Genomic DNA, 55880 nt, shown 5'->3' with positions numbered 1-55880 from the left:
GATTATGTCGGCGGCTCCAATCACGTACTGCCGACCGCGCGCTCGGCGCGGTTCTCGTCGGGCCTCGGCGTGCTCGACTTCATGAAGCGCACCTCGATCCTGAAGTGCGGCCCCGAACAGCTCGCCGCGCTCGGCCCGGCCGCGATGGCGCTCGGCAAGGCCGAAGGATTGGACGCGCATGCGCGATCGGTGGGACTGCGTCTGAATCAGCGATGAGCAATCCGGAACCAGACGATTCCAACAATCGCATCGTCGCGGTGACGCTCGACGAGGAATCGATCGGGCGCTCGGGACCGGACATCGAGCACGAGCGCGCCATCGCGATTTACGACCTGGTCGAAAAGAACCTGTTCGCGCCCGAGGGCGCGGGTGAGGGGCCGTTCACGCTGCACATCGGCATCACCGGCAACCGGCTGATGTTCGACATCCGCCGCGAGGATGGTGCGCCGGTGATCACCCATCTGCTGTCGCTGACGCCGTTCCGCCGCATCGTGAAGGACTACTTCATGATCTGCGACAGCTACTATCAGGCGATCCGCACCGCCACGCCCGACAAGATCGAAGCCATCGACATGGGCCGCCGCGGCATCCACGACGAAGGCTCGCGCACGCTGCAGGAGCGGCTGGCCGGCAAGGTCCGTATCGATTTCGAGACCGCGCGGCGGCTGTTCACGCTGATTTCCGTGCTGCACTGGAAGGGCTGATGATGCACGGCGCGCGCGGGGCAACCTGGCGTGGGCCGAGCGGCGGCGGACGATGGTGATGACACCGCCGTCGCGGACCGGCCTGCCGCACGCGGTGCTGTTCGCCTGCGGCATGAACAGCGTGCGCTCGCCGATGGCCGAAGCGATGCTGCGCGGCATCGCGCCGCGCACGATGTATGTGCGCTCCGCCGGCGTGAAGACTCACGAGCTCGATCCATTCGCCGTGGCGGTGATGGCCGAGCGCGGTCTCGACATCTCCAAGCACAAGCCGACCACTCTCGAAGAGCTCGACGATTACGAGGGGCTGAACTTCGACCTGATCGTCACGCTGTCGCCGGAGGCGCACCACAAGGCGCTGGAGTTGACCCGTGCCCACGCGGTCGACGTCGAATACTGGCCGACCTACGATCCCACCGGCACCGAAGGCAACCGCGAACAGAAGCTCGCCGCCTACCGCGAAGTCGCCGACTCCCTGATGCAACGCATCTACAAACGCTTCGGCCGCCACAGCGGCGGGAACGAGTAGTTGTGAGCCGGTGATCTGTTCCGGTCAAACATTACCCTGTTTCGCGCTGCGCATTGAGTAGTCTCACCTCTTCACGTCTGTCATCCGCCGCGCGCCGCCAGGCGCGACCCCGGAATCCCGAGCTTGTGGATCACGGCCCCCCTGCACATCGAGCTTTCGGGTTCGCTCGCTGCGCGAGCGCCCCGGAATGACGTTCCGCGCGGGGGGAAGGGCGCAAGCATGCAAAGAGAAGCGCGCCCACTTCGCAGACTGCGGCTCCGTGCTTTGGCCGCTCGCTCGGTATCTGCTATCCATCAAGCGCTAGTACACGATCGGAAATCGCAATGATCACGCGTCTCGCTGTCTCGGGCTATCGATCGCTGCGTGATGTTCGGCTGTCGCTCGGGCCGCTGAATGTCGTCACCGGCGCCAACGGCACCGGCAAGTCGAGCCTGTATCGCGCGTTGCGGCTGCTCGCCGAGATCGCGCAGGGGCGGGTGATTCAATCGCTGGCCGCCGAGGGCGGCTTGCCGTCGACGCTGTGGGCCGGGCCCGAGACGCTGTCGCGCACGATGAAACGCGGCGTTCATCCGGTGCAGGGGACGACGCGCAGCACCCGCATTGCAATCAAGCTCGGGTTCTCTGGCCCGGATTACGGCTACGCGATTGATCTCGGCCTGCCGCCGCCGCCGGATGGGCCGCACGCGTCGAGGTTCACGCGCGATCCGGAGATCAAGGTCGAGAGCGTGTGGACCGGCGAACTGCTCGGCCGCGCCAACGCGTTTGCCGAACGGCGCGGTCCGTTCGTGCGGGTGCGCGATGACGGCGGCCAGTGGCGCGAGGTGTATCGGTCGCTGAGCCCCGCCGACAGCATGATGACTCACGGCGCCGATCCGCGCGAGGCGCTCGAGCTGTTGCTGCTGCGCGATCGGATGCGAGACTGGCGATTCTACGATCAGCTGCGTACCGATCGCGATGCGCCGGCGCGGCGGCCGCAGATCGGCACCCGCACGCCGGTGCTCGGCGGCGACGGTGCCGATCTGGCGGCAGCGATCCAGACCATCCTGGAGATCGGCGATCACGAGGCGCTTGCGGCCACTATCGACGATGCCTTTCCGCGTGCGCGGCTGGAGGTGTCCGAGGCCGATGGTTATTTCGAACTGGCGATGGCGCAGCACGGCCTGCTGCGTCCGCTGAAAGCCGCGGAATTGTCGGACGGCACGCTGCGCTATTTGCTGCTGGTCGCCGCGCTGCTGTCGCCGCGGCCGCCCGAGCTGATGATCCTCAACGAGCCTGAGGCCAGCCTGCACCCGGATCTGCTCGCGCCGCTGGCCCGGTTGATCGCCGCAGCCGCGACACGCTCGCAGATCGTTGTGGTGTCGCATGCCGACGGGCTGGTCTCGGCGCTGCGCCGCGAGGCCGACAGCCGCGAGATCGTGCTCGAGAAAGAGCTGAGCGAGACGCTGGTCCGCGATGGTGAGCGTCCATCCTGGAACTGGCCGGCGCGTTGACTGTCCTGCTCTGTGCCCGGCGCCTGTTGTCCCGGCACTCGCCTTCCGATAGGTTCCGCGCTCTCTCCCGCCACCCCGTCGAATCAAAAGTTCCGCATGCTCGGCCGCCCCAAACTCGTTCTCGCCTCCGGCTCGCCGCGACGGCTCGCGCTGCTCAACCAGGCCGGCATCGAGCCCGATGCGCTGCGGCCGGCGGACGTTGACGAAACGCCGATCCGCGGCGAGCTGCCGCGCGCCTGCGCCAACCGGCTGGCCCGCGCCAAGGCTGAGGCGGCGCTGCAGTCGATCCAGCTCGACGACGATCTGCGCGGCTCGTATCTGCTCGCCGCCGACACAGTGGTGGCGGTCGGCCGCCGCATCCTGCCGAAGGCCGAGCTGACCGACGAAGCCTCGCAGTGCCTGCGGCTGCTGTCGGGGCGTAATCACCGCGTCTATACCGCCGTCTGCCTGGTCACGCCCAAGGAGGCGTTCCGGCAACGTCTGGTCGAGACCCGGGTGCGGTTCAAGCGGCTGTCCGAAGAGGACATCGTCGGCTATGTCGGCTCCGGCGAATGGCGCGGCAAGGCCGGCGGCTATGCGGTGCAGGGCATCGCCGGCTCGTTCGTGGTCAAGCTGGTCGGCTCCTACACCAACGTGGTCGGGCTGCCGCTGTATGAGACCATTTCGCTGCTCGGCGGCGAGGGCTTCCCGATCCGCCATGGCTGGCTCAATGCCGGCTGATCCGGTCGAGCGGCCCGCACGCGGCGCCAAGCCCTGCCCGGTGTGCGGCAAGCTGGCGACCGCCGAATCGCACCCGTTCTGCAGCGAGCGCTGCCGCGACGTCGACCTCAATCGCTGGCTGTCCGGCTCCTATGCCATTCCCGGCCGGCCCGCCGACGACGAAGAGGATTGAGCCGGAATTCCGGGCGGCGGCTGTGCGACGATCCGGTGAATTTTTCCCCGGCAAAACACCGTCACGACGGGTGGACAGCGCCGCCGTGTCTGACTATAACCCGGCGCTCCCCCGGTTTCGAACCGGGCGGACGACGCCCAGGTAGCTCAGTTGGTAGAGCATGCGACTGAAAATCGCAGTGTCGGTGGTTCGATCCCGCCCCTGGGCACCATTTTATTGAAGACGTCCATTCCTTCAATAAGTTAAGCCCTATCAGTGTGGTAGACGGCCTGCTCCTCAGCAAAGGTATACGTCACGTTGACGAGGAGTCTCGGACCATCCTTCTTTCCGCCTTTCTGGATGGCAATGAGGGACGCCTTAGAGAAGCCGCGGAAGCTCGCCATTCGCCGAAGAGCGAGGGCCGCGCCAGCAACCGCGCAGCAGATCAATCTGTTCTAAGTAGCATAAGCTTGAGCGGACGGCTCAATCTCAGATTTGTGTACCAAGCGATGCCTGATCCCTAGGTTCGCCTCCAGAGAGTCTCGGAGCTTGAGCAATGCGCTCCATGCTTGCTTTGCGTCGATTTGAGAACGCTCTTGCATCGCCGCAATCAATCCGTTGAGTTCGGCTGCTCTCGGGGCGAGCCAATCCAGTTGTTCTTGCGTGAGCCCGGTTGTGCCTATGTTCCCAGACATTGTCGCCCCGAAGCGCTCCAAAATTCTCGTTCGCTTATTGCCATACAGCGCAAAAATCGCAGCTGTGCTGTTGTGCAGTTCGTCTAGCGCAGCGATTTCGTTGAATAGCTTGTCGTCAATTGAAAGTAAGAGCGCCATTTCTTCGGGCGCGAAATGAATCTCGTCTGTTCCACCCACAATCGGCTGAACGATTTGCCACGGAGCCCCAGTGAGCCCTTGTTTCTGGGCCTGCTCAAAGCAGCCTTGCAGGGCCTTGCCAAGATTCTCCAAGCTCGATGCCAGCTTTATCATCTTGAAGAGCAGAGAATACGCGCGGGCCTTACGTAAATCGAGTTTGTCTTCGTCTCGTTGCCTCTTCGCGGCATCCAGATTTCTCTTTTGGATGATGAAAGACACAACAGCACTGACGGTCGCGCCGAAAATCGAGCCGCCAAATGCGCTGATGATCGTCCACCACGTGATCCCGCCGGTCACCGCACCTGCAATTGCGCCCGCCTCAGCCGCCATCGATTTCCCACCGCCGCAACCCCAAAACTCTGGAGTTGTTATAGTGTTGCAATGCAACCAGGCAAGGTCTTCGCCACGCGACATTGCCCGTATGAATGTCCTACTCCGCAAATCCTCGGCCTAGAGCTCCTGGGCACCATTCCCCTTCGCTTCCGCACTCGCCTAGTCCAACATCGCTAACCCGCGTGCATCTTTGCCCGCGCTCGTAGCGTTACCAGTTGCGCTCGTTTCGCAAACTGCAGCAATCTGACACCGTCATAGCCGGTCTTTGTTTTGCGTCGCGGCGCTCACGGTCCTTACGCCTGCCAAGAGGTGGTGATGGAGGTGCTGGTCGTCGACGACGAGCCGGCGGTGCGCACGGTGCTGACTCTGGTGCTGAGCAAAGCCGGCCATCAGGTCACGGTGTTCGACAGCGGGGCTGCGGCGCTCGATTGGCTCGGCCGGAGCGATCCGGCGCTGGTGCTGATCGATCTCAGCCTGCCCAAGGTGCAGGACAAGAGCGTGCTGGCGGCGGTGCGCGCCGCGCGGCCGGCACTGCCGATCATCGTGATCAGCGGGATGCTGCCGGAATTCGATGCTGCGATGCTGAAGCGGGAAGGGATGACGGTCGAGAACGGCGTCTATTGCCTGGCCAAGCCGTTCACCGCCAAACAATTGCAGACGCTGATGGATGCCGCGCTGACGCCGGGCGACCGCGCGCCTGGATAGGCTCGGCTATTCCTGGACGACGTCGTCGCAGGCGGAGCAGCGGAACACGGTGCGCGGAGGATGTTGCAGCCGACGCGGCAAACGGCCGATCAGCTTCATTTCACCGCCGCACTTCTCGCAGCGGCGCTGAGCAGAATAATCGTGTTCGATATCGGACATCGGAGCGCTTGATGGTGATTGTAAAGTTTGCTTTACACCTTGCCCAAGTCATTGTCAGGTCCGATTTGTGTTCATTTTTTGGACGCTTCGCACCGTCCGAGAGTAAATTGGTTCCATGATACCTTCTGCGCTGATCTTCGACGTCGATGGGACCCTCGCGGAAACCGAAGAACTGCACCGTCAAGCCTTCAATGCCACCTTCGCGACCGAGCAATTGCCGTGGCATTGGGATGCGACGCTGTATCGCAAGCTGCTCGACGTCACCGGCGGCAAGGAGCGGATCGCTCACTTCCTGAAGTCGGAGCCGGAGGGCGCCGAGCGGGCGGCCGATCGGATCCCCGAACTGCACCGGGCCAAGACCGACCGCTACACCGCGCTGGTCGCCGCCGGCACCGCGCTGCGCCCGGGCGTGGCGCGGCTGATCCGCGAGGCCAAGGCGGCCGGCGTGAAGCTCGGCATTGCCACCACCACCAGCCTGCCGAATGTCGAGGCGCTGCTTCAGTCCTCGCTCGGGCCGGACGCGATGGCGCTGTTCGACGCGGTCGGGGCCGGCGACGTGGTGCCGGCCAAGAAGCCGGCGCCTGACATCTACCTCTATGTGCTCGATGCACTGAAGCTGCCGGCCGACGCTTGCGTCGCGTTCGAGGATTCCACCAACGGGGTGCGCGCCGCACGCGCCGCCGGGCTGCCGACCATCGTCACCCCGGGGCTCTATACCGAGGGCGACGACTTCCCCGGCGCGCTCGCAGTGCTGAGCGATCTGGGCGAGCCGGATGCGCCGTATCGGCATCTGGCCGGTGCGGGCGCGGGCGATGCCCTGGTGACGCTGGACGCGCTGGCGCGGTGGTGCCGCGCCGCCTGAGCCGCAGGGCGGCTGTCAGCGCGGCCGCACGATCTTGAACACGCCGTGCGCCAGGATGATGCAGCGGCGGTCGACGCTGACTTCGGTCGAGGTGAAGATCAGGCTGCGCGTGGTCCGCACCACCCGTGGCCGCGAGATCAGCAGGTCGCCGATCTCGGCGGCGTCGACGAAATGCGTGTCCATCTGCACCGTGGCGAGATGCGGCGCGCCGGACTGATCGCGCGCCGCAATGCCCGAGGTGCGGTCCGCCAGCGTCATCATCAGCCCGCCCTGCACCAGGCCGCGCTTGTTGCGGTGCTTGGCCGCGGTCGCGATCGCGTATTCGTTGGTGCCGTCGACGCAGCGGTGCCACAGCGGCCCGACCAGATCGATGAAGCCGTCGTCGTGGATCACGCTCCAACCGTCGGCCTTCATGCTGCGGGCGGTGGTGGTCTCGGTCATCGATCGCGTCTCCGTCGCCGCATGGCGTTGCGCGGCGGCAACGGTTTCCTCGTTCAGGCGCGCAGTGTAGTCAAGACGGATGAGCCACGCGCACGATGATGCCACCCGAGCCCTGATCGCCGCGCGCTGCGCGGCTTTTCCGCGCCACGACGACGGCCTGTCGCCGGCCGGACTGAAGCGCGCCGCGGTGGCGATCGCGCTGGTGGCGATGGAGGACGGCAGCGCGGCGTTCCTGCTGACGCGGCGCTCGCCGCGGCTGCGCTCCCACGCTTATCAATGGGCGCTGCCCGGTGGCCGCTGCGATGCCGGCGAGACCGCGCCTGAAACCGCGCTGCGGGAATTACACGAGGAGCTCGGCCTGGCGCTTCATGCCGGCGACGTGCTCGGCGTCCTCGACGACTATCCGACCCGGTCCGGCTATCTGGTGACCCCGGTGGTGGCGTGGGCTGCGGCGGCGGGGCCGCTGGCGCCGAACCCGGACGAAGTCGCCTCGGTGCATCACGTCGGCCTCGGCGAGATCGCGCCGCCGGATGTGTTCGACTTCACCTCGATCCCGGAGAGCGAACGCCGCGTGGTTCGGTTCCGCTACGAGGACGACTTCATCCACGCGCCGACCGCGGCGCTGATCTATCAGTTTCGCGAAGTGCTGGCCGGCCGCGTCACCCGCGTCGCCGATCTCGAACAGCCGGTGTTCGCCTGGAAGTAGCCTGCGCCGTGCGGTGGTGCACGCAAGCGAAACGACTTTCTCAAACAAACAATCGCCGGGTTCACAGCTTGTGATGCCCGGCGCAAGCTGTGGGGCAACGGTTCATTCACCCTATCGGGCGAGGATGCGGCATGGCTCATTCGATCATCCATCTCGCCCGGCTCGCGCCGGTTGCGCTGCTCGCTTTTGGATCCCACGCGCTCGCCCAGACCGCGGCGCCGCTGCCGTCGTCGGTGGCGAACGCGATGGCGCAAGCTGCCTCGCCGCAGGCGATCGCCGAATATCGCTACCGGCTGCAGCAGTATCAGGCCGCGCGCGCCGAATTCGAACGCGACGCCGGCGCCTATTGGGATGCGATCGCCGAGCGACGGCGCATCCGCAATGCCAAGCGCCGCACCGGCGAGCAGATCACGATGGACGACTACGTGCTGGTGCAGCCGCCGGTCTACACCGGGCCGAAGCGGCCGATCGATCCGGAGCCGTCGACCGAACCGCCACGCGAACGCAAGTCGCTGCCGGTGGTCGCCGACTTCGTGCGCGCCGCCGCCGAATACTATCAGTTCACGCCGCAGCGTCCGTCGAGCGAGGTCGAGTTCAAGCGCGCTTATGCCCGTGCCGCCCGCGAAGCCGGCCTGACCCGTGATCAGGCGGTGCGGGTCTATGCGTTCGAGACCGGCGGCAACGGCGATCACGACATGCAGTCGGGGCTCAGCAAGACGCGGCCCGGCTCGCGGCCGATCTCGACCGCGATCGGCTACAATCAGCTGCTCACCACCAACACTTTGGTGCTGCTGGCCGAGCAGGGCAATCAGATCATCAAGTCGCTCAGCGAGAAGGCCGCGACGCTGTCGGGGCCGCGGCGGCAGGCGCTCGACCGCAAGATCGCGGTGGTGAAGCGGATGGTGGCGTTCGCGCGCTCGATCCCGGGCAATTGGAGCGAGCACGAGAAACTCGGCCGCACCCCGCAGGGCTGGGGCGTGCACGCGCTGGTGCTCGACATCGATGTCGGCCCGCTGCTGCAGACCCACAAGCTGCTGACCTCGGTGGTGTTCGCGCAGCGCAAGGGTTATCCGGAGCGGCTCACCGCCGCCGAGCTCGAGATGATGAACCTCACCGGCGACAGCACCGGGCTCGACATGGTGACGATGCCGCAGGAGATGCGCGAGGTGGTACCGACCTCGAACTTCTTCCAGCGCTCCGGCTATGAGCGCAATCCGGTGGCGATCCGCCACAACACCGTGGCGAAGCTGCTCGCCGTCACCGACGCGCGGATGGACGCCAACAGCAACAATCCGGGCGCACGCGAACTGTTCGCCGCGTTCGAGACCAGCGCGCAGCGCTGAAGCGCGGTCGCGTTCGGCGCTACTGATCGGCGCCGAACTTGAAGTTGCCGTCGCCTTCGAGGAACGGCCCTGAGCGCATGTAAAGCTGGCCGTTGGCGCCGATAAAGAACAGCGTTTCGCGCGGTACCTTCCTGGCGCCCTTGAACAGCTCCTTGGCGTTGCTGGTGCCCATCTTGTAGGTCAGCGTTTTGCCGTCGCGGGTGTAGCCGTAGCCCTTGTCCGGGGCCAGCACCCACGGCTCGCCGGCGTCGGCGTGAGCGACCGACGTCAGCGCCGCAAGGCTCACGGCGGCGATCAGCAGGGTGGTGCGAAACGCGGTCATCGCTGAGGCTCCAACCAGAGCATGCCGGGCCGTGACAAACCGAGTCGGTCGACCATCGTGCCGCGCGGCCGTCTCTGAACAAATCACGAACGATCAGTTGCGGTCAACAATGCCGCATGCTGATGTCGGTCGGATGTCAGCGCCATTTGGTTCGACTTTGTGATTTTACCGATGTCGGCGCGCCGCTATGGTTCGGCCACCGAGTCGCCGTTCACGCGCGACGATCGCAGCGGGAGGACGACGATGCAGATGCAGGGCCTTTCGATCGGCGCGATGCTGATCGCCGGATTGGCTTCGTTGGCCGCAGCAGCGCCGGCCTCCGCCGACGAATACCGGCTCAGCAACAATCAGCGTATCTCCTGCAGCCGCGGCCTGAGCCCGGGCAAGCTGGTCACCGCCACCTGCCGGTCCTACGCGTATCTGTTCAACACCAAGACCTCGGAATACTTCCGCTGCGCCGTCAGCCTGGCGATGACGCGCGACAACAAGGAAGTGATCAACGTTCAGACTGACGGCGGCTGCTTCCGGCGGCCGCGGATCTTCGACGCCGATGGCGACTATCAGTTCGACGGCGCCGAGACCGAGCCGGCCAACACCAACGCGTTCTTCGGCGCCGGCGGCTATGTGGTGTGGGCCGCCGATACCAAGCAGCGCCGTGTCCGCGGCTGTGTCACCATCGCGTCGGGTCTCGGTGACGACGTCTCCAAGTGCCAGGAGATGACGTTCGACTGATGCGCGAACGCGCTCAGTCCTGCATCGCCACCGGACGCGCGTGTGCGGCGCGGGCGAATTTCTTCAGGCCCATCGGCTTGCCGAACAGATAGCCCTGCATCTTGTCGAAGCCGAGCTCGTGCGCGGCCTGGAAGTCGGCGCGGGTCTCGATTCCGGTCGCGGTGCAGCGTGCGCCGTAGTCGCCGGCGAGCTCGACGATCCGCTTGCACACCGTGCGCTTCAGCCGGTCATCGGCGCAGCCGGTGACGAACGAGCGGTCGACCTTCAGTTCGACGAACGGAAAGGTGTCGAGGTGCATCAGCGCCGGCCAGTCGGCGCCGACCTTGTCGATCGCGATCGCGACGTTGCGCAGCCGCAGCCGCCGGCCGATCTCGGCCATTTCGTCCAGATGGTCGACGATCTCGACGGCGTCGATCTCGATGATCAGCCCGCCGAACGCCGGATGCTGCGGCACCCAGGCTGACAGATCGTCGAGCGCGCGCTCATTGCCGAGGAAACTCACCGGCAGGTTGATCGACAGATCGATCGGGCCCTGATGGTCGAGCAGATAGTGCCAGTCGGCGATCGCGCGCTTGACCACGAACTCCGACAGCGCGCGGAAATGCGGATCGTTGCCGTCGGGCAGAAACGCCGACGGCGAGACCACGCCCCAGCTCGGATGCCGCATCCGCAATAGCGCCTCGGCGCCCTGCGGCGTCAGCGAATGCGCATCGACACAGCGCTGATACCACAGCTCCAGCCAACCGGCCTTCAGCGCCTCGGCGACGTCGATCTCCGGCTCGGGGGCCGGCTCCTGCGGCAGCAGCGGCGCGAGGCTAAGACTCAGCGTGTGGACGCTGAACGGCGTCGCCAACGGTGGTAGCATCCGCAAGCCGCGCGCGGCGCCGTGCTGGCGGATCGCGTCCGACATGATGGTCTCGCGCGGCGCGATCGTCAGCACGCTGCCGGTAAAACAGGTCGCCGCGAGCGTATCGAGAATCGCTTCCGCTTCGACGCCGTCGACGCTCGAACCGATCACCAGCAGGTCGGGCTGATGTTCGGCGAGCCGCGCCGGCAGTTCCAGCGCGCCGGCGCACTCCCCCGTCACGAATCGGAACTCCTCCAGCGCGTCGGCCAAAAAAGCGCGCAAGTGCGGCTTGCGATCGACGACACAGGCGCGCGGCGCCACCTTGCGGCGGCCGAAACCGCCTGCAGGTACGCACACTTCCGCTTCCGTCGTTGCTCTCATTGGTCCACCCCCCGAAATAACGCGCCAAACTTTAGGGGTTGGAGAGAGTTCAAAATGTGGAATTAAACCGAAACCCACACTAAGTCCCGGGTAGGGTTAAATGGATGCCTATGATTCAAATGCGATGTTTTGAAACGCGCACGATGTAATGGGTTTAGGTGTCACGCGTCGGGTGCAATCACGACGCCTCACGCCTTTGTCGAAGATCAAATTTGAACACGCTGCAATGAGTGCGACGTAGCTATAGCGGCGCAATTCCGGCGGTCTTCGCCACTTTCTCCCAGCGCGCGATTTCGGCCTCGACGTGACGCCGCATATCGTCGGGCGATCCGCCGCCCGGGTCAGCGCCGATGTCACGAAGTTTCGCCGTTCCGCTGTCGCTCGCGAGGAAGGCCGCAACCGTAGCGTTGAGGCTGCTGACGATTTCCGCCGGGGTGCCGCGCGGCGCCCCGATGGTGAACCAGGAGGCGGTCTCGTAGCCCGGTACGCCGGCTTCCGCGATGGTCGGCAGATGCGACAGCGGCGGCCAGCGCTTGGCGGTGGTCACCGCGAGCGGACGAATCTCGCCGGCCTCAAGCAGCGGTTTGGACGCCGGCAGATTGTCGATGGTGAGATGTACGCGGCCTTCGGCGAGGTCGCGCAGCATCGGCGCCGATCCTTTGTACGGCACCGCGGTGATCTCGACGCCGGTCATCGTCTTGAACAGTTCGGTCGACAGGTGCCCGGTCGAGCCGAGCGCCGAGACGCCGTAGAACAATTCGCGTGGGCGCGGCCGTGCGTAGCTGATCAGTTCGGTGACGCTGGTCACCGGCAGCGACTTGGTCACCGACAACAGGTTCGGTACGCGGGCAATCACGATCACCGGGGTGAAGTCGGTGGCCGGATCGTACCCCATGGTCCGATACACGAGGCGATTGGTGGCGTGGATGCCGGGCGTGCCGACGATGAAGGTGTAGCCGTCCGCCGGCACCTTGGCGACGTAGGAGGCGGCGATATTGCCGCTCTCGCCGCCGCGGTTGTCGATCACGAATGCCTGGCCGTAATGCTCCGAGAGACGGGTGGCGATCAACCGCGCCAGCATGTCGGTGGTGCCGCCGGCGGTGAACGGTACCACCAGCGTCACCTGCCGGGTCGGCCAATCCGCTGCGCGCGCCCGGTGTGGCAGCAGCGGCAGGGCGGCGATCGCGGCAGCTCCGCGCAGAACGCTGCGCCGGCTGATACGCGATCGCGGATAGAGGGGTTCGATCATCTCATCCCTTGGAGCATTGTCCCCGCGCTGCGGGCAGCGCGGCCGGCTACGTTGAGCGGCCAGCATGATCCTACGCGCGCGATTCGGCGAGGACCAGCGCGACCACACGCGGCGGCGCGCTCTCCTACGATCGTCGTTAGCGAGTGATGAGTCCGGGGCGGCCGGCTTCGACAACGAGCGAGCGGATCGTTGTTGCGGGGTGTCCGGGTACGGCGATGCTGTCGATCGCGCGGAAGTCCGCCAGCCATTGCTGCGGCGTCACGGTGTGCCGCGTGTAGCCGCGCTGGTCGCTGAAGAACTTCAGCTGCGGATTGTTGCGATGCATGGTGTCCATCGCCGCGTCGTCCGGTGGTGCGCCGCCGACCGATGAGATCGAGGTCGACAGAAACTCGACGCCGACGCACGGCGAGTTGGGATTTCGGGCGTCGCGATGCAGCTCGAGCGCCAGCGCTCGGTGCAGGTCGCCGCTCAGCACCACGGCGTTGGTGACCTTTGCTTCGTCGAGCATCGCGATCACCCGGTCGCGCGCCGCGGTGGCGCCGTTCCAGGTGTCGACATCGAACACCGGCTCGCCTTTGTCTTCGATCTTGGGAAAGCCGCGCCAGTCGAACGGCGCAAACAGCACCTGCTGCGCCAGCACCCGCCAGGTCGCGTCGCCCTGCTTCAGCCGCGTCGCGAGCCATTGCTCCTGTGCGGCGCCGAGCATGGTGCGGTCCGGCACGTCGGCCTCGGTGCAGCCCGCCAGGAATCCGTCGCCGCAAGGCTGGCGCGATCGATATTGCCGGGTGTCGAGCACCGCGACGTCCGCCAGTTTACCGAAGCGAAATCCGCGATACGCCTGCACGTCCGGTCCGCGCGGCCGCTGCGTCCGGCGCACCGGCATGTGCTCGTACCAGGCCTGCAGCGCCATCGCCCGGCGAAACAGGAACGCCTCGGGCGGCGTCTGCTTTGGATCGCTGTCGCTCGCCCAGTTGTTGGCGATCTCGTGATCGTCGAAGCTGATCAGGAACGGGCAGGCGGCGTGGGCGGCCTTCAGATCGGGATCGGATTTATACAGCGCGTAGCGGCGGCGGTAGTCGGTCAGCGTGTAGCAGGCCGGAAAGTCCTTCGGCATCGTGCGCGGCCATGGCGCGTCGTTCTTATCGGTGGCTGCGAAGCCGTATTCGTAGATGTAGTCGCCGTAGTGGAACACGAAATCGAGCTGATCCTCGGCGATCGCGCGCCACGCCGCATAGTAGCCGCCCTCCCAGCGCTGGCAGCCGGCCGAAGCAAAGCGGAGTTGTGGCAGCGTCGCGTCCGGTGCCGGCAAGGTGCGGGCGCGGCCGATCGGGCTGTCGGCGCCGCCGGCGCGGAAGCGATAGAAGTAGTCGCGTCCCGGCGCCAGGCCTTCGACCTCGACGTGCACCGAATGCGCCAGTTCGAGATAGGCGGTGGTGCGCTCGCTGCGCAGGATCCGGGTCATCGCCGGATCGTCGGCGATCTCCACCGTCACCTCGACCGGCTGGGCGCTCATTCCGCCGCGGGGCTTCAGCGGTTCCGGCGCCAGCCGCGTCCACAGCACGAAACCGTCCGGCGCCGGATCACCGGACGCGATGCCGAGCGTGAACGGATCGGTGGAGAATGAAACCGGCGTCGCTGCGCCGGAACTCGCCGGTACGATGCCGATCAGCCCGGCGCCGAGCGCACCGCGCAGCACGGTGCGGCGGTCGAGTGCGAACGGGTCAAAATGATCAGGCGGCATCGGTGGTACTCTTGCGAGGGCGTCTTGCGGGCTGCGGTTCGACGCAGCCTAGCAGCGCCGGATGAAACTCTCTCGACACCAAACTGCCGTATCACGTTCAACATCATCCGGGTTCCCGGATTGTGACCGGGCGGGTTTCTCGATAGCTTTTCGCGGTCGTGTCTCAGGTTTGGTCAGCATGAATATGGAAGATCTTTATCGGCTGCTGCGCACCAGCCACGTTCAGGCGCAAGGCATCGTCGATACGGTCGCCGATCCGATGCTGGTCCTGGACGCCAATCTGACCGTGCAGAATGCCAGCCGCGCGTTTTTCGAAACCTTCAAGGTCGATCGCTACGAGACGATCGGCCAGCCGCTGTTCGAACTCGGCAACGGCCAATGGGACATCCCCGAGCTGCGCCGGCTGCTGCTCGAGGTCATTCCCAAGGCGACGGCGGTGATCAACTACCAGGTCGATCACGTCTTCCCGGGCCTGGGGCCGCGGACGATGCTGCTGACCGCGCGCACGCTGGTGCATCCCGACAACGCCAGCCATTCGATGCTGCTGTCGATCGTCGATGCCACCGACCGGTTCCGGCGTGACGCCGCCAAGGATTTGCTGCTCGGCGAGATGCGGCACCGAATGAAAAATCTGTTCGGCGTGGTGCAGTCGCTGGCGCGGCAGACCACGACGGACGGGCGGACCGCCAAGCAATACAGGGACGACTTCCTCGGCCGCTTCGGCGCCTTGATGGAGGCCGAAGACCTGGCGTTCGTCACCCAGGACGAGACCGCGCTGCTCAAACTGCTGCAGCGAATCCTGGCGCCCTACAAGGGGGGCCCGGCGGTGATTGCGATCGAGTCCGGGCCCGCGGTGGTGCTCGCGCCGCGCTCGCTTGGCTCGCTCAGCCTCGTCCTGCATGAGCTCGCGACTAACGCCGCCAAATACGGCGCCCTGTCGGCGCCGGGCGGACAGGTGCGGGTGACCTGGGCGGTCGACGCCGGCAAGCAAGAACTGCGGCTGAGCTGGGTTGAAACTGGTGGCCCGGCGGTCACGCCGCCGGCCAGCACTGGTTACGGCACGGAGCTGATCCGCTCGGTGACAAGCTACAGCCTCGGCGGACGTTCGGAACTCGATTACGCCGTCGAGGGTTTACGGGCTGGGATCATCATCCCTCTGAGGAGTGAATCGCTCCCGAGTTGAAAGTGCATCGTGCAGAAGACGGTTCTGATCGTCGAAGACGAATTCTTGATCGCGATGGATCTGGTTAGGATGGTCGAAGGCGATGGCTGGAGGATCATCGGACCGGTCGCAACCGTGCAAGATGCACTTCGTTTGCTCGATGCCGAACTGCCCTCGGTGGCAATGCTCGACGTCAATCTCGGCAAGGAGCTGGTGACGCCGGTGGCGGAACGACTGAAGGCGCAGAACGTGCCGTTCGCGGTGGCCAGCGCCTATGACAAGCCGGAAAGCCATGGCGGTGACGTGCTGGCCGGCGTGCCGAATGTCGGTAAACCGGCCGCCGAACGACGGCTGCTGGCGATCTTGAAGCAGCTTACCGAGAGCTGACGTCTCCGCCAGAGAGACTTAGACGGTGGATGACACCGCGTCCGGCGCTGCGGCAGGCGTCGTCGCCGGCTGCTGTTGCCGTGTCTCCGGCATCAGCAGCAGGAACAGTACTAGCGCCGCGGCGGCGATGCCGGCCAGTGCAAGGAACGCTGCGCTGTAGCCGGCGCTGACCACGATCAGTCCGGCGAAGCCTGTCGACAGCGCGGCGCCGAGGCCGGCCGCGGTCGCGATCGCCCCCTGGCTGATGTTGAAATGCCCGGTGCCGTGGGTGAGGTCGGCCACCACCAGCGGAAACAGCGCGCCGAAGATGCCGGCGCCGACGCCGTCGAGCAGTTGCACTCCGACCAGCCAATACGGATTGTCGGACAGCGGATACAGTGCGCCGCGCAACGCCAGCACGGCGAGCGCCACCGCGAAGATCGGCTTGCGGCCCCAGACGTCGGCCTTGTGGCCGACCAGCGCCGCCACCGGCACCATCACCACCTGCGCGGCGACGATGCACACCGACATCAGCGTGGTGCCGAGGTTCTTGTTCACCAGCGCCAGTTTCTGTCCGACCAGCGGCAGCATCGCCGCATTGGCGAAGTGAAACAGCACGGTGGCGCCGGCGAAGATCAATAGCGGCCGGCAGGTCAGCAACACCTTGAAGCCGGACGGCTGATCGTGATGCGCGCCCGGCTCGTGATCGTCGCCCAAGCCTCGTGCGACGTGATCGTCGATCGCCGCGGCCGGGATCGACAGCGTGGCGACGATGCTGGCGAGTGCCATCGCGGCCATCAGCCAGAACACCACGCCGGGGCCGAACCCATAGGCGAACGCGCCGGCAAGCATCGCCGCCACCGCGTTGCCGGCGTGGTTGAAGGCTTCGTTGCGGCCGGTCCGGCGGGCGAAGGCGCGCGGTCCGACGATGCCGAGCGTCAGCGCCGCCACCGCGGGCGCGAAGATCGCGCCGGCCGCAGCCGCCAGCGCCTGGGTTGCCGCCACCAGGGCGAAACTGTTCAGCCACGGCAGCACCACCGATGCCGCGGTCACAACCAGCGCTGCGGCCACGATCAGCGCGCGCTTGGCGGTGGAGCGGTCGATCAATGCGCCGGCCGGGGTCTGGGCGGCGATACCGGCCGCCGCGGCGATCGACATCACCAGGCCGATCGACGCCTCATTCCAGTTCTGCACCGCCAGCAGATAGATCGCCAGGTACGGGCCGAGGCCGTCGCGCACGTCCGCGAGGAAGAAGTTCAGCGCGTCGAGCGGCCGCGCCAGGGGCTGGGGAGAGCTGGGCGGCACGCGAACCTCGTCGGCTGCATTGAACGGGAACGTACAATCCGCGCCGCCACCATCGGGTTCCGCGTCCCTTGGCCGGGACCGCCGATTTGACGGGTTGACCGCGGCGGTTCGGCCGGTCAGTTTTCCAAGCAACAACTTAAGGGAGAAAACTGTTCATGAAGGCCAGATTGTTTGGTGTCGCCGCGGCTGCGGTCATTGTCCTGGCGGCGCCGCAAGCCCGCGCTCAGCAGTTCGTCAACGTGCTGACCGGCGGCACCTCCGGCGTCTACTATCCGCTCGGCGTCGCGATTGCCAAGATTTACGGCGAGAAGATCCCCAACGTCAAAGCTCAGGTGCAGGCCACCAAGGCGTCGGTCGAGAACCTCAATTTGCTGCAGCAGGGCCGCGGCGAGATCGCGTTCTCGCTCGGCGACTCGCTGAAAGCCGCCTGGGACGGCGACGCCGAGGCCGGCTTCAAAGCCAAGCTCGACAAGCTGCGGGTGATCGGCGCGATCTATCCGAACTACATCCAGATCGTCGCCACCTCCGAAAGCGGAATCAAGACGCTGGCCGACCTGAAGGGCAAGAGCCTGTCGGTCGGCGCGCCGAAATCCGGCACCGAGCTGAATTCGCGCGCGATCCTGAAGGCCGCCGGCATGGACTACAAGGATCTCGGCAAGGTCGAGTATCTGCCGTTCGCCGAATCCGTCGACCTGATGAAGAACCGCCAGCTCGCCGCCACGCTGCAATCGGCCGGCCTCGGCGTCGCGTCGCTGAAGGACCTGTCGAACTCCTCCGACATCAACGTCGTGGCGGTGCCGAAGGAAGTGATCGCCAAGATCGGCCCGCCGTTCGTCGCCGAGACGATCCCGGCCGGCACCTACAAGGGCCAGGACAAGGACGTGCCGACCGCCGCCGTGGTCAACTATCTGGTGACCTCGAGCGCGGTGTCCGATGATCTCGCCTATCAGATGACCAAGCTGGTCTATGAATCGCTGCCCGAACTCGCCAGCGCCCACGCCGCCGGCAAGGGCATCAAGCTCGAAACCGCCGCCGCCGACAGCCCGGTCCCGCTGCACCCCGGCGCGATCAAGTATTTCAAGGAAAAGGGCGTGCTGAAGTAAGCGCGAGGTCCAACCTCGCGCGATATCGTCATGCGCGGGCTTGACCCGCGCATCCATCGCTTCCGAACAAGATGGATGGCCGGGTCAAGCCCGGCCATGACACTGAAATAATAAGCCACACAACAAACCACGCGGCGGGAACGGTCATCGATGTTGAAGCCTGAGGTTGCGGTCGAGCCGACGCCAGCGCCGGTCCATGTCGAGTTCGACAATTTCGAGCACGGCTTTCCGGCCGGGTTCGGGCCGCGCGGCTGGCGACACCTGGCCTATGCGGTGGCGATCGCCTTTGCCAGCTTCCAGCTCGTTATCGCGGCCTGGAACATCCTGCCGAGCCAGGTGGTGCGCGGCGTCCATGTCGGCTTCCTGTTGCTGCTGACCTTCGGGCTGATCGGCAACTTCACCGCGCGCACTGATTTCGGCCGCGCGGTGGCCTGGCTGATCGGTGCGGCCGGATTCTTCTGCGGCCTGTATCAGTGGATCTTCTATGCCGACCTGATCCAGCGCGACGGCGATCCGACCCACCTCGATCTCGCGGTCGGCACGCTGCTGGCGGTGCTGATCTTCGAGGGCACGCGGCGGCTGATGGGTCCGGCGCTGCCGATCATGTGCGGCGTGTGTCTGCTGTACTGGTTCTTCGGGCAGTATCTACCGGCGCCGTTCAATCACCGCGGCTACGATTTCGACCAGGTCGTCACCCATCTGTCGTTCGGCACCGAAGGCTTCTACGGCGTGCCGATCTACGTGTCGGCGACCTACATCTTCCTGTTCATTCTGTTCGGCTCGTTCCTCGAACGTGCCGGGATGATCCAGCTGTTCACCGACGTGTCGCTCGGCCTGTTCGGCCGCAGCCGCGGCGGCCCGGCCAAGGTCGCGGTGTTCGCCTCGGGCATGATGGGCACGATCTCCGGCTCCGGCGTCGCCAATGTCGTCACCGTCGGTCAGTTCACCATTCCGCTGATGATCAAGTTCGGCTACCGCCGCGCCTTCGCGGCCGGCGTCGAAGCCACCGCCTCGATGGGCGGCCAGATCATGCCGCCGGTGATGGGCGCGGTGGCGTTCATCATGGCCGAGACGCTCGGCGTCGACTACGCGGTGATCGTCAAGGCCGCGGTGATCCCGGCGATCCTGTATTTCGCTAGCGCGTTCTGGATGGTGCATCTCGAAGCCGGCAAGCACGGCCTGGTCGGGATGAAGAAGTCCGAGATCCCGAGCGCGTGGCGCGCCGCGGTCGATCGCTGGTACCTGATCCTGCCGCTGGCGGCGCTGGTGTTCATGCTGTTCGAAGGCTTCACGCCGCTCTACGCCGGCTCGATGGGCCTGGCGCTGACGGTGGCGCTGATCCTCGGCGCCTCGATCGTGCACGGTTTCTCCAACACCGTGCTGCGCTACGTGTTCTGGATCGGGCTGGCGCTGGTGGTCGGCGCCGCCTCGCATAACGGCCTCGATATCATGCGGATCGTGGTGATCGTCGCCGCGCTGGTGGCGATCGCCGCGATCACCCGCGGCGGCCGCGCCACGCTGCGCGCCTGCCGGGACTCGCTCGCCGACAGCGCCAAGTCGGCGCTCACCGTCGGCATGGCCTGCGCGATCGTCGGCACCATCATCGGCATGATGACGCAGACCGGCGTCGGCACCGTGTTCGGCACCTGGGTGATCGGGCTCGGCGAGCACAGCCTGTTCCTGGCGCTGGTGATGACGATGCTGCTGTCGATCCTGCTCGGCACCGGCATCCCGACGATCCCGACCTACATCATCACCGCGGCGCTGGCGGCGCCGGCGCTCGCCAAGCTCGGCGTGCCGCTGATCGTCAGCCACATGTTCGCGTTCTACTACGGCATCATGGCCGACCTCTCGCCGCCGGTGGCGCTGGCCGCACTCGCCGCGGCGCCGATCGCCCGCGAAAATCCGGACAAGATCGGCTGGGAGGCGATGCGGATCGCGCTCGCCGGCTACGTCATTCCGTTTATCGCGGTGTACTCGCCGGCCTTGATGCTGCAGCCCGGCGATCCGATGGCGGCCGAGCTCGGCTTCTACGGCGCGGTCGCCTACGCCACCTTCAAGGCGCTGATCGCGATCGGGCTGTTCGGCATGGTGTCGATCGGCTTTCTTTACACCCGGATGACCGTGATCGAGCGCATCGTCGCATTCGGTGCCAGCATCTGCCTGCTCGGCGAATTTCCCTACAGCGACTATGTCGGCTTCCTGATCACCGCGGTGCTGGTGGCGTGGCAGTGGCGGCAGCGGCCGCGTAATGCGGTGGCGGCCGCGTGAGCCTGTGCGTCGCCTCCGCCGGCGTCATCAAGACGCTGGTGGTCGCCACCTTCACGCTGGCCTGGACGCATTCGATCGAAAAGACCGAATGGCAGGAAGACTGGCGGGTGACGCCGCAGGGCCTCGAGCTGATCACTGCGCGCGTCAAAGGCAGCGGTGCCGGCATGGAGCCGGCTCCCGAGGCGCGGCTGGTCGATGGCTGGTTTCAATGGCACCCACATCGGCCGCCGCTGCGCGAGGTTGTGCTCGGCAACTCCGGCCTCGCTGGCGAGTGGCGGCTGTGCAGCGAAGGGAACTGCCGCAGGCTGTCCGAGATCGTCGGGCACCCCATCGGGGCGCAGCCGACCACGCTCAGCAGCTGCCCGGATTAGCCTCTCAGCGCATTGCTGCCGGTTGAATATCGCCCTCCTGATGCCGATTAATCGCTTGCGGCCACCGCCGAAGCACAGGCACACTGCGCCGCAATACAGATCGTTCGCTCGACGGGCGTTCGGCCGGAGAGGTGTCGCTAATGCAGCCGGTCGCGCACGCGAAGCGGAAATTTATTCTGTTGCTGATCAAACCGTCACATTACGACGATGACGGTTACGTCCTGCGCTGGTGGCGCGGGATCATTCCCTCGAACTCACTCGCCACGCTCTACGGCATCGCCGCCGACGTCGCCGCGCGCCAAGTGCTCGGTGCCGACGTCGAGTTCGAGATCGAGGCGATGGACGAGTTCAATACCCGGATCGACATTCCGGCGCTGCTCGAGCGCTTCGCCCGCAACGGCAATTTCGGCCTGGTGGGGCTGGTCGGGGTGCAGTCCAACCAATATCCGCGCGCGCTCGATATTGCCCGGCCGTTCCGGAAAAGCGGCGTGCCGGTGGTGATGGGCGGGTTTCACGTCTCCGGTTGCCTGGCGATGCTCGACGGCAAGGCGATCGGCCTCGACGACTGCCGCGACATGGGCGTGGCGATGTTCGCCGGCGAGGCCGAGGGCGGCCGGTTCGACGGCGTGCTGCAGGATGCCGCGGCCGGGCAACTGCAGCCGGTCTATAATTTCCTCAACGACCTGCCCGGGATCGAGGGCGTGCCGGCGCCGTATCTGCCGCTCGCCACCGTGAAGCGGACGCTCGGCCTGTCGACCAGCGTCGATGCCGGGCGCGGCTGTCCGTATCAGTGCTCATTCTGCACCATCATCAACGTGCAGGGCCGCAAGTCGCGCTACCGCACGCCCGATGATATCGAGGCGATGGTGCGCCGGAACTGGGCGCAGGGCATCAGCAAGTACTTCATCACCGACGACAACTTCGCCCGCAACAAGGACTGGGAAGCGATCCTCGACCGCCTGATCCAGATCCGCGAGACCGAAGACATTCCGCTCGGTTTCATGATCCAGGTCGACACGCTGTGTCACAAGATCCCGCGCTTCATCGAGAAGGCCAAGCGCGCCGGCGTGACGCGGGTGTTCATCGGGCTGGAGAATATCAATCCGGCCAATCTGCTCACCGCCAACAAGCGGCAGAACAAGATCACCGAATATCGCGCAATGCTGCTGGCCTGGAAGGACCACGGCATCATCACGCTGGCCGGTTACATCCTGGGCTTTCCGGCCGATACGCCGGAGTCGATCCGCGCCGATATCGACATCATCAAGCGTGAACTGCCGATCGACGTCATGGAGTTCTTCTGCCTGACGCCGCTGCCGGGTTCGGAGGATCACCAGACGCTGTGGCGCGCCGGCGTTGCGATGGACCCGGATCTCAACAACTACGACGTCGAGCACGTCTGCACCGCGCATCCGTTGATGTCGCGGTCCGAATGGGAAGCGATCTATCGCGAGGCGTGGAGCCGCTACTACACGCCCGACCACATCGAGACGCTGCTGCGTCGCGCCGCGGCGACCGGGATCAAGATCAGCAGCCTGGTCAAGCTGCTGGCGATCTTCTCCACCGCGATCCGGGTCGAGAATGTACATCCGCTGCAATGCGGCCTGTTCCGGCAGCGGCACCCGTCCGAGCGGCGGCCGGGTCTCGCCGCGCCGAGCGCGCTGCTGTTCTGGCCGCGTTTTGCGCTCGATAGCGTACGTAAAACCGGCGCCATTCTGGCTGCGTTCGCCAAAGTCGCGGCGATCGGCATCCGTGTCGCGCGCGATCCGCAGCGGCTGGCCTACACCGATCAGGCACTGACGCCGGTGTCGGACGACGATGCGGATTCGCTCGACCTCTTCACCCAGAGCGCCAGCGCCAAGCAGGCCGTCGCCCACCAGAAGAAGGTGTTTGATCTCACGCACGGGACGCCGTAATCAGCCCTCGTCGCGGGTGCCGAGTTGCCCGACGGCGAGGGCGGAGTAGGCCCGCGCCTGTGATGGCGCGGCCGTAGCGTGTAGTGGAACAGCAGAATATGCCACGACTTGAAGGCAAAACCGCGCTGGTGGTCGGCGCCGGTTCGATCGGACCCGGCTGGGGCAACGGCAAGGCGACCGCGGTGACGTTCGCGCGCGAGGGCGCGCAGGTGTTCTGCGTCGATCGCAATCTCGCGGCAGCCGAGGAAACCGTCGATATCATCAAGGCCGAAGGCGGCCGCGGCATTGCGTTCGCCGCCGATGTGTCGCGCGCCGCCGACGTCGAGGCGATGGTGGCGGCCTGCGTCAAGGCCTGGGACGGCATCGACGTGCTCGACAACAATGTCGGCATCGCCGAGACCGGCGGCGTCGTCGAAGTCGCCGAAGCCGATTGGGACCGCGTATTCGCGATCAACCTGAAGAGCGCCTATCTGGCGATGAAGTACGTCGTTCCGGTGATGCAACGTCAGGGCGGCGGATCGATCATCAACATCTCGTCGATCGCGTCGATCCGTTATCTCGGCATCTCCTATGTCAGCTACGCGGCCTCCAAGGCGGCGATGAACGCGCTGACCCGCAACACCGCGGTGGAATACGCCAAGGACCATGTCCGGGTGAACGCGATCCTGCCGGGGCTGATGAAGACCCCGATGGTGGCGCATTCCGCCGGCCTTGCGGCCAGTTATTCGGGCGGCGACGTCGACGCGATGTGGCGCGCTCGCGACGCCCAGGTGCCGATGGGCCACATGGGCGAAGCCTGGGACGTCGCCAACGCAGCGCTGTTCCTCGCCAGCGACGAGTCGAAATACGTCACCGGCATCGAACTGGTGGTCGACGGCGGCCTGACGCTGAAGGTGAACTGAGCAGCAGCGCTTTACGCTTCCCCACGTCATGGCCGGGTCAAGCCGGGCATGACGAAGAGGAATGAAACGACGCTGATTTGAAGTACGAAGCGGTAGTTCGATCGATGCGCGCTGTTCTCATTGCCGCGAGTTTCCTGATCGCCACGACGCTTGCTACGTCGCCCGCCTTCGCGACCGGTGGCGAGCCGCCGGACGATCCGACGGCCGATCCGGGGGCGTGCCTTGCTGCCGCGAGTAAGCCCGACGATCGCTACACCATCGCGCAGTGCAGCAAGGTGATCGACAGCCGCGAGACCGAGAAGGGCGAGCGCTGCAAGGCGCTGCTGGCGCGGGCCGCCGCTCATGCCCGGATCGGTCAGGTCGATCGGGCGATCGCCGATTATGACGACGCGCTGCGGGTCGATCCGAAGCAGCCCGATGCGCTCAATGCCCGCGGCGAGCTGTGGCGCGGCAAGGGTGACACCCGTAAGGCGCTGGCCGACTTCTCCGCTGCGCTGAAGCTGAAGCCCGACCACGTCGCGGCGCGCGCCAACCACAAGGCGCTGGCGCTGGAGGTCGAACGGGTCGGGGCCCAGCAGGCGGTCGCCGGCAAGCCGAGCTTCGACTGCCGCCGCGCCCGCAAGGCTGTGGACAAGGCGATCTGTGCCGATCCGGCGCTGGCCGATCTCGATCGCCGGATCGATGCGCTGTACCGACGGGCGCTCCGCGACAGCGCCGGCCAGCCCGCTGCCCTGCGGGCGCTGAAGCAGGCGCACGCTTCCTTCGTTGCCGCGCGCGAGGCCGGCTTCGGCCGCCCCGGCTACGATCTGCGTGCCGCGCTGGAAGCACGCCTGCGGCAATTGTCGGGCGCCAGCGGCAGCTAGACGCGCGGCGGCCCTCCGGCTGGTGCTTGCAACCCGTTGGCAGCTCGCCACAATGCCGCCCGGGCCGGACCGAACCAAAGGACGCGGCTTGATTAGGAACAAAGGCGGGGTTGCATGCCGCGCCTAAAAGCCGGACATGGCGGGCAAACCGCCTGAGATCCACGGGAGCGTGACGCCATGACTATCCATGACAAGAGCCGTTACCGCGAGGTTCATGCCCGCTCGCTGGCCGACCCGGAAGGGTTCTGGGGAGAGGTCGCGCAGAGCATCGACTGGATCGAGCCGCCGAAGAAGGTGTTCGATCCCTCGCTCGGCCTGTATGGCCGCTGGTTTCCCGGCGCCAAGGTCAACACCTGCTACAACGCGCTCGACCGCCATGTCGCCGGCGGCCGCGCCGATCAGCTCGCGCTGATCCACGACTCGCCGCTGACCGGCACGGTGAGCAAGTACACCTACGCCGAGATGCTGCGCGAAGTGCAGACGCTCGCCGCGATCATGCAGGACTTCGGCGTTCAGAAAGGTGACCGCGTCATCCTCTATATGCCGATGGTGCCGGAATCGATGGTGGCGATGCTGGCCTGCGCCCGCATCGGCGCGGTGCATTCGGTGGTGTTCGGTGGCTTCGCCGCCAAGGAGCTCGCCACCCGCATCGAAGACGCCAAGCCGAAGCTGATCCTGTCGGCGAGCTGCGGCATCGAGCCGGGCCGCATCGTCAAGTACAAGCCGCTGCTCGATGAAGCGATCGAGCTTGCGTCGGTGAAGCCGGAGGCTTGTATCATCCTGAAGCGGCCGCAGCAGGATTGCGAGCTGAAGGCGGGCCGCGATCACGACTGGGCGACCTTGCGCGAGCAGGCGATGTCCGCCGGCAAGAAAGCCGACTGCGTCGCGGTCGATGCCACCGACCCGCTCTACATTCTCTACACCTCCGGCACGACCGGTAAGCCGAAGGGCGTGGTCCGCGATAACGGCGGCCATCTCGTCGCGCTGAAATGGACGATGGAAAACCTCTACGGCATCAAGCCGGGCGAGGTGTGGTGGTGCGCCTCCGACATCGGCTGGGTGGTCGGCCACAGCTACATCATCTACGGCCCGCTGATCCACGGCGCGACCTCGATCATGTATGAAGGCAAGCCGGTCGGCACCCCGGATGCCGGCGCGTTCTGGCGGGTCATTTCCGAGCACGGCGCGGTGGCGCTGTTCACGGCGCCGACCGCGTTCCGCGCCATCCGCAAGGAAGACCCGGATGGCAGCTTCATCCGCAAATACGACCTGTCGAAGTTGCGCACGCTGTTCCTGGCCGGCGAGCGCGCCGACCCGCCGACAGTGGAGTGGGCCGAGCAGCAGCTCAAGGTGCCGGTGATCGATCACTGGTGGCAGACCGAAACCGGCTGGTGCATCGCCGGCAATCCGGTCGGCCTCGGCCTGCTGCCGGTCAAGCACGGTTCGCCGACGGTGCCGATGCCCGGCTACAAGCTTGAAGTCGTCGACGAGGGCGCCAAGCCGGTGCCCGCCGGCTCCATGGGCTCTATCGTGATCAAGCTGCCGTTGCCGCCCGGCAACCTGCCGACGCTGTGGCAGCAGGACGAGCGTTGCCGCGAGAGCTACTTCGCCGACTATCCCGGCTACTACAAGACCTCCGACGCCGGCTATGTCGACGAAGACGGCTATGTCTTCGTGATGGGCCGTACCGACGACATCATCAACGTCGCCGGCCACCGGCTGTCGACCGGCGGCATGGAGGAGATCCTCGCCTCGCATCCGGACGTCGCCGAATGCGCCGTGCTCGGCATCAACGATCCGATCAAGGGCGAGGTGCCGTGCGGCCTGATCGTGCTGAAGACCGGCGTCGACCGCGACCCGGCCGAGATCGAGAAGGAGATCGTCAAGCTGGTGCGCGACAAGCTCGGCCCGGTCGCGGCGTTCAAGCTCGCGATCACCGTGCCGCGGCTGCCGAAGACTCGTTCGGGTAAGATCCTGCGCGGCACCATCAAGAAGATCGCCGACGGCGATGCCTGGACGATGCCGGCCACGATCGAAGACCCGACCGCGCTCGACGACATCTCCTCGGCGCTGAAGAGCCACAGCTGAGCCAGCTCGGAATTGCGGACTTACAAAGTCCGCAATTCCGGTTAGACAAAGCCTCGCAACGTCATTCCGGGGGGCGCGTGTAACGCGCGACCCGGAATCCCGATGTTGTTGCCACGAGATTCCGGGTTCGCTCGCTTCGCAAGCGCCCCGGAATGACCCGTGCTCTGGGGACCTTTGATGCCGTCAACCGCAAAACGCCTGCTCGCCCTCTCTGTCGTCGCCCTTGCGCTCGCCGGCTGCGCAAGCCGCAACGATGCTCCGGCGGACATCGGCGACGACGACGCCTACTGCCGGCAGAACGGCGTGGTTGCAGGATCGTCCGAATACGTCGCGTGCCGGAAGGATCGGGACGTCCAACGCTCCAACGCCATCACCCGTGCGAATCGCGCCCAGCGCAATCTCGGCGAGTACATGATGCGCAATCCGGAACGTCCGTAAGCCTCTGCGGCACTTGCGCTTTGTGCACGGAGTCGGGGATTTCCCGCGCGAACCGATATCGCTTTGCCCGTGGCAGGACGTCAATCTGTGACCGGAAAGTCACGCGCGTCGCAATGACGCAGCGGCCGCCTCCCGATTTGATTCAGATCAAATCTTCTTAGCCCCCGGCGGCATCTGTGCACCTTGAGCGTGGGTTTCCCGCTCACGCGACCGAGCTTCAAAAGGGGCATCTATGACCAAGTTTCTGACCGCAGTGTCGGCGCTGGCTTTGGCGGCGGCATTCAACCTCGTGTCGGCCAATGCCGACGCCGCCGATCTCGCCACCCGCCCGATCTACAAGGCGCCGGTTGTGGAGGAATCCAGCCCGTGGATGATCCGCCTGCGCGCGCTGGGCGTGGTCGCCCGTGACTCGGGCTACGTTGATCAGGTGCCCGGTTCGGCGTTGAAGACCTCCGATGCTGTGGTACCCGAACTCGACATCACCTACTTCTTCACCAAGAACATTGCCGCTGAATTGATCCTCGGCGTCACCCGTCACACCGTCGCTTTCTCCAGCGCACCTGGCGTGGACGTGGGTAAGGCCTGGCTGCTGCCGCCGACCCTGACCCTGCAGTATCACTTCACCGACTTCGGCGCGTTCAAGCCGTATGTCGGCGCCGGTGTGAACTACACCTTCTTCTTCAGCCAGAGCGCTGCAGGTGGCCTCGTCACCGACAGCCATCTCAAGGACGCGTTCGCTCCGGCGGTCCAGATCGGCTTCGACTACATGTTCGACAAGCACTGGGGTTGGAACGTCGACGTCAAGAAGCTGTGGCTGCGCCCCGAGTGGAACGGCGTCGCCGGCGGCAATGTCGTGACCGGCAAGGTCAACCTCGATCCGTGGCTGATCGGCACCGGCATCACCTACCGGTTCTGAGCTTTTCGGCTTCAACACCAGGCGCGGGGCGGAGCGATCCGCCTCGCGCTTTTCATTTGGATGCAGCCTGCCGCAGCATTGCGCGCACGCCGCATTCCTGCTTTGGCTTTGCGCCAACGAAACGAGGAACCGACATGAGCATCGAAGTCAGGGACTGCAACGGCGCGCTGCTCGCCGATGGCGACAACGTCTCCCTTATCAAGGACCTGAAGCTGAAGGGCTCGTCGACCGTGCTGAAGCGCGGCACGATGATCCGCGGCATTCGCCTCACCGACAGCGAAGACGAAATCGAAGGCCGCACCGACAAGATCAAGGGCCTGGTGCTGCGCACGGAGTTCTTGAAGAAGGCGTGAGGGAGCGCCCGGTGCGGGGCGTTTGCCACGATCGCTTAGTGCAGCGATTGACCGTCGGCACAGGCTTGGCTGTACACCATTACGGCACGCAGCCTTTCCAATTCCGCCTCGAGATGTTCGTTGACCTGCATCAGCGCGCGGAGCGCGTCATGCAGGCTGCCGCCGTTTTCGGCGACGATCCGGTCGATCTGTTGATCCAGTCTGCTCGGCATCGGGTCACTCACTGATAGTCGACACGTCACGGAACCGAAATCCGATCTTCCGATTGGGGCGGAAGTTGCGTGCGAATACGGCGCGATTGCGATGGCAGGAAGTTGTCGCCGTTGTCCCCACGGCGACCCAAGGAAGTAACGACTTTAGAGGATGCATGCCAGGAACGGGTTAGGCGTCAGCGCGTACCGATGCGTTGGTGTCGTGGCCAGAAACCGGCAAAATGAGCCACGTCCGCCATCCCCGTTGCGGCCGGTTGTCACCCGGCATGCGCAAGGAGAACGCCGAACCGGCGGGGACGTTCCTCAAGCGAAAACCGGTTATGTCTCGACGTACTCCGCCAGACTGGTTGGAGCAGGGACGGGCAGGCCATCTTCCTTCAGGCCCTCGATGTGAAACCGGATCGCTTCGCGGATCTCAAACTCGACGGCAGCGACGCTGTCGCCGGTGGCCACACAGCCGGGCAGATCAGGCACATAGGCAGAGTAGTTGCCCTCTGCTTTTTCGATCACCACCGCGTAGCGCATCAGCGCTGCTCCTTCAAACCAGCCTGTTTCAGGATACTGGCAAACGTGCCCGGAGCAAGATCGTCGGATGGTTTGCCGGCGATGGTGACCCGGCCAGGCTTCCAGGGATGCTTGAACTGCCGGTGACTTCCTCGGGTGGCGATGTGGATCCACCCGTCGGCTTCGATCAGCAGAATGACGTCTCGAACCTTCATCGGTTGGCCCCTGCCGGCTGGACCAAATTAGCCTAGATCTCGCCCCGCGACCTGCTGCTTTGGTCGCAATCTCGCCCCGTCCGCAGCCCCTTGACTCCGCACGGCCGGGGTGGTCGTCTCCGGTCCATGCGCACGTTCCGCCCGACCCCGCTGCTCAGACGTCGTTGGTGGCGCACCTCCTGACCAGAGGTGGCCGTGCGATCCCGTTAATTTCCGATCGTCCTGAGGCCGCCACGCGAGGCGGCTTTCGTTTGTCCTGTGTGGCGTTCCTCCGGCAAGTTGCTTAAGAGGATGCCATGAACAGGACCGTTTTCTCGCTTCCCGCGACCAGCGACTACAAGACCGCCACGGGCCTCGCGGTGACGCGCAGCGCCCAGCCTTTCACCGGCGGCCAGGCGCTCGACGAACTGATCGATCTGCTCGATCACCGCCGCGGCGTGATGCTGTCGTCCGGCACGACCGTGCCGGGCCGCTACGAGAGCTTCGACCTCGGCTTTGCCGATCCGCCGCTGGCGCTCACCACGCAGGCCGACAAATTCACCATCGAGGCGCTCAATCCGCGCGGCCGGGTGCTGATTGCGTTCCTGTCCGACAAGCTCGAGGAGCCCTGCGTCGTCGTCGAGCAGGCCTGCGCCACCAAAATCAGGGGGCACATCGTCCGCGGCGAGGCTCCGGTCGATGAGGAGCAGCGCACCCGCCGGGCCAGCGCGATCTCGCTGGTGCGCGCCGTCGTCGCCGCGTTCGCCTCGCCGGCTGATCCGATGCTCGGGCTGTACGGCGCCTTTGCCTACGACCTGGTGTTCCAGTTCGAAGACCTGAAGCAGAAGCGGGCCCGTGAGGCCGACCAGCGCGACATCGTGCTGTACGTGCCGGATCGCCTGCTGGCTTATGACCGCGCCACCGGCCGCGGCGTCAGCATCTCGTATGAATTTGCTTGGAAGGGCCAGTCCACCGCCGGCCTGCCGAACGAAACCGCCGAGAGCGTCTATACCCAGACCGGCCGGCAGGGCTTCGCCGATCATGCCCCGGGCGACTATCCCAAGGTGGTCGAGAAGGCCCGTGCGGCGTTCGCCCGCGGCGACCTGTTCGAGGCGGTGCCGGGCCAGCTGTTCGGCGAGCCGTGCGAGCGCTCGCCGGCCGAAGTGTTCAAGCGGTTGTGCCGGATCAATCCGTCGCCTTATGGCGGCCTGCTCAATCTCGGCGACGGCGAATTCCTGGTGTCGGCCTCGCCGGAAATGTTCGTTCGCTCCGACGGCCGCCGGATCGAGACCTGCCCGATCTCCGGCACCATTGCCCGCGGCAGTGATGCGATCAGCGACGCCGAGCAGATCCAGAAGCTCCTGAACTCCGAGAAAGACGAGTTCGAGCTGAACATGTGTACCGACGTCGACCGCAACGACAAAGCGCGGGTCTGCGTGCCGGGCACGATCAAAGTTTTGGCGCGCCGCCAGATCGAGACCTATTCGAAGCTGTTCCACACCGTCGACCATGTCGAAGGCATGCTGCGGCCCGGCTTCGATGCGCTCGACGCCTTCCTCACCCACGCCTGGGCGGTGACGGTCACCGGTGCGCCGAAACTGTGGGCGATGCAGTTCGTCGAGGACAACGAGCGCAGCCCGCGGCGCTGGTACGCCGGCGCGTTCGGCGTGGTCGGCTTCGACGGTTCGATCAACACCGGCCTCACCATCCGCACCATCCGAATGAAGGATGGTCTTGCCGAAGTGCGCGTCGGCGCCACCTGTTTGTTCGATTCCGATCCGGTGGCCGAAGACAAGGAATGCCAGGTCAAGGCCGCGGCGCTGTTCCAGGCGCTGCGCGGCGACCCGGCCAAGCCGCTGTCGGCGGTGGCGCCGGACGCCACCGGCTCGGGCAAGAAGGTGCTGCTGGTCGACCACGACGATTCCTTCGTGCACATGCTGGCGGATTACTTCCGCCAGGTCGGCGCCCAGGTCACGGTGGTGCGCTACGTCCACGGCCTGAAGATGCTGGCCGAGAATGCCTACGATCTGTTGGTGCTGTCGCCCGGCCCCGGCCGGCCGGAGGACTTCAAGATCAAGGACACGATCGACGCCGCGCTCGCCAAGAAGCTGCCGATCTTCGGCGTCTGCCTCGGCGTCCAGGCGATGGGCGAGTATTTCGGCGGCACGCTCGGCCAGCTGGCGCAGCCGGCGCACGGGCGGCCGTCACGGATCCAGGTGCGCGGCGGCACGCTGATGCGCGGCCTGCCGGGCGAGGTCACGATCGGCCGCTACCACTCGCTGTATGTCGACATGCGCGACATGCCGAAGGAGCTGACCGTCACCGCCTCCACCGACGACGGCATCGCGATGGCGATCGAGCACAAGACCCTGCCGGTCGGCGGCGTGCAATTCCACCCCGAGTCGCTGATGTCGCTCGGCGGCGAGGTCGGGCTGCGGATCGTCGAAAACGCCTTCCGGCTCGGCCAGCCAGTCTAGGCCAAATGGCCTGCGGCGCCGATTGATCCAGATCGAAGGCCCGCCGGGGGAGCTCTGCTACCACCTCCGGCGGTAACTCAGCCGAATTGCCCGATTGCGCCTCCCGCCTTCCGATGACGAATTGCGCCCATCCGTAACGAAAGACCCGCGCCGATGACCCCCGAGTTTGCAAACGATTTGAAAGCCAGCGTCCGGGCGATTCCGGATTATCCCAAGCCTGGCATCATCTTCCGCGACATCACCACGCTGCTCGGCGAACCGCGGGCGTTCCGCCGGGCGATCGACGAGCTGGTGCAGCCGTGGGCGGGTTCGAAGATCGACAAGGTGGCGGGCATCGAGGCACGCGGCTTCATCATCGGCGGCGCGATCGCCCATCAGGTCTCATCAGGCTTCGTGCCGATCCGCAAGAAGGGCAAGCTGCCGCACACCTGCGTGTCGATGGAATACGCGCTGGAATACGGCACCGACATCATCGAGATCCACGTCGACGCGCTGAAGCCCGGCGAGAAGGTGATCCTGGTCGACGATCTGATCGCGACCGGCGGCACTGCCGAGGGGGCCATCAAGCTGCTCCGCCAGATCGGTGCCGAAGTCGTGGCCGCCTGCTTTGTGATCGACCTGCCGGAGCTCGGCGGCGCCGCCAAGATCCGTGCCATGGGCGTCCCGGTCCGCACCCTGGTGGCATTCGAAGGGCACTGAGGCTAGGTCCAGCCTGACTCTTTTGGCATTGCCCAACCTCTCCCCGACCTTTTGCGAGGAGAGGTCGGATTGCGTAGCAATCCGCGTGGGGCCAGGCACTGCATATCAGCAAGCTGGCACGCGCTGGGAGGCCGCAGCCCCTCACCCCAGCCCTCTCCCCGCAAGAGCGGGGCGAGGGAGCAGGCTTTGCGGGCGGGAGGCAGCGCTACCGTCCCTGCGTCAGCTCCAGCTCGAGCGCACGGAAGGTCGTGTAGTTGGTGCGGATCCACTGGTTGAGTTCGGTGGAGGCGTCCGGCTCGGCGCGCAGGTAGCCGGTGAACGAGAAGTTCACACGGTCGATATAGGTCTTCAGGAACGGCGGCAGCCCGCGGATTCGCATCACCCGGCCGTGGGCGTACACCGCCGGCAGCTCGCCGAGCAGGATGTGTTCGTTGTCGATGGTGATCAGCTGCCGCGGCGGCACGATATCCTGCAGGTGATCATAGGCCCGCGCCGAATTGCGGTCGGTGTCGGCGAGGAACAGCACCACCGGCGCCACCTGCCGCCGCACCGCTTCCTTGATGAAGCCGATCTCGGCGAAGGTGTCGAAGAACTCGTCGAAGGCGTGGAAGCCGAGGTCGATCACCTTGGCGAGGCCGTCGTTCAGGATCAGCCGATCCATCAGCGCCATCTTGCCGAAGGTATCGTCGACCTGCGCGGTCTCGGTGACGCGCGGCAGATAATCGAGCAGCGACGGTTCTTTGACGTTGATGTCGAACGCCAGCACCGAGCCGCGCTGCAGCAGCAGATATTCGGTGAGCACGCGGGCGATCAGGGTCTTGCCGACGAACGGGCGCGGCGAACAGACGATGTAAACCGGAGTGCGCGACATCAGGCTGTATCGGTCGGGGAAGGCCGTCCGATATAGCCGGTTTCCTCAGCGATGCGAACTATTTCTCGCCCGGCTCGTCGGTCACCGGGGTGCCGCGGCCGTTCTTGTCCTTGCCGACGATGTCGGTCAGCTTGATCCGGTCGAACTCGCTCCAGACATTGGCGAGCCAATGCCGGACATAGCCGCGCAGCACGAAGGAGTAGTTGGCCGGCTCGCCGCTGACGCCCTTGTTGGCGACGAACTTCAGGAACGGCACCGACGACACTTCGACCTGCTCGTACGCCATTTCGTTGAGCTTCGGAATCGTCAGTTCGGTGGCGTCCTTGATGCGGTGGAAGTACGAATTGTAGGTCGCCTGGTCCCACTCGAAGAAGCTGGTGTTGTTGATGAAGTTCTTCGTCAGGAAGTACTTCGCGCCGATCATGAAGTTGGCGGTCTCGGCGATTTCATCGAGCGAGGCGATCGACGGGCCGAGAATATGGAACACCGCGAAGGTGATCTGGCCGGAGCGCGCCGCATCGAGGAAGCCGATGTCGCGCAACGAGGCCAGGGCGGGCGACAACAGGCCGGCGCGGACGTCGATCACGGTCACCGACGGCACCGCCGAGTTCAGCGTGTCGAAGATCTTCATCTGGTCGGCCGTCGACGTCATGTCGACGATCTCGGTGATGTCGGGATGGAAGCGCTTCAGCGTGCCGCGCGGCGACTCGGTGTCGAAGGCGCGGGTCGGAACGTTGTTGGCGCTGAAATAGTCGAGCAGGGTGCGCGACACCGTGGTTTTGCCCACGCCGCCCTTGTCTGCGCCGACGACGATCACTGCTGGCTTCGCCATGAGATTCCTTTACCGGCCGGTTCGATCCCCCACCGCGGCCGTGCCGGCCAAGGTGCAGACCTCTGCTTTGGGCGCGAACATGGCAGAAACAAGGGATAATTCAATCGGTCGGGCAATGACGCCTGCGGGTCCTCAACAAATTCGTTCAGATGCGAGGCAGTGCCGCTGATTTGGGCGGTCAGCCGCGCCGGCCCCAAGGTCCGCGCAGCAGCGACGGTTTCGGCGTCGGCGCGGGCGTGTCGCTCCAAGGTCCGTGCGGCGGCTCGGCGGAAGCTGGCGCTTCACCATCGACCTTCGAACCTTCCCGACTGGCGGCGGTGTCATTGTCATCCTGCTCCGCCGGCAAAGCGGGCAGCGGCGGCTGGTAATGTCCGCCGGCAAACTTGACCAGCGCGTCGACCCGCGCCTCGACCGAAGGGTGGGTGGCGAACAGATCGGAGAAGCCGGAGCGCGGATTGTCGACGCACATCTCCATCACCGCCGAGGTCGCGCCCGGCAGTTCGCCGCGGTTCTCGATCTTGCGCAGTGCGGAGATCATCGAATCCGGATTCTTGGTCAGTTCCACCGAGCCGGCGTCGGCGAGGAATTCGCGCGACCGCGACAGCGCCAGCTTCACCACCTGCGACAGCAGCCAAGCCAGCAGGATCAGTACGATCGCCAGGATCACCACGATGATCGCGCCGCCGCCGCTCTTGCGGTCGCCCGACGACGAGGAGGAAGAGGACGACGACGAGCCGCCGCCCGACCAGCCGCCGCCGATCCGTACCCCGCCCTGGAAGAACAGCCTGAACATCAACTCGCCGAAGAATCCGACGACGCCGGCGATGATCACCGCGATCACCATCATCTGGACATCGCCGTTCCTGATGTGGGTCAGCTCGTGCGCCAGCACCGCTTCGAGTTCGGCATCGTCGAGCCGCTCCACCAGCCCCGATGTCACCGTGACGGCGTATTGCTTGGTGTTGAGGCCGCTGGCGAAGGCGTTCAACGCTTCGCTGTCCATGATCTTCAGCTTCGGCATCGGAATGCCGCGCGAGATGCACAGGTTCTCGAGCAGATTATACAGCCGCGGCTGTTCGGTCCGCGTCACCGTATGGCCGCCGGTCACGGCGTCGATCAGCTTCTGGTGGAAGAAATAGGCGATCACGATCCACAGCGCCGCGCCGATGGTGGCGAACGGCGCCGCCTTGATCAGGTCAGCGGTGGCGGCGCGCAGATAGTCCGGCACCGTGCGCTCGCCATCGATCATCACCTCGGCGATCAGTGCGCCGGCATAGACCAGCACGTACACCAGCACGAACAGCCCGATCAGCAGCACGACCGACCGGGTCTTGTTGGCGGCGATGTGGGTGTAGAGACCGTAGGCGGCCATGATGGGTGTCCAATCCTCGCAGCGCCGGCCTGAACCTCCCTCCCCCTTGCGGGGAGGGTGGCCGGCCGTAAGGCCGGTCGGGTGGGGGTGGACGCGAGCACGGAGTTCGTGGCCCCCAACCCCCGACCCCTCCCCGCAAGGGGGAGGGGAGCGAGAGGCGTTCGAACTAGAACTTCACCTGCGGCACCTGCTCGACCTGGGTGCGCGTCTCGCCGAGGTCGAAGTAGTCCTTGTGGGTGAAGCCGAGGGGGGCGGCGAACAGCGCGGCGGGCATCTGCTGGATGCCGGTGTTGTACTCCTGCACGGCGTTGTTGAAGAACCGGCGGCTCGCCGCGATCTTGTTCTCGATGTCGCTGAGCTCGCCCTGTAGCTGCTGGAAATTGGCGTTGGCCTTGAGGTCCGGATAGGCCTCGCCGAGCGCGATCAGCCGGCCGAGCGAGGCGGTCAGCGCGTTCTCGGCCGCGGCCATCTGGCCGGGCCCCTGCGCCGAGATCGCGGCGTTGCGCGCCTTGACGACGTCTTCGAGCGTCGAGCGCTCGTGCGCCGCATAGCCCTTCACGGTCTCGACCAGGTTCGGAATCAGATCGTGCCGCTGCTTGAGCTGCACGTCGATGTCGGCGAACGCCTGTCCGACGCGTTGCCGCAGCGCCACCAGGCGGTTGTAGGTCACGAGCGCATACAGCGCGAGCGCGACGACGATGCCGAGAAAGATCCACATATTGCCGGTTCCCATTCAACGACGACCCTGCACCTTGCGCCTGAACGGCACGCGTGCGGCCGGGACCGCGCCACCCGCGCGGCACCTGTAGGTCGTCGCGGCAGGTTGAAGCGTTCAATCGACGGTGTCGCCCCAGTCGAGACGGCGGAAGCGGGCGTAGGCGGGCTTGTCGCGGCGGGGGGCGACGGCGAGCTTGAGCTTGCCGGCCGGCGTGCAGAGTTTGGCGGTGATCGCCGCCTTGGTCTGCTCGGGCTGCGCCAGCACGCGCGCCGGCCGCTCCGGCAATGCAGCGCGCGTCAGCGCCACGTAGCTGAACTTCTCGTCTTCGAACGGGACGTCGGCGGCCTTGAGCTGCAGATGCAGCTTCGAGCGCGGCAGCCGCTGCACGAAGTGGCACCAGTCCGGTGCGGTCAGCGGACAGGCGGCCTCGTGCGGGCAAGGCGCGATCACGCGCGCGCCTTGGGCGATCAGCCGGTCGCGCAGGTCGAGGATGCGCTGGTAGCCGGCGGGCGTGCCGGGTTCGACCACCAGCAGCGTATCTGTGGTCTTACGCCACAGCGCGTCGGCAAAGGTTGCGCGAGCGGTGTCGGAGAGCTCGTTGATGACGTAGCTGGCGATCACCAGCGCCGCCTCCGGTGCATCGGCCAGCGCCTTGCCGGCGTCGCCGAGCCGGTAGTCGATCGCCGGCAGGCGCGTTGCCTCAGCGAGCTGGAGAGCGAGGTTGCGCAGCGCCGGATTGGCGTCGAGCAGCGTGAAGCGCTGCAGCGTTTCGAACGCCTGCGCGGCGGCCCAGCTCGCGGTGCCAGGCCCGGCGCCGACATCGAGCAGCGTGGCCGGGGCGAAGTCGGGGCGGATCGCAGACAGCGCGTTGAGACAGGCGATCACCGCCGCGTAGGTCGCAGGCATCCGCGCGCCCGCATAGGCCAGCGCGTCGGCTTCGCTGGTGATCGGCGCCGAGGTGCCGCCGCCGCGATAGGTCAGCGAAATCCGCTCCGCACGCGCCGCCGTGTCGGCGCGTGCGAGGCCGTGCAGCTTGTGCTCCAGCGCGGCTCTGAGTTCGGCGGGGAGGGATGGGGGGATCAACAGCTCACCCTTTGCCGGGTGACACCGCGTTTCGCCGGCAGCGAGGGAGTACAGCTGCTCGATGTGTCGCCGCTCAATGGTGTGTCATGCGCGGGCTTGACCCGCGCATCCATCAGCGCGCGCAGCGCGCAGCACGAAGATGATTTGCGAACAAGATGGATCGCCGGGTCAAGCCCGGCGATGACGGATCCGTCGATCCTTCTGCGCCGCGTCACTGCCTTGGCGCGAGCGCCGCTCACGCCACGTTCTGATCGAGAATATCCACCGCGCCCTGGAGGTCGACGGAGACCAGCTGGGAGACGCCGCGTTCGGCCATGGTGACGCCGAACAGGCGGTTCATGCGGGCCATGGTGATCGGGTTGTGGGTGATGGTGATGAACCGGGTTTCCGTGGTCTTCGCCATGTCGGTGAGCAGGTCGCAGAACCGTTCGACGTTGTGGTCGTCGAGCGGCGCGTCGACTTCGTCCAGCACGCAGATCGGCGACGGGTTGGTCAAGAACACCGCGAAGATCAGCGCCATCGCGGTCAGCGCCTGCTCGCCGCCCGAGAGCAGCGACAGCGACTGCGGTTTCTTGCCCGGCGGCTTGGCGATAATGTCGAGACCGGCTTCGAGCGGATCGTCGCTTTCGATCAGCTTCAGCTCGGCTTCGCCGCCGCCGAACAGCGTGGTGAACAGCCGCTTGAAGTGACCGTTGACGACGTCGAACGAGGCGAGCAGCCGCTCGCGGGCTTCCTTGTTCAGGCTCTGGATGCCGGTGCGCAGCTTCTTGATCGCTTCGACCAGATCGTCGCGCTCGGCAGCCAGCGTGCCGTGCTGGGTCTCGACCTCGTTGAGTTCTTCCTCGGCGCGCAGGTTGACGGCGCCGAGCCGCTCGCGGTCGCGGCGCAGCTTGTCCAGGCTCTCTTCGATCTCGGCGAGCGGCGGCAGGTCGGCGCCCTCGGTGATCTCGGCAAGCTGGGCGGCGGCCTGCGGCTCGACCTCGAGCATGTCGCGGATTTCGCGCTCGACGTCTTCGAGCCGGCGGCGGGCCGCTTCCATCCGCTCCTCGGCGCGGGCGCAGGCTTCGCGAGCGCTGGAGAGCTGTTCGAGCGAGGCTTTCGCCAGCCGGTCGGTCTCGGACATCGCCTGTTCGGCGGCTGCCAGCGCGTCGGCGGCGGCGCGGCGATCGGCTTCGGCGAATTCGATCTCGGTGATCACCGCGCTGCGCTTCTCGGCGAACACTTCGGGCGCGTTCTCGAGCTCTGCGCGCTCGGCGGTGAGTTCGGCGACGCGCTCTTCGACGGTGGCGATCTGCGACGCCGCGCCGGCCTTGCGCTTCTGCCAGTCCATCCGCTCGGCGGCGATCGCCTGCAGCCGCTTGTCGGCGAGCTCGGCTTCGCGCGCCAGCGCCTGGGCTTCGGCGCGGATCTGCGCGGCGATACGGCGGCGGCCGTCGATGTCGCCGCGCACCGCGGCGAGGCGGGCTTCGGCTTCGGTGTTCGGCTCCAGATCGGCGATCTGGGCCTCGGCGTTCTCCAGCGCGGCCTCGGCTTCGGCGCGGTCGGTGGCGAGGCGCGACTGCGCTTCGGCCAGCGCCGACTTGCGCGCGGCGTGGCGGTTGACCTCGCGCTCGGCGGCGGCGAAGCGCTCACGGGCGGCGTCGACTTCGCGGCGAGCGCCGCGCAGCGCCTCACGTGAGGCGGTCTCGGCGGCGGCCGCCATCTTTAATTCGGCTTCGGCGGTCTCCAGCGCCTGGCGCTTGGCGGCGGCGTCGATCCGGGCCTGCTCGAGTTCGTTCTCGATGTCGGTCAGGCGGGCGCGTTCGGCGAGACGGCGGGCGGCGCCGGTCGGCGCATGGGCCGAAGCGACGAAGCCGTCCCAGCGCCAGACGTCGCCGTCGAGCGACACCAGCCGCTGGCCGGTCTTGAGCTTTTCGCACAGCTCATTGCCGCGTTCCTTGGTGACGACGCCGATCTGGGCGAGGCGGCGCGCCAGCTCCGGCGGCGCGGTGACGTGCTGCGCCAGCGCCTCGACGCCTTCCGGCAGCGCCGGATCTTCCGGCTGCACGCCGACATCGGTCCAGCGCATCGGCGCCGACGGATCGACCGGCGCGTCGAGATCGTCGCCGAGCACGGCGCCGATCGCTTTCTCATAGCCCTTGGCGACGGTGATGCCGTCGATGATCGGCGGCCACAGATTCTTGGTCTCGCCGTTGAGGATCTTGCTGATCGTCTTGGCTTCGGTCTCGAGCCGCTGCACCTTCTTATCAGCTTCGACCAGCGGCGCCCGCGAGCCGTCCAGCGTCTGCCGCGCGGCGATTTGCGCGGCTTCGGCCGCCTGCACCGCGGCTTCCTGCTCGGCCAGCAGCTCTTGGGCAATCTCGACCGCTTCGGCGAGTTCGGTCAGGTCGCCGGCGCCGGAGGTCTCGGCGGACAGCCGGTCGATCTCGCTCTCGACGTTCTTGATCTCGGTATCGAGCCGCGCCAGCCGGTCGCGATGGGTGCGGACGCTCTGTTCGAACTGGTTGCGCCGCGCGGTGAGTTCGGCGAGCTGGGTGGTGAGTTCGGCGAACAGCTGCTCGGCTTCGCTCAGCGAGGCATCGGCTTCGGCGACACGCTCGTCGACGCCGCTACGCTTCTCGACCCGCTCCAGGATCTCTTCGCGCAGCTCGACGTCTTCGGTGTCGAGCCGCTCCAGCGCGGCGTCGGCATCGATCGCCTGCTGCTGCTCGCGCGCGACGTCGGAGGAGAACTGCGTCAGCCGCCGCTCCAGTTCGACCACGCGCTCCTTGGCGCGGGCTTCTTCACGGTCGAGCTGTTCGCGGGCATTGATCAGCCGCTGCAGGCCGGCGGCGGCGCGGGCTTCCGCCTCGCGCAGGCTCGGCAAAGTGGAGGCGCGCTCGGCCTGGATGCGGGAGGCCTCGGCCTGGACGCGGGTGCATTCGGCGAGCTGGCGCACCCCGAGATCGTGCACCTCGGCGGCGGCGCCGACTTCGGCCTGCGCGTCGCGCCAGCGCAGGTGGTACAGCATCGCTTCGGTCTTACGGACCTTGGCGGCGACCTCGCGGAACCGGATCGCCTGGCGCGCCTGCTTCTTCAGGCCGTCGACCTGGGTCGAGAGCTGGCCGATCACGTCCTCGACGCGGGTCAGGTTGGTTTCGGCCGCCTTCAGCCGAAGCTCGGCTTCGTGGCGGCGGGCGTGCAGACCGGCAACGCCGGCGGCGTCTTCCAGCACGCGGCGGCGCTGTTCCGGCTTGGCCTGGATGATTTCACCGATCTTGCCTTGGTGGACCAGCGCCGGCGACCGGGCGCCGGTGGCGGCGTCGGCGAACAGCAGCTGCACGTCGCGGGCGCGGACTTCGCGGCCGTTGATGCGATACACCGAGCCGGCCTCGCGCTCGATCCGGCGCGAGATATCCAGGGTGTCGGAATCGTTCAGCGCGGCCGGCGCGGTGCGATCGGAATTGTCGATCGACATCACCACTTCGGCGTGGTTGCGCGCCGGACGGTTGCCCGAGCCGGCGAAGATCACCGCGTCCATGTCGGTCGCGCGCAGCGATTTGTGCGAAGTTTCGCCCATCGCCCAGCGCAGCGCTTCCACCAGATTGGACTTGCCGCAGCCGTTCGGCCCGACCACGCCGGTCAGACCCGGCTCGATCATGAAGTCGGTGGGCTCGACGAACGACTTGAAGCCGTGGAGGCGGAGACGCGTGAGTTTCATCTGGTCCGATGCTCTATGGGCCGCGATTCGTGCGGCTGTAGCGAATCTCTCAAGCGCGACAATACCATAGGTTGTCCCGCCCGGTCGCAACTCGCTCGCAGCCATCAGCGTTGAGCCGCCGACAATGGCCGCCGATTAAGGCAGGAGCAACCACGCGGAAGGGCTTTTCCACGGCGGGATTCGCAGGAAATGCGCGATAAATCTGGGGATTTCGGACGCTGCTGACTGTGTCGGTCGCAACCAGGTGTTGCCCATTCTCTGAAAGGCTTGCTTACGCAACGTTCGCCATTCCGGATTGCGCGCTTTGCGCGCAAGTCCGGAATCCATAAGCCGTGAGGTCGCGGTTGCGATGATCTGCCGGACGTAACTTCGATCGATCCGCAGCGCAGGGGGATATGAAATCCGGCTCGCGCTACGCACGAACGTGAGGGGATTCGCCCTCGTCATCCGCGGGCTCGACCCGCTGATCCATCGCGCGTCAGCGCGCTAACTGGAAGGCCGTCTTGCGAAGGAGATGGATTGCCGGGTCAAGCCCGGCAATGACGGTGGTGAAGGGATCGCGCGCAGTTCTGGCACCAGGCAGAGAACGCCCCCCGCCTCAGCTCTTCTTCGCCAGCAGGGCGTCGATGCGCTTGGCGAATTCGTCGAACGAGTTCTCGCCGCGCAGCATTTCGCCGTTGATGAAGAAGGTCGGGGTGGCGTTCACCTTCAGCACTTCGTTGGCGTACTTCTGGTCGGCGGCGATCTTGTCGAGCAGCTTCTGGTCCTTCAGGCAGGCTTCGACCTCTTCGCCCGACAGGCCGGCCTGCTTGCCGATGCGCTTGAGCTGCTCGGTGGTGTCTTTCAGCACCCACTCGGTCTGGCTCTTGAACAGCACGTCGGTGACCGCGAAGTACTTGGCGGAATCCTCCTTGGCGATGCAACGCGACAGCATCGAGCCGGCGGCGGCCTTGATGTCGAGCGGGAATTCCCGGAACACGTAGCGGATCTTGCCGGTGTCGATGTAGGCCTTCTTGATCTGCGGATAGACCTGCTCGTTGAACGCGGCGCAGTGCGAGCAGGTCAGCGAGGCGTATTCGGTGATGGTGACGGCGGCGTCCTTCGGGCCGAGCGCCATGTCGGGCAGCGACATCGGCTTGGCGACATCGGCGGCCGCCGCGGCTTCCTTGCTCTGGGCGAAGGCCGGGTCGATCAGCCGGAACGGCGAAATGCCGGCGACGGCGAAGACCCCGGTCAGCGACAAGGCGGCGGTAAAAGTGCGGCGCGTGATCATCGGCAAACAGCTCCAGTTCGGCGGGACACGCCGCGGACAACGACACGTCAGCGGCGCTTCAGCCGCACGACCTTGGGATTGTCGCTAGCTTGAAACAACAATTGTGGCAATGCCGGGCCTGAACACCGCCAAAACCGCCGGCGTCACTTCCGCTTGATCGTCGCGCCGAGCCGCGCCAGCGCGTCGCGCAGCTCCTGATCGGCGACCTGGTCGAGCGTCGCAGCGACGCGGGCGACCGCTGCCGGATCGGGACCGGGCGGCACGGTCTTGCGCGGCCGGCGCGACAGCGGCGCCTGGCGCAGCGCGATCCGCCCGACCGCATTCCAGCCGAGGAAGCGGTTGACCCGCTCCAGGATCAGGTCCGAGGAATGCTGGATCTCCAGCGCCATCGGGCCTTCGACCCGCAGCACCAGCGTCGCCGGTTCCACCGGCTGGCCGTCGACCGGGCGCGGCCACTGCATCTTCAGCGGCTCGGAATGCGCCGCGATCTGAGGCCCGGCGATCTCGGACCAGCGCGTCACCAATTCGCGCGCCGCAAAGCCCTGCTTGGCGAACGCTTCTGACAGCGTTGCGCCCAACAGGCCGGACAGGGGCTTGGCGGAGATCGGGCCGGGCTTGCTCATGCAGGGACGCTTTGCGACGATACCGCTCATGAGTCTAGCAGGCGCGGCGCCGCGGCGGAAACAATCCCCGGTCATCACAGCAGAGCACGATCCGGCCGACGCTTCGTTGCGTGCGCGGCCCGCCGCGCTGCTCGCTTGGTACGACCGGCATCGCCGCAGTCTGCCGTGGCGGGCGCCGCCCGGCACGACGGCCGATCCTTACGCGGTGTGGCTGTCGGAGATCATGCTGCAGCAGACCACGGTGCGGGCGGTTGGGCCTTATTTCGACAAGTTCATGGCGCGGTGGCCGACCGTGACGGCGCTGGGCGAGGCCTCGCTCGACGATGTGCTGAAGATGTGGGCCGGGCTCGGCTACTACTCGCGGGCCCGCAATCTGCACGCCTGCGCGGTGGCGGTGACTCGCCAGTATGGCGGACGCTTTCCGGATACGGAGGAGGGGCTGCGGGCTCTGCCTGGCGTCGGGCCCTACACTGCGGCCGCCATCGCGGCGATCGCGTTCAGCCGGCGGACGATGCCGGTCGATGGCAATATCGAGCGGGTGGTGTCGCGGCTATACGCGGTCGAAGACGAACTGCCGAAGGCCAAGCCGCGCATCAAGGCGCTGGCCGAGACGTTGCTCGGCCCGTCCCGCGCCGGCGACAGCGCCCAGGCGCTGATGGATCTCGGCGCCACCATCTGCACCCCGAAGAAGCCGGTCTGCGCGCTGTGCCCGCTGATGCAAGGCTGTGCCGCGCGGCTGCGCGGTGACGCCGAGAGCTTCCCGCGCAAGGCGCCGAAGAAGACCGGGGCGCTGCGCCGCGGCGCCGCCTTCGTGGTGATCCGCGGCGATCAGGTGCTGGTCCGCAGCCGCCCCGCCAAGGGCCTGCTCGGCGGCATGACCGAGGTGCCGAATTCCGACTGGCTGGCCGATCAGGACGAGACCGCCGCCAAGGCCCAGGCCCCCGTGCTGAAAGGCGTCACCCGCTGGCACCGCAAAGCCGGGCTCGTCAGCCACGTGTTCACGCACTTCCCGCTGGAGCTGACCGTGTATGTGGCGCATGCCTCGGCCGCGACCCGAGCCCCGGCCGGCATGCGCTGGACGCAGATCTCGGCGCTGTCGGACGAGGCTTTGCCCAATCTGATGCGCAAGGTGATCGCCCATGGCCTCGGTGATTAAGGCATCAAGATACCGTTTATCATCGTCAGGGACCTCGAAAGCGGTATCTGGATGGTGCGTACATTAATAATATGAACTTTAGTAATTCACCTTTGGTGGAATAAACCCATTCGCAACAGTTCTGCGAATAACGAGCAGGCGCAAATGAGTTCCATCGAGGTCATCTATGCGCCACGTCACGCCCAGCGGACGGGAGGCCTTCTTCCCAGCTTCTGAATTGATCGTCTCCAAGACCGACACCAAAGGGCGGCTGACCTATGCCAACCGCCTGTTCTGCGATGTCGCCGGCTACAGCGAGGCGGAGTTGATCGGCCAGCCGCACAACGTCATCCGCCATCCCGATATGCCGCGCGCGGTGTTCAAGCTGCTGTGGGACGCCGTGCAGCAGGGCCGCGAAATCTTCGCCTATGTGAAGAACATGACGCGCAACGGCGACCACTATTGGGTGTTCGCGCACGTCACGCCGTCGTTCGACGGCACGGGGCGGATCGTCGGCTATCACTCCAACCGGCGCGCGCCGGATCGCGGCGTGCTCGAAGGCGCGATCATCCCGCTCTACGCCGAAATCCTCCGCACCGAGCGCAGCCACCGCAACGCCAAAGAGGCGCTTGCCGCCGGCTCTCGCGCCCTGTCCGATTTCGTCGCTTCCCAGAAGGCCTCCTATGACGAACTTATGTTCTCTCTCAAGAGCGCGGCTTAACGTCGCCGGATTGATCGTCGCCGCGGGCGCGGCGGTGGTATGTGGCGTGTTCGAGTACTACGTCGCCGCGATGGTGATCCAAGGCGTCGTCATGGCGTTCGCCGGGCTGGCGCTGTTCCGCATCAGCCAGACACGTCGGCTGCTCGGCGAGGCCAGCGACGTCTGCCGCCGCATCGCCGACGGCGATTTCGAAGCGCGAATCCTCGGCATTCCGGATGACGGCCGCACCGGCACGCTGCTGCGCGCGATCAACGACATGATCGACGATTGCGACGCCTTCGTTCGCGAGGCGACCGCGGCGATGACCGCGATGCATCACAACAAGTACTTCCGCCGCATCCTGCCGGGCGGGCTGCACGGTGCGCTGCTGCACGGCGCCGGCGCCATCAATACGGCCGCCGAAAACATCGAGCGGCGGATCAAGAGCTTCGAAGGCCGCACCGCGGAGCTGGAGGCGACCACGAGTGCGATCGTCACGGCACTCGACCAAGGCTCGGCCGAGATGAAAGACACCGCCGGCACGCTGACGGTCGGCGCGTCCTCTGCACGCGAGCAGCTGGCTTCGGTCGCAGCGGCGTCCGAACAGGCCGCGGCCAATATGCAGTCGGTCGCGTCGGCCACCTCTGAGCTGACGTCGAGCGCCAGCGGCGTGCGTGCCGAGATCGATCGCTCCGCCGAGATCGTCGCGCGGGCGGTGAGTAGCGTCGGCGAGGCCACCGGCAATGTCGATGCGCTGAAGCAGGTCGCCAACAACATCGGCGAGATGGTCAAGGCGATCGAAGCGATCGCCAGCCAGACCAATCTGCTCGCGCTCAACGCCACGATCGAAGCGGCGCGCGCCGGCGATGCCGGCCGCGGCTTTGCCGTGGTGGCGCACGAGGTGAAGGCGCTGGCGTCGCAGACCGCGCAGTTCACCGGCGAGATCGAAGCGCAGGTCGGCCAGGTTCACGGCGCGGCCGGCGCGGTGAGCAGCTCGATCGGCGAGATCGGCACCGTCATTGCGGAGATCGATAGCATCACCCGTCAGGTCGCCGGTGCAGCAGGCGCGCAGTCGCAATCGACCGCCGAGATCGCACGCAATATCGACGAGGCGTTCGCGGTGGTGCGTGAGATCTCCGAAACAATCCACGTGCTCGCCGGCAATGCCGAGGACAACGAACGCGCGGCGGCGTCGACGATGACTACCTCGGCGCAGCTGTCCTCACAGTCGGAGCAGCTTGCCGAGCAGATCAACGGTTATCTCGGCCAGGTCCGCAAGGAACTGGTGGAACAACGAGCCGCATGAGTTCAGCGAGGCCGGCGAACTGATCGTCGGCCTCGCCGGGTTCCATCGAGCGGCTTCGTACGAATACGTGTTTGGCCCCATCGGCGTGACGTGAGGCGTAGGCTTTAAGACAAATTCAAACCCCTGAACTTACCTAAAACAGAGGCGTGCCCTCCGAGGAGAAAGGCGATGGCTGTCGAAATCCGCCCGACCGGCAAGGAAGTGTTCTTTCCGGCGGGTGAGCTGATCGTCTCCAAAACGGATCTGAAGGGCCGCATCACTTACGCCAACAGCACGTTCTGCCACATCGCCGGCTACAGCGAGGCGGAGCTGCTCGGCCAGCCGCACAGCATCATCCGTCATCCCGACATGCCGCGCGCGGTGTTCCGTCTGGTGTGGGACACCATCGCGGCCGGCCGCGAGATCTTCGGCTACGTCAAGAACATGGCGCGCAGCGGCGACCATTATTGGGTGTTCGCGCACATCACCCCGTCGTTCGACCAGCACGGCAACATCGTCGCCTACCACTCCAATCGTCGCACGCCGGATCCGAGCGTGGTCGCCAACGCGATCGCGCCGCTCTACGCCGAGGTGCTGCGGGTCGAGCAGGGGCACGCCAACGGCAAGCAGGCGGTCGAGGCCGGCCTCAAGGCGCTGACCGATTTCGTCGCCTCCAAGAAAGTCAGCTATGACGAACTTATGTTCGCTCTCCAAAGCGCAGCTTAACCTCGCCGTCATCATCGTCGCATCGTCGATCGCGCTGGCGTTGGAGGCGCTGGACTATCGTCCGGCGGCGATGACGATCCAGGGCTTTGCGATTTTGGCGAGCTGTCTGGCGCTGTATCGCATGGTGCAGACCACGCGGCTCATCAGTCAGGCGCGCGAGGTCTGCCTGCGAATTGCCGCCGGCGACTTCGAAGCCCGCATCCTGCGGATTCCCGACAATGGCCGCACCGGCGACATGCTGCGCGCCGTCAACGACGTAATCGACGGCTGCGACGCCTTCGTGCGGGAGGCCACCGCCGCGATGGACGCGGTGCAGCACCGCCGTTACTTCCGCCGCATCCTGCCGGGCGGCTTGCACGGCGCGTTGCTGCGCGGCGCCAAGACCATCAACGCCGCAACCGATAGTATCGAGCAGCGGATCAACACCTTCGCCCAACAGGCGGAGCAGCTCGAAAACGCGGTCACCGGCGTCGTGTCCTCGCTCGACGAGGATTCCCGCGGCATGCGTGACACCGCCGGCAGCCTGACCAGCGGCGCTTCGCTCACCCGTGAGCGCCTGACCACCGTCGCAGCGTCGGCCGAGCACGCCAGCAGCAACATGCGCAGCGTTGCCGCCGCCACCACGGAACTGTCGGCGAGCGCCCGCGAGGTCGGCGCCGAAATCGGTCGTTCCGCCGAAGTGGTCGGCCGTGCGGTGAGCCGAGTGTCGGAAGCGTCGGCCAATGTCGCCAGCCTGCGCAGCGTCGCCGAACGGATCTCCGAAGTTGTGAAGTCGATCGAAGTGATCGCCGGACAGACCAACCTGCTGGCGCTCAACGCCACCATCGAAGCGGCGCGCGCCGGCGAGGCCGGCCGCGGCTTTGCGGTGGTTGCCGCCGAAGTGAAAGCGCTGGCCGAGCAGACCGCCAAGTTCACCGGCGAGATCGAAGCGCAGGTCGAGCACGTCCACAGCGCTGCCGACCTCGTCAGCCGTTCGATCGGCGAGATCGGCTCGGTTATGAGCGAAGTCGATGACATTACAGCCGCTGTCGCCGGTGCCGCCGAAGCGCAATCGGCCGCCACGGCCGATATCGCCAAGAATATCGAGCTGGCCTACGACGTGGTCAGCGAGATCACCGGCAGCATCCAGACCGTCACCGAGAGTGCCCGCGACACCGAGCAATACGCCGCCTCGACCATGACGGCCTCGACCGACCTGTCGTCGCAGTCGGAGATGCTGGCGCACCGGATCCGAGACTATCTCGCCCGCGTTCGTGCCGACATGCTGGCCCAGCGCGCGGCCTGAGCGGCAGCCTGGAGCTTGCTGAGAATCACTGGCAGTTAGCTTTGGCCGGCGCATACCGACCGTTGACGCTGGCGGCGGATGGGCCTGTCAGCAACCTGTCAGGCGCGGTAGCATAGGAAAGCAGCTCGTTGCGGCGGCTGCGGGGAGCCGGCGCGTCCGGCATCCCAGGCCGGCACAGGTGCCAGTGACAGACCCATGCTCCGCCTTTCGACGATTCCGACTTTGCTGATGGCCGCTGTGCTGGCTTGCGCGACTGCGCATGCCGGCGACGAGCTGTCGATCTCCAAGCAGCAGGCCGAGCGGGTCGGGATCGAGACCTCGCCGCTGGAGAAGCAGCCTGCCGCGGCCGGCCTCAGCTTCCCGGGCAAGATCGCGGTGCCGCCGGATCGCAGCCGGCTGATGAACGCGCCGCTCGGCGGCCGGATCGAGCGGCTGCTGGTGCGCACCGATTCAGTCGTGAAGGCCGGCGATCTGCTCGCCGAGATCCAGAGCCCGGCGCTCGCCAATGCCCAGGCGGAATATCTGGTCGCCTACAACAAAGAGCGGCTGCTCAAGACCAATCTCGACCGCGAGGAGCAGCTTGCACCTTATGGCGCCGTGACCAAGAAGCAGGTCATCGTCACCCAGAGCGAATACGAACAGGCCCGCGCCACCGCGGCCGAGCGCCGCCAGGCGCTGCTGCATTACGGCATGACCGAAGCCGCGGTCGACAAGCTGGCGGCGAGCCAGAAGCTCGACCCCAGGCTGACGCTGATCGCGCCGATCGATGGCGTGGTGCTGGAAAGTCCGACCACGCCCGGCCAGACCGTCGAGGCGCTGGCTTTGGTGTTCAAGCTGGTGCAGCTCGCGCCGCTGTGGGCCGAAATTCAGGTGCCGGCGCTGCGGGCGGAGGATTTCGCGGTCGGCGCCCGCGTCACGCTGCGCGGCCATGATTGCATCGGCAAGGTGGTGTCGATCGGCTCCAGCGTCGAGCCGACCTCGCAGACCGTGATCGTCCGCGCCCAGTTCGACGAGCCTGATACCGACCTGCGGCCCGGCCAGGTGGTCGAAGCGCAGATCGCTCCGATCACCAGCGGTTCGGCCGAATGGCGCGTGCACAGCGGCGCGATGGTGCGGCGGGGCAAGGACGCCTTCGTGTTCGTGCAGACCGACAGCGGCTTCGTTGCCACGCCGGTGAAGATCCGCGAGGAGCTGCCGCAGTTCGCGGTGGTCAGCGGCAGCTTCCGCGGCGACGAGCGGATCGCGGTGCGCGGCATCGCCGCGCTGAAGGGCGCCTGGCAGGGACTCGGCGGGGTCGAGTAAATGTTGACCCGTCTCGTCGAATTTTCGCTGTCGCATCGCCTGCTGGTGGTGCTGGCCACGCTGCTGCTGATCGGCGCCGGCGTGCTGGCGTTCCGGCATCTGCCGATCGACGCGTTTCCGGACGTGTCGCCGGTCCAGGTCAAGATCATCATGAAGGCCACGGGCATGACGCCCGAGGAAGTCGAGACCCGGGTGACGATGCCGCTCGAGCTCGAGATGCTCGGCATCCCCAACAAGACCATCCTGCGCTCGACCACCAAATACGGCCTCGCCGACGTCACCATCGATTTCGCCGACGGCGTCGACATCTATTGGGCGCGCAATCAGGTCGCCGAACGGCTGGCGTCGGCGATGAAGGACATGCCCGACGGGCTGACCGGAGGTCTGGCGCCGATCACCACGCCGCTCGGCGAGATGTTCATGTTCACCATCGAGGGCGGCGACCTGACAATGGCCGAGCGGCGGACGCTGCTCGATTGGACCATCCGTCCCGCGCTCCGCACGCTGCCCGGCGTCGCCGACGTCAACTCGCTCGGCGGCTTCGTCCGCAGCTTCGAAATCGTGCCCGACAATCTGGCGATGGCCTCGCACGGCATCACCATCGATATGCTGGAGAAGGCGATCGAGAAGAATAACCGCAACGGCGGCGCCGGGCGGCTGTCGGCCGGCGAGGAAGTGCTGCTGGTCCGGGTCGACGGTCAGGTCCGCACGCTCGATGATTTGCGCGACATCGTGCTGGCCTCGCGCGACGGCGGCATGGTGCGGGTGCGTGACGTTGCCGAAGTGCGGATCGGCAGCATCACCCGCTACGGCGCAGTGACGCGCGACGGCCAGGGCGAAGCGGTGCAGGGCCTGGTGCTCGGCCTGCGCGGCGCCAATGCGCGCGACGTGGTCGAAGGCGTTCGCGCCAAGTTCAAGGAGCTGGAGCCGACGCTGCCGAAGGGCGTGACGCTGAACGTGTTCTACGATCGCGGCGACCTGGTCGGCCGCGCCGTCGGCACGGTGTCGAAGTCGCTGCTCGAAGCCGTGGTGCTGGTGATCGTGCTGCTCATCCTGTTCCTCGGCGATTGGCGTGCCGCGCTGGTGGTGGCGCTGACGCTGCCGCTGTCGGCGCTCGCTACCTTCGTGCTGATGCGGTTCGCCGGCATGTCGGCAAACCTGATGAGCCTCGGCGGTTTGGCAGTCGCGATCGGCATGCTGATCGACGCCGCGGTGGTGGTGGTCGAGAACGTCGTGTCGCATCTGGCGCATGATCGCCACGCGGCGCAGGTGCCGCTGCTGCACCGGATCTATCAGGCGCTGCGCGAAGTCGTGGTGCCGGTCACCTCGGGCATCGGCATCATCGTCATCGTGTTCCTGCCGCTGCTGACGCTGCAGGGGCTGGAAGGCAAGTTGTTCATCCCGGTGGCGCTGGCGATCGTGTTCGCGCTCGGCTCGTCGCTGCTGTTGGCGCTGACCGTGATCCCGGTGCTGGCGTCGCTGCTCTTAAAGACGGCCGGCCACGGCGACACCTGGCTGGTGCGTAAGATCAGCGCCGGCTACACGCCGGTGCTGCGGTTCGCGCTGAATCACGAGAAGGCGGTGCTGGCCGTGTCGGCGCTGGCGCTGGTCGCCACCGTGTTCGCCTATGCGCAGCTCGGCAAGATCTTCATGCCGACGATGGAAGAAGGCACGCCGATTATCAGCGTCGAGAAGCTGCCGTCGATCGGGCTGGAGGAGAGCGTCAATCTGGATCTCAGGATCCAGCAGGCGGTGATGGGCGCGGTGCCGGAGGTCAGGAGCATCGTGGCTCGCGTCGGCTCCGATGAACTCGGCCTCGACCCGATGGGCCTCAATCAGACCGACACCTACATCATTCTCAAGCCCGAGGCGGAGTGGCGCCGGCCGCACGACAAAGACTGGCTGATGGGCGAGCTGCGCAAGGCGCTCGCCGGGTTCCCGGGCATCGGCTTCTCGTTCACCCAGCCGATCGAGATGCGGGTGCAGGAGATGATCATCGGCGCCCGCGGCGATGTGGTGGCGAAGATCTTCGGCACCGACATCCCGACGCTCAACAGGCTGGCCGAACAGATCACCGCGACGCTGAAGACGCTGAAGGGCGCCGAAGACGTCCGCACTACGCTCAACGAAGGCTTCGAGTACTACAATGTGGGCATCGACCGGCTGCAGGCCGGCCGGCTCGGGCTCGACGTCGATGCGCTCACCGAGGCGCTGCGCACCCAGATCGAAGGCCGTCAGGCCGGAATCGTGGTCGAAGAAGGTCGCCGTACGCCGGTGCTGATCCGCGGTACCGAGTCGCTACGCGAGTCGCCGGCGCGGCTTGCCGGCATCAATTTGGTACTCGCCGACGGCAAGTCGGTGCCGCTCGCCAATGTCGCCAAGCTGGAGCGGATCGACGGGCCGGTGAAGATCGACCGCGAGAACGGCAAGCGGCTGGCGCTGGTGATGAGCAACGTCTCGGGCCGCGACCTGGTCGGCTTCGTCGACGAGGCCAAGGCGGCGGTCGCCGCCAAGGTCAAGCTGCCGGAAGGCTACAGCATTGTCTGGGGCGGCCAGTTCGAGAACCAGCAGCGCGCCGCGGCTCGGCTCGGCGTCGTGGTGCCGATCGCGCTGGCTCTGGTGTTCCTGTTGCTGTTCGTCACCTTCTCGTCGCTGCGGCAGTCGTTGCTGGTGTTCATCAACATCCCGTTTGCGCTGATCGGTGGCGTGTTTAGCCTACTGATCACCGGCGAATATCTGTCGGTGCCGGCCTCGGTCGGCTTCATCGCGCTGCTCGGCATCGCGGTGCTGAACGGTCTGGTGCTGGTGTCGTATTTCAACATGCTGCGCAGCCAGGGCCTGCCGCCGGATCAGATCGTCGAACTCGGTGCCCAGCGGCGGCTGCGGCCGATCCTGCTCACCGCGAGTATCACCGGGTTCGGCCTGGTGCCGCTGCTCTACGCCACCGGTCCGGGCGCAGACGTGCAGCGGCCGCTGGCGGTGGTGGTGATCGGCGGTCTCGTCACCTCGACGCTACTGACGCTGGTGATCCTGCCGGTGCTGTATCGCCGCTTCGGGATTCCGCCGAAACCGTCGGAGGCCCAGCCATGAGTGCGATGGTGCTGACCCTGCTGGTGCCGGTAGCGCTGAAGGACGACGTGATCGCCGCGATGCTGTCACACGAGCCGACCGCGCGCGTCGGCTTCACAGCGCGGGAGGTCGAAGGTTATGGCCGCGACGTCGACTACGACAGCGTGGTCGAACAGGTCCGCGGTCACACGCTGTCGGTCGAGATCGTCGTCACCGCCGACGACGCCGAACTGCGCGGTCTGCTCGACACGATCGGCGACGAATTCGGCGGTCGCGGTCTGCGCTGGCGGATCGTGCCCGCGCCTGCTGTCGGGACGCTGTAGGCGGGCAGGCCGCAGGTTCCGCACCGGAACCCGGAGAATAATTTCGCCTTTCGCGCCTTCCGGAGAGCATGATTCTCTCCACCCCGAAAGGCCCCGGCAACTTCCTGCTTAATTTTCAGGCCGTATTTACCGGTATCCGGGCGATGCGTACATCCAGCCTCGAAAGGCGCGCCAATTGGCGAGCCGGCTGGAGGATCGGTCGATGCAGATGCCCGAATTGGTGATCGTGTTGGGGTTTGCCATCGGCGCCGCATTTGGCGTCGCGGGGCTGCTGAGCGGCTTCTGCCTGATGAGCGGCCTGCGCGATTACTGGACCAAGGACGACGGCCGCAAGCTGCGCAGCTACGCGGTGGCGCTGGCGGTCGCGATCGTCGGCACGCAACTGATCTCCGGCCTCGGCTATGTCGATATCGGCAAGTCGCTGTATCTGCAGCCGTCGTTCTCCGCCCCGCTGATCTTTCTCGGCGGCCTGATGTTCGGCCTCGGCATGGTGCTGGCGAACGGCTGCGCGTCGCGCGCGCTGGTGCTGCTCGGCAAGGGCAATCTTCGCTCGCTGCTGGTGGTCGGGATCATCGCGGTCGCTGCGCAGATCACCCTGAAGGGCCTGATCGCACCGGCGCGGCTCGCTTTCCTGCAGTGGACTCAGGTATCGCCGCCGCACGTCTCGGTGCCGTCGCTGATCGGCGCGCTGGGCGTCGGTGAGGCCTTCGCCCAGATCGCTGCGGTGCTGATCGCGGCCGGTGCGCTGCTGGTGTTCGCATTCTCCGACCGCTCGTTCCGTCGCGCCACCGGCCAGATCACCGCGGGTGCATTGATCGGTCTGTTGGTCGTCGCCGGCTGGCTTGCCACCGGTTACTTCGGTGCCGACGAGTTCAACCCGATCCCGGCGACCTCGTTGAGCTTTGTCGCGCCGCTGGCCGATACGCTGCAATACGCGATGTTCTCGACCGGCCTGACGCTGAGCTTCGGCGTTGCACTGGCGGTCGGCGTGTTCGCCGGCAGCGCCACGACTGCGCTACTCACCGGCCGGTTCGCACTGGAGGGCTTCACCTCGGCGCCGCACATGCTGCGCTCGACGCTGGGCGCCGCGCTGATGGGCGCCGGCGGTGCGATGGCCTATGGCTGCTCGGTCGGGCAGGGCCTCACCGGCCTGTCGACGCTGGCGCTGCCGTCGTTCATCGCGGTCGCCGGCATCGTCGGCGGCGCCGCGCTCGGCATCCGCCGCTTCGCGCCGGTCGCTGCGCTGGCGACGCGGTGAGAGCTAAAAGCAGTCATTCCGGGGCGCGCGCGACAACGCGCGAACCCGGAATCCCGAGATTGCTTCAAAGAGATTCCGGGTTCGCGAGCCGCGCTCGCGCCCCGGAATGACCAACCCGAGTTCTCTCATCTGACCTGACGGCAACGTGATGCCCCGGCACCGCTCGCTCGCAGATGACTTCGGCAGCGGGTGCGGTTAGCGTGCGCGTCAAACAAACCTTCCGGGAGGAGTACGATGAAGTCGTTGTTCAAGGCTGCCGCTGCGGCGGCGCTGCTGATTGCCGCTGCGGCCCCTGGCTTTGCGGCCGATGCCAAGTCGCATCGGGTCGCGATCCAGGTCGATCAGAACGATCCCGCGGTGATGAACCTGGCGCTGAACAACGCCGCCAACATCATCGAATACTACAAGGCCAAGAACGAGGACGTTCAGGTCGAGGTCGTCACCTTCGGGCCCGGCCTGCACATGCTGCGCGCCGATTCATCGCCTGTGAAGGACCGGATCAAGCAGATCGCCGACGGCGCGTTTCCATCAGCCATCAAGTTCGCGGCCTGCGAGAACACCAAGACCGGCATGGAAAAGCATGAGGGCCACGCCGTCAGCCTCATTCCGCAAGCGAGTGCGGTGCCGTCGGGTGCGGTGCGTCTGATGGAGCTGCAGGACGACGGCTGGGCTTATTTGCGGCCGTAAAGTCCGGCGTCCGGCGTCGCCGCAGCAATTCGCGCCAGGCATCGAAGCGGCGGCGGATCAGCTCGCGCGGTGAGCCGTCAACCAGCACCGCGATGCCGATGCGGGCGCCGAGCATCATGCCGGCGATGGCGATCGGCCACGACAGCGCCATCACCGAGCCGGCGGTGATGCCCTGGCCGATGGTGCAGCCGCCGGTCAGGATGCCGCCGAATCCCATCAGTGCAGCGCCAGCGACGTGACGGCGCATTTCGTGGTCGTCGTCGAATGCTTCCCAGCGCAGCTCGTCGGTGTGCCAGGCAGCAAGAAACGCACCTGCGACCACGCCGAACACGGTGCCGACGCCGAAGTCGGCGAAGTTGGCGACGTTGAGCAGCCCGGCATACACTGCTTTGCCGACCGTCGAGACGAAGGTCAGGCTTTGCGGATGCACCGGCCCGGCGAACGGATCGGCGAGCTTGGTGGTGGCGAGCCAGCCGACCACCGTCAGCACGCCGAGCGCGACGCCGGCTGCCAGCAGCCGCGGCGTTCGGCGCAGCCGCTTGTCGCCCAGCGCGATCAGGCACAGCAGGCCGCCGCCCAGCGCGGCGATCACCGCGCGCAGATCCATTCCAGAGAGATGCTGAGTGAGCGCCGCCAGATCGGTGTTGACGCCCTCCGGCATCGTGATCGCAAAACGCTCCAGCACCGTGATGCGGAAGCCGGAGAACATCCCGCGCAGCGTCGCATAGGCGGCGCCGCCGAGCACCAGGATCACCACGAAGCTGCGCAGATCGCCGCCGCCGAGCCGCACCAGCGAACCGAAGCCGCAGGTGCCGACGAACGCCATGCCGATGCCGAACAGCACGCTGCCGATCGCGATCGAAATCAGCGGCAGCGCTGGGGCGGTATAGTTGGATTGGCCGGGATCGAGCTGGCCGGCGATCACCAGTGCCTGGGTACCGAGCAGCGCGATGCCGAGCGCCAGACCGAAGATGCGCAGCCGGCGCGTATCACCGCCCATCAGCGCGTCTTCGACCGCCCCGAACGAGCACAGCCGCGCCAACCGCACGAAAAAACCGGCGACGACGCCGACGCACAAGCCGGCCAGTGCGAGCATCCAGGCGGATGCATCCTGCATGGGGTTCCCTCGTTTGCGCTCAGGCGTACGATGCGCGCTTGCGTCGGCTTATTGTTAGCGTGCCGCGAGGGATGGCTTACTTCTGGCCGTCCCGAGC

56 protein-coding genes and 1 tRNA gene (2 of these 57 running past the window's edge) are annotated in these 55880 nt (G+C 66.2%); 36 read left to right on the top strand and 21 right to left on the bottom strand.

Going from position 1 to position 55880, the window contains the following annotated elements:
• The 7 genes from hisD to RPPS3_RS22815 all read left to right on the top strand — a co-directional run.
• Positions 1-216, top strand: the end of a protein-coding gene (hisD, locus tag RPPS3_RS22845; RefSeq protein ID WP_107346087.1) for a histidinol dehydrogenase. 1080 nt of this gene lie to the left of the window's left edge; only the last 216 of its 1296 coding nucleotides appear in the window; its start codon lies off the left edge, out of view; the stop codon is at positions 214-216.
• Positions 213-704: a UPF0262 family protein gene (locus tag RPPS3_RS22840; protein ID WP_011160062.1), complete on the top strand. Its 492-nt coding sequence runs from the start codon at positions 213-215 to the stop codon at positions 702-704. Before hisD ends, RPPS3_RS22840 begins: the two co-directional genes overlap by 4 nt.
• A gap of 58 nt (positions 705-762) precedes the next feature.
• Positions 763-1230 carry a low molecular weight phosphatase family protein gene (locus RPPS3_RS22835; RefSeq protein WP_107346743.1) on the top strand — a complete coding sequence of 156 codons (468 nt, stop codon included), beginning with the start codon at positions 763-765 and terminating at the stop codon, positions 1228-1230.
• Between the two features lie 323 nt (positions 1231-1553).
• Positions 1554-2720, top strand: coding sequence for an AAA family ATPase (locus RPPS3_RS22830; protein ID WP_107346086.1), 1167 nt, complete (start codon positions 1554-1556; stop codon positions 2718-2720).
• A 96-nt stretch (positions 2721-2816) separates the two neighbouring features.
• Positions 2817-3440: a Maf-like protein gene (locus RPPS3_RS22825; protein ID WP_107346085.1), complete on the top strand. Its 624-nt coding sequence runs from the start codon at positions 2817-2819 to the stop codon at positions 3438-3440.
• The gene (yacG, locus tag RPPS3_RS22820; protein WP_199852171.1) at positions 3430-3612 is read left to right on the top strand and encodes a DNA gyrase inhibitor YacG; all 183 of its coding nucleotides are present in this window, start codon (positions 3430-3432) and stop codon (positions 3610-3612) included. The genes RPPS3_RS22825 and yacG overlap by 11 nt, the downstream gene beginning before the upstream one ends.
• A gap of 135 nt (positions 3613-3747) precedes the next feature.
• A tRNA-Phe gene (locus tag RPPS3_RS22815) sits at positions 3748-3823 on the top strand.
• Between the two features lie 223 nt (positions 3824-4046).
• Here RPPS3_RS22815 and RPPS3_RS22810 read toward each other — a convergent pair.
• Positions 4047-4793, bottom strand: a complete 747-nt coding sequence (locus RPPS3_RS22810; RefSeq protein ID WP_107346083.1) for a hypothetical protein — start codon at positions 4791-4793, stop codon at positions 4047-4049.
• A 318-nt stretch (positions 4794-5111) separates the two neighbouring features.
• Between RPPS3_RS22810 and RPPS3_RS22805 the strand changes: the two genes are divergently transcribed.
• On the top strand, positions 5112-5501 hold the full coding sequence (locus RPPS3_RS22805) for a response regulator (RefSeq protein WP_107346742.1): 390 nt from the start codon (positions 5112-5114) through the stop codon (positions 5499-5501).
• Between the two features lie 6 nt (positions 5502-5507).
• Here the strand turns inward: RPPS3_RS22805 and RPPS3_RS24550 are convergent, their stop codons facing one another.
• Positions 5508-5660, bottom strand: a complete 153-nt coding sequence (locus RPPS3_RS24550; RefSeq protein WP_159060705.1) for a hypothetical protein — start codon at positions 5658-5660, stop codon at positions 5508-5510.
• A gap of 115 nt (positions 5661-5775) precedes the next feature.
• Here RPPS3_RS24550 and RPPS3_RS22800 point away from each other — a divergent pair, with 115 nt between their 5' ends.
• Complete coding sequence (locus RPPS3_RS22800; protein WP_107346082.1) at positions 5776-6522, top strand: HAD-IA family hydrolase; 747 nt, start codon at positions 5776-5778, stop codon at positions 6520-6522.
• A gap of 15 nt (positions 6523-6537) precedes the next feature.
• On the opposite strand, the gene RPPS3_RS22795 is transcribed toward RPPS3_RS22800, so the two are convergent.
• On the bottom strand, positions 6538-6963 hold the full coding sequence (locus RPPS3_RS22795) for a PaaI family thioesterase (protein ID WP_104512854.1): 426 nt from the start codon (positions 6961-6963) through the stop codon (positions 6538-6540).
• 79 nt (positions 6964-7042) lie between these two features.
• On the opposite strand from RPPS3_RS22795, the gene RPPS3_RS22790 reads away from it, so the two are divergent.
• The gene (locus RPPS3_RS22790) at positions 7043-7669 is read left to right on the top strand and encodes an NUDIX hydrolase (RefSeq protein WP_107346081.1); all 627 of its coding nucleotides are present in this window, start codon (positions 7043-7045) and stop codon (positions 7667-7669) included.
• Positions 7670-7800: 131 nt separating this feature from the next.
• Entirely contained in the window at positions 7801-9012 is a 1212-nt protein-coding gene (locus RPPS3_RS22785) for a hypothetical protein (protein ID WP_107346080.1), read from the top strand.
• Positions 9013-9031: 19 nt separating this feature from the next.
• Here the strand turns inward: RPPS3_RS22785 and RPPS3_RS22780 are convergent, their stop codons facing one another.
• Positions 9032-9334, bottom strand: a complete 303-nt coding sequence (locus tag RPPS3_RS22780) for a hypothetical protein (protein WP_107346079.1) — start codon at positions 9332-9334, stop codon at positions 9032-9034.
• Positions 9335-9607: 273 nt separating this feature from the next.
• On the opposite strand from RPPS3_RS22780, the gene RPPS3_RS22775 reads away from it, so the two are divergent.
• Positions 9608-10066 (top strand): hypothetical protein, encoded by a 459-nt coding sequence (locus tag RPPS3_RS22775; RefSeq protein WP_234820249.1) that lies wholly within the window; start codon positions 9608-9610, stop codon positions 10064-10066.
• A 13-nt stretch (positions 10067-10079) separates the two neighbouring features.
• Here the strand turns inward: RPPS3_RS22775 and RPPS3_RS22770 are convergent, their stop codons facing one another.
• The 3 genes from RPPS3_RS22770 to RPPS3_RS22760 all read right to left on the bottom strand — a co-directional run bounded on the left by RPPS3_RS22770 (position 10080) and on the right by RPPS3_RS22760 (position 14284).
• The gene (locus RPPS3_RS22770; protein ID WP_107346078.1) at positions 10080-11294 is read right to left on the bottom strand and encodes an EAL domain-containing response regulator; all 1215 of its coding nucleotides are present in this window, start codon (positions 11292-11294) and stop codon (positions 10080-10082) included.
• A 241-nt stretch (positions 11295-11535) separates the two neighbouring features.
• The gene (locus RPPS3_RS22765; RefSeq protein ID WP_107346077.1) at positions 11536-12543 is read right to left on the bottom strand and encodes a Bug family tripartite tricarboxylate transporter substrate binding protein; all 1008 of its coding nucleotides are present in this window, start codon (positions 12541-12543) and stop codon (positions 11536-11538) included.
• Positions 12544-12679: 136 nt separating this feature from the next.
• Positions 12680-14284: an alkaline phosphatase D family protein gene (locus RPPS3_RS22760; RefSeq protein WP_199852170.1), complete on the bottom strand. Its 1605-nt coding sequence runs from the start codon at positions 14282-14284 to the stop codon at positions 12680-12682.
• Between the two features lie 178 nt (positions 14285-14462).
• On the opposite strand from RPPS3_RS22760, the gene RPPS3_RS22755 reads away from it, so the two are divergent.
• Both RPPS3_RS22755 and RPPS3_RS22750 read left to right on the top strand, forming a co-directional pair.
• Positions 14463-15467 (top strand): HWE histidine kinase domain-containing protein, encoded by a 1005-nt coding sequence (locus tag RPPS3_RS22755; RefSeq protein ID WP_107346076.1) that lies wholly within the window; start codon positions 14463-14465, stop codon positions 15465-15467.
• Positions 15468-15476: 9 nt separating this feature from the next.
• A complete protein-coding gene (locus RPPS3_RS22750) occupies positions 15477-15833 on the top strand; it encodes a response regulator (protein ID WP_107346075.1) in 357 nt (118 codons plus the stop codon).
• An 18-nt stretch (positions 15834-15851) separates the two neighbouring features.
• Here RPPS3_RS22750 and RPPS3_RS22745 read toward each other — a convergent pair whose 3' ends face one another.
• A complete protein-coding gene (locus RPPS3_RS22745) occupies positions 15852-17117 on the bottom strand; it encodes an MFS transporter (protein WP_107346074.1) in 1266 nt (421 codons plus the stop codon).
• Between the two features lie 155 nt (positions 17118-17272).
• Between RPPS3_RS22745 and RPPS3_RS22740 the strand changes: the two genes are divergently transcribed.
• From RPPS3_RS22740 to RPPS3_RS22695, 10 genes are all read left to right on the top strand, one after another.
• Positions 17273-18220: a TAXI family TRAP transporter solute-binding subunit gene (locus RPPS3_RS22740; protein WP_107346073.1), complete on the top strand. Its 948-nt coding sequence runs from the start codon at positions 17273-17275 to the stop codon at positions 18218-18220.
• 150 nt (positions 18221-18370) lie between these two features.
• Positions 18371-20491 carry a TRAP transporter permease gene (locus tag RPPS3_RS22735; protein WP_107346072.1) on the top strand — a complete coding sequence of 707 codons (2121 nt, stop codon included), beginning with the start codon at positions 18371-18373 and terminating at the stop codon, positions 20489-20491.
• The gene (locus RPPS3_RS22730) at positions 20488-20862 is read left to right on the top strand and encodes a DUF1850 domain-containing protein (RefSeq protein ID WP_107346071.1); all 375 of its coding nucleotides are present in this window, start codon (positions 20488-20490) and stop codon (positions 20860-20862) included. Before RPPS3_RS22735 ends, RPPS3_RS22730 begins: the two co-directional genes overlap by 4 nt.
• 140 nt (positions 20863-21002) lie before the next feature.
• Positions 21003-22778, top strand: coding sequence for a B12-binding domain-containing radical SAM protein (locus RPPS3_RS22725; RefSeq protein WP_107346070.1), 1776 nt, complete (start codon positions 21003-21005; stop codon positions 22776-22778).
• 98 nt (positions 22779-22876) lie between these two features.
• A complete protein-coding gene (locus tag RPPS3_RS22720) occupies positions 22877-23680 on the top strand; it encodes an SDR family NAD(P)-dependent oxidoreductase (protein ID WP_107346069.1) in 804 nt (267 codons plus the stop codon).
• A gap of 104 nt (positions 23681-23784) precedes the next feature.
• On the top strand, positions 23785-24543 hold the full coding sequence (locus tag RPPS3_RS22715) for a tetratricopeptide repeat protein (protein ID WP_107346068.1): 759 nt from the start codon (positions 23785-23787) through the stop codon (positions 24541-24543).
• Positions 24544-24720: 177 nt separating this feature from the next.
• Positions 24721-26631, top strand: coding sequence for a propionyl-CoA synthetase (locus RPPS3_RS22710; protein ID WP_107346067.1), 1911 nt, complete (start codon positions 24721-24723; stop codon positions 26629-26631).
• A 177-nt stretch (positions 26632-26808) separates the two neighbouring features.
• Entirely contained in the window at positions 26809-27069 is a 261-nt protein-coding gene (locus RPPS3_RS22705) for a hypothetical protein (protein ID WP_107346066.1), read from the top strand.
• Between the two features lie 232 nt (positions 27070-27301).
• Positions 27302-27985 (top strand): OmpW/AlkL family protein, encoded by a 684-nt coding sequence (locus RPPS3_RS22700; protein ID WP_107346065.1) that lies wholly within the window; start codon positions 27302-27304, stop codon positions 27983-27985.
• 134 nt (positions 27986-28119) lie between these two features.
• Positions 28120-28338: an alkylphosphonate utilization protein gene (locus RPPS3_RS22695; protein ID WP_011160033.1), complete on the top strand. Its 219-nt coding sequence runs from the start codon at positions 28120-28122 to the stop codon at positions 28336-28338.
• Between the two features lie 35 nt (positions 28339-28373).
• On the opposite strand, the gene RPPS3_RS24695 is transcribed toward RPPS3_RS22695, so the two are convergent.
• From RPPS3_RS24695 to RPPS3_RS22685, 3 genes are all read right to left on the bottom strand, one after another.
• Entirely contained in the window at positions 28374-28550 is a 177-nt protein-coding gene (locus RPPS3_RS24695; protein WP_199851773.1) for a hypothetical protein, read from the bottom strand.
• 318 nt (positions 28551-28868) lie between these two features.
• Positions 28869-29075 carry a type II toxin-antitoxin system HicB family antitoxin gene (locus RPPS3_RS22690; protein WP_107346064.1) on the bottom strand — a complete coding sequence of 69 codons (207 nt, stop codon included), beginning with the start codon at positions 29073-29075 and terminating at the stop codon, positions 28869-28871.
• Positions 29075-29269 (bottom strand): type II toxin-antitoxin system HicA family toxin, encoded by a 195-nt coding sequence (locus RPPS3_RS22685; RefSeq protein WP_107346063.1) that lies wholly within the window; start codon positions 29267-29269, stop codon positions 29075-29077. Before RPPS3_RS22685 ends, RPPS3_RS22690 begins: the two co-directional genes overlap by 1 nt.
• A 296-nt stretch (positions 29270-29565) precedes the next feature.
• Here RPPS3_RS22685 and RPPS3_RS22680 point away from each other — a divergent pair, with 296 nt between their 5' ends.
• Positions 29566-31725 carry an anthranilate synthase component I gene (locus tag RPPS3_RS22680; protein WP_107346062.1) on the top strand — a complete coding sequence of 720 codons (2160 nt, stop codon included), beginning with the start codon at positions 29566-29568 and terminating at the stop codon, positions 31723-31725.
• Between the two features lie 153 nt (positions 31726-31878).
• Positions 31879-32424 (top strand): adenine phosphoribosyltransferase, encoded by a 546-nt coding sequence (locus tag RPPS3_RS22675; RefSeq protein WP_107346061.1) that lies wholly within the window; start codon positions 31879-31881, stop codon positions 32422-32424.
• 205 nt (positions 32425-32629) lie between these two features.
• Here the strand turns inward: RPPS3_RS22675 and RPPS3_RS22670 are convergent, their stop codons facing one another.
• From RPPS3_RS22670 to RPPS3_RS22635, 8 genes are all read right to left on the bottom strand, one after another.
• Positions 32630-33295, bottom strand: a complete 666-nt coding sequence (locus RPPS3_RS22670) for a hypothetical protein (RefSeq protein ID WP_107346060.1) — start codon at positions 33293-33295, stop codon at positions 32630-32632.
• Positions 33296-33353: 58 nt separating this feature from the next.
• The gene (locus RPPS3_RS22665; protein ID WP_011160028.1) at positions 33354-34127 is read right to left on the bottom strand and encodes a hypothetical protein; all 774 of its coding nucleotides are present in this window, start codon (positions 34125-34127) and stop codon (positions 33354-33356) included.
• 178 nt (positions 34128-34305) lie between these two features.
• Complete coding sequence (locus RPPS3_RS22660; RefSeq protein WP_107346059.1) at positions 34306-35499, bottom strand: M48 family metallopeptidase; 1194 nt, start codon at positions 35497-35499, stop codon at positions 34306-34308.
• A gap of 166 nt (positions 35500-35665) precedes the next feature.
• On the bottom strand, positions 35666-36232 hold the full coding sequence (locus tag RPPS3_RS22655; RefSeq protein WP_107346058.1) for a LemA family protein: 567 nt from the start codon (positions 36230-36232) through the stop codon (positions 35666-35668).
• A 99-nt stretch (positions 36233-36331) separates the two neighbouring features.
• Positions 36332-37300 carry a small ribosomal subunit Rsm22 family protein gene (locus RPPS3_RS22650; RefSeq protein WP_107346057.1) on the bottom strand — a complete coding sequence of 323 codons (969 nt, stop codon included), beginning with the start codon at positions 37298-37300 and terminating at the stop codon, positions 36332-36334.
• A gap of 235 nt (positions 37301-37535) precedes the next feature.
• Entirely contained in the window at positions 37536-41000 is a 3465-nt protein-coding gene (smc, locus tag RPPS3_RS22645) for a chromosome segregation protein SMC (RefSeq protein ID WP_107346056.1), read from the bottom strand.
• Positions 41001-41598: 598 nt separating this feature from the next.
• Positions 41599-42273: a DsbA family protein gene (locus RPPS3_RS22640; protein WP_107346055.1), complete on the bottom strand. Its 675-nt coding sequence runs from the start codon at positions 42271-42273 to the stop codon at positions 41599-41601.
• 143 nt (positions 42274-42416) lie between these two features.
• Positions 42417-42896, bottom strand: coding sequence for a DUF721 domain-containing protein (locus RPPS3_RS22635; protein ID WP_107346739.1), 480 nt, complete (start codon positions 42894-42896; stop codon positions 42417-42419).
• 28 nt (positions 42897-42924) lie between these two features.
• Here RPPS3_RS22635 and mutY point away from each other — a divergent pair, with 28 nt between their 5' ends.
• From mutY to RPPS3_RS22585, 10 genes are all read left to right on the top strand, one after another.
• Positions 42925-44052, top strand: a complete 1128-nt coding sequence (mutY, locus tag RPPS3_RS22630) for an A/G-specific adenine glycosylase (RefSeq protein WP_199852169.1) — start codon at positions 42925-42927, stop codon at positions 44050-44052.
• A gap of 166 nt (positions 44053-44218) precedes the next feature.
• Complete coding sequence (locus RPPS3_RS22625; RefSeq protein ID WP_107346053.1) at positions 44219-44752, top strand: PAS domain-containing protein; 534 nt, start codon at positions 44219-44221, stop codon at positions 44750-44752.
• A 10-nt stretch (positions 44753-44762) separates the two neighbouring features.
• Positions 44763-46037 (top strand): methyl-accepting chemotaxis protein, encoded by a 1275-nt coding sequence (locus RPPS3_RS22620; protein WP_283812307.1) that lies wholly within the window; start codon positions 44763-44765, stop codon positions 46035-46037.
• Between the two features lie 168 nt (positions 46038-46205).
• Positions 46206-46742 (top strand): PAS domain-containing protein, encoded by a 537-nt coding sequence (locus tag RPPS3_RS22615; RefSeq protein WP_107346051.1) that lies wholly within the window; start codon positions 46206-46208, stop codon positions 46740-46742.
• Positions 46705-48027, top strand: a complete 1323-nt coding sequence (locus RPPS3_RS22610) for a methyl-accepting chemotaxis protein (protein WP_107346050.1) — start codon at positions 46705-46707, stop codon at positions 48025-48027. Before RPPS3_RS22615 ends, RPPS3_RS22610 begins: the two co-directional genes overlap by 38 nt.
• A 195-nt stretch (positions 48028-48222) precedes the next feature.
• Positions 48223-49329 (top strand): efflux RND transporter periplasmic adaptor subunit, encoded by a 1107-nt coding sequence (locus RPPS3_RS22605; RefSeq protein ID WP_107346049.1) that lies wholly within the window; start codon positions 48223-48225, stop codon positions 49327-49329.
• The gene (locus tag RPPS3_RS22600) at positions 49330-52419 is read left to right on the top strand and encodes an efflux RND transporter permease subunit (RefSeq protein WP_107346048.1); all 3090 of its coding nucleotides are present in this window, start codon (positions 49330-49332) and stop codon (positions 52417-52419) included.
• On the top strand, positions 52416-52721 hold the full coding sequence (locus tag RPPS3_RS22595) for a DUF3240 family protein (RefSeq protein WP_107346047.1): 306 nt from the start codon (positions 52416-52418) through the stop codon (positions 52719-52721). Before RPPS3_RS22600 ends, RPPS3_RS22595 begins: the two co-directional genes overlap by 4 nt.
• Before the next feature lie 202 nt (positions 52722-52923).
• Positions 52924-53979: a YeeE/YedE family protein gene (locus RPPS3_RS22590; protein ID WP_107346046.1), complete on the top strand. Its 1056-nt coding sequence runs from the start codon at positions 52924-52926 to the stop codon at positions 53977-53979.
• Between the two features lie 234 nt (positions 53980-54213).
• Positions 54214-54666 (top strand): DsrE family protein, encoded by a 453-nt coding sequence (locus tag RPPS3_RS22585; RefSeq protein ID WP_107346045.1) that lies wholly within the window; start codon positions 54214-54216, stop codon positions 54664-54666.
• On the opposite strand, the gene RPPS3_RS22580 is transcribed toward RPPS3_RS22585, so the two are convergent.
• Positions 54581-55783, bottom strand: coding sequence for a YeeE/YedE family protein (locus RPPS3_RS22580; RefSeq protein ID WP_107346044.1), 1203 nt, complete (start codon positions 55781-55783; stop codon positions 54581-54583). The two genes, RPPS3_RS22585 and RPPS3_RS22580, sit on opposite strands and share 86 nt — an antisense overlap.
• Before the next feature lie 76 nt (positions 55784-55859).
• Positions 55860-55880: the 3' end of an ArsR/SmtB family transcription factor gene (locus RPPS3_RS22575; protein ID WP_011160008.1), read on the bottom strand. It continues 354 nt past the right edge of the window; 21 of the gene's 375 nt are visible here — the last part of the coding sequence; the start codon falls outside the window, past its right edge — the gene reads right to left on this strand; the stop codon is at positions 55860-55862.

The sequence above is a fragment of the Rhodopseudomonas palustris genome, from assembly GCF_003031265.1.
Taxonomy (GTDB): Bacteria; Pseudomonadota; Alphaproteobacteria; order Rhizobiales; family Xanthobacteraceae; genus Rhodopseudomonas; species Rhodopseudomonas palustris_H.
This window is presented reverse-complemented; position numbering and strand designations above follow the sequence as displayed.

Excerpts from the sequence above, each read along its gene's own strand:
- RPPS3_RS22840 (WP_011160062.1), top strand. The coding sequence starts at position 213 with ATGAGCAATCCGGAACCAGACGATTCCAACAATCGCATCGTCGCGGTG.
- RPPS3_RS22835 (WP_107346743.1), top strand. The coding sequence starts at position 763 with ATGACACCGCCGTCGCGGACCGGCCTGCCGCACGCGGTGCTGTTCGCC.
- RPPS3_RS22830 (WP_107346086.1), top strand. The coding sequence starts at position 1,554 with ATGATCACGCGTCTCGCTGTCTCGGGCTATCGATCGCTGCGTGATGTT.
- RPPS3_RS22825 (WP_107346085.1), top strand. The coding sequence starts at position 2,817 with ATGCTCGGCCGCCCCAAACTCGTTCTCGCCTCCGGCTCGCCGCGACGG.
- yacG (WP_199852171.1), top strand. The coding sequence starts at position 3,430 with ATGCCGGCTGATCCGGTCGAGCGGCCCGCACGCGGCGCCAAGCCCTGC.
- RPPS3_RS22810 (WP_107346083.1), bottom strand. The coding sequence starts at position 4,793 with ATGGCGGCTGAGGCGGGCGCAATTGCAGGTGCGGTGACCGGCGGGATC.
- RPPS3_RS22805 (WP_107346742.1), top strand. The coding sequence starts at position 5,112 with ATGGAGGTGCTGGTCGTCGACGACGAGCCGGCGGTGCGCACGGTGCTG.
- RPPS3_RS24550 (WP_159060705.1), bottom strand. The coding sequence starts at position 5,660 with ATGTCCGATATCGAACACGATTATTCTGCTCAGCGCCGCTGCGAGAAG.
- RPPS3_RS22800 (WP_107346082.1), top strand. The coding sequence starts at position 5,776 with ATGATACCTTCTGCGCTGATCTTCGACGTCGATGGGACCCTCGCGGAA.
- RPPS3_RS22795 (WP_104512854.1), bottom strand. The coding sequence starts at position 6,963 with ATGACCGAGACCACCACCGCCCGCAGCATGAAGGCCGACGGTTGGAGC.
- RPPS3_RS22790 (WP_107346081.1), top strand. The coding sequence starts at position 7,043 with ATGAGCCACGCGCACGATGATGCCACCCGAGCCCTGATCGCCGCGCGC.
- RPPS3_RS22785 (WP_107346080.1), top strand. The coding sequence starts at position 7,801 with ATGGCTCATTCGATCATCCATCTCGCCCGGCTCGCGCCGGTTGCGCTG.
- RPPS3_RS22780 (WP_107346079.1), bottom strand. The coding sequence starts at position 9,334 with ATGACCGCGTTTCGCACCACCCTGCTGATCGCCGCCGTGAGCCTTGCG.
- RPPS3_RS22775 (WP_234820249.1), top strand. The coding sequence starts at position 9,608 with ATGCTGATCGCCGGATTGGCTTCGTTGGCCGCAGCAGCGCCGGCCTCC.
- RPPS3_RS22770 (WP_107346078.1), bottom strand. The coding sequence starts at position 11,294 with ATGAGAGCAACGACGGAAGCGGAAGTGTGCGTACCTGCAGGCGGTTTC.
- RPPS3_RS22765 (WP_107346077.1), bottom strand. The coding sequence starts at position 12,543 with ATGATCGAACCCCTCTATCCGCGATCGCGTATCAGCCGGCGCAGCGTT.
- RPPS3_RS22760 (WP_199852170.1), bottom strand. The coding sequence starts at position 14,284 with ATGCCGCCTGATCATTTTGACCCGTTCGCACTCGACCGCCGCACCGTG.
- RPPS3_RS22755 (WP_107346076.1), top strand. The coding sequence starts at position 14,463 with ATGAATATGGAAGATCTTTATCGGCTGCTGCGCACCAGCCACGTTCAG.
- RPPS3_RS22740 (WP_107346073.1), top strand. The coding sequence starts at position 17,273 with ATGAAGGCCAGATTGTTTGGTGTCGCCGCGGCTGCGGTCATTGTCCTG.
- RPPS3_RS22735 (WP_107346072.1), top strand. The coding sequence starts at position 18,371 with ATGTTGAAGCCTGAGGTTGCGGTCGAGCCGACGCCAGCGCCGGTCCAT.
- RPPS3_RS22725 (WP_107346070.1), top strand. The coding sequence starts at position 21,003 with ATGCAGCCGGTCGCGCACGCGAAGCGGAAATTTATTCTGTTGCTGATC.
- RPPS3_RS22720 (WP_107346069.1), top strand. The coding sequence starts at position 22,877 with ATGCCACGACTTGAAGGCAAAACCGCGCTGGTGGTCGGCGCCGGTTCG.
- RPPS3_RS22715 (WP_107346068.1), top strand. The coding sequence starts at position 23,785 with ATGCGCGCTGTTCTCATTGCCGCGAGTTTCCTGATCGCCACGACGCTT.
- RPPS3_RS22710 (WP_107346067.1), top strand. The coding sequence starts at position 24,721 with ATGACTATCCATGACAAGAGCCGTTACCGCGAGGTTCATGCCCGCTCG.
- RPPS3_RS22705 (WP_107346066.1), top strand. The coding sequence starts at position 26,809 with ATGCCGTCAACCGCAAAACGCCTGCTCGCCCTCTCTGTCGTCGCCCTT.
- RPPS3_RS22700 (WP_107346065.1), top strand. The coding sequence starts at position 27,302 with ATGACCAAGTTTCTGACCGCAGTGTCGGCGCTGGCTTTGGCGGCGGCA.
- RPPS3_RS22695 (WP_011160033.1), top strand. The coding sequence starts at position 28,120 with ATGAGCATCGAAGTCAGGGACTGCAACGGCGCGCTGCTCGCCGATGGC.
- RPPS3_RS24695 (WP_199851773.1), bottom strand. The coding sequence starts at position 28,550 with ATGCCGAGCAGACTGGATCAACAGATCGACCGGATCGTCGCCGAAAAC.
- RPPS3_RS22690 (WP_107346064.1), bottom strand. The coding sequence starts at position 29,075 with ATGCGCTACGCGGTGGTGATCGAAAAAGCAGAGGGCAACTACTCTGCC.
- RPPS3_RS22685 (WP_107346063.1), bottom strand. The coding sequence starts at position 29,269 with ATGAAGGTTCGAGACGTCATTCTGCTGATCGAAGCCGACGGGTGGATC.
- RPPS3_RS22680 (WP_107346062.1), top strand. The coding sequence starts at position 29,566 with ATGAACAGGACCGTTTTCTCGCTTCCCGCGACCAGCGACTACAAGACC.
- RPPS3_RS22675 (WP_107346061.1), top strand. The coding sequence starts at position 31,879 with ATGACCCCCGAGTTTGCAAACGATTTGAAAGCCAGCGTCCGGGCGATT.
- RPPS3_RS22670 (WP_107346060.1), bottom strand. The coding sequence starts at position 33,295 with ATGTCGCGCACTCCGGTTTACATCGTCTGTTCGCCGCGCCCGTTCGTC.
- RPPS3_RS22665 (WP_011160028.1), bottom strand. The coding sequence starts at position 34,127 with ATGGCGAAGCCAGCAGTGATCGTCGTCGGCGCAGACAAGGGCGGCGTG.
- RPPS3_RS22660 (WP_107346059.1), bottom strand. The coding sequence starts at position 35,499 with ATGGCCGCCTACGGTCTCTACACCCACATCGCCGCCAACAAGACCCGG.
- RPPS3_RS22655 (WP_107346058.1), bottom strand. The coding sequence starts at position 36,232 with ATGGGAACCGGCAATATGTGGATCTTTCTCGGCATCGTCGTCGCGCTC.
- smc (WP_107346056.1), bottom strand. The coding sequence starts at position 41,000 with ATGAAACTCACGCGTCTCCGCCTCCACGGCTTCAAGTCGTTCGTCGAG.
- RPPS3_RS22640 (WP_107346055.1), bottom strand. The coding sequence starts at position 42,273 with ATGATCACGCGCCGCACTTTTACCGCCGCCTTGTCGCTGACCGGGGTC.
- RPPS3_RS22635 (WP_107346739.1), bottom strand. The coding sequence starts at position 42,896 with ATGAGCAAGCCCGGCCCGATCTCCGCCAAGCCCCTGTCCGGCCTGTTG.
- mutY (WP_199852169.1), top strand. The coding sequence starts at position 42,925 with ATGAGTCTAGCAGGCGCGGCGCCGCGGCGGAAACAATCCCCGGTCATC.
- RPPS3_RS22625 (WP_107346053.1), top strand. The coding sequence starts at position 44,219 with ATGCGCCACGTCACGCCCAGCGGACGGGAGGCCTTCTTCCCAGCTTCT.
- RPPS3_RS22615 (WP_107346051.1), top strand. The coding sequence starts at position 46,206 with ATGGCTGTCGAAATCCGCCCGACCGGCAAGGAAGTGTTCTTTCCGGCG.
- RPPS3_RS22610 (WP_107346050.1), top strand. The coding sequence starts at position 46,705 with ATGACGAACTTATGTTCGCTCTCCAAAGCGCAGCTTAACCTCGCCGTC.
- RPPS3_RS22605 (WP_107346049.1), top strand. The coding sequence starts at position 48,223 with ATGCTCCGCCTTTCGACGATTCCGACTTTGCTGATGGCCGCTGTGCTG.
- RPPS3_RS22600 (WP_107346048.1), top strand. The coding sequence starts at position 49,330 with ATGTTGACCCGTCTCGTCGAATTTTCGCTGTCGCATCGCCTGCTGGTG.
- RPPS3_RS22595 (WP_107346047.1), top strand. The coding sequence starts at position 52,416 with ATGAGTGCGATGGTGCTGACCCTGCTGGTGCCGGTAGCGCTGAAGGAC.
- RPPS3_RS22590 (WP_107346046.1), top strand. The coding sequence starts at position 52,924 with ATGCAGATGCCCGAATTGGTGATCGTGTTGGGGTTTGCCATCGGCGCC.
- RPPS3_RS22585 (WP_107346045.1), top strand. The coding sequence starts at position 54,214 with ATGAAGTCGTTGTTCAAGGCTGCCGCTGCGGCGGCGCTGCTGATTGCC.
- RPPS3_RS22580 (WP_107346044.1), bottom strand. The coding sequence starts at position 55,783 with ATGCAGGATGCATCCGCCTGGATGCTCGCACTGGCCGGCTTGTGCGTC.